Source organism: Reyranella sp. (assembly GCF_965249915.1).
Lineage (GTDB): Bacteria > Pseudomonadota > Alphaproteobacteria > Reyranellales > Reyranellaceae > Reyranella.
This window is the reverse complement of sequence record NZ_OZ252257.1, coordinates 4,798,340-4,854,462: the sequence shown is the minus strand read 5'-3', so window position 1 is coordinate 4,854,462 and position 56,123 is coordinate 4,798,340. Positions and strand designations below refer to the sequence as shown.

The following is a 56,123-nucleotide window of genomic DNA, read 5'->3' as shown; positions in this document are numbered from 1 at the left end:
GGCGGCGCATCTCGTTGAAGATCGTGGTCGAGCTCACCAGCGCCGACAGCCCGCCCGACCGCGCGGTCTTGAGGCAGAGCAGCCCGACGATGTCGCAGGAATCGGTGTGGTAGGTTTGCCGTTCGTGCGTCTGGTAGATGCGCACGTTGGGGTCGTTCACGTCGAGCCCGAGATCCTGCACGTGGCCCAGCACATGGCCCTTGCCGTTCTGCGAGCGGGCGCTGCCGAGATGGGCGCCCAGCCCGAAGAATGCCGTCGCCGATTCGCGGATCGACCAGCGGTCGACCGGCAGGCCGCGCAGCAGCAGGAACCCGCGGCCGTTCAGGACCTCGTCGTCGACGCGTGAGCGGAGCTTCGCCCCGAGCGTCGGCAGCGGGAAATCCTGCGGCTTCAGCACGGCGATGTCGGCGTCGCGCGCGACCAGCGCCTGGGTCGCGGCCTCGACCTCGGCCACTTCGGCGGCCGACAGCGGCATCATCCAGTCGTCGCGCTTGGCGATCTCGGGTCCATACCAGGCGGCAGCGCCGGTCTGCTCCGGCGGGAGTTCGTACGACATGATCAGGCGTTCCTCGGTTCGGTCTTTTTTTATGCGTCCCACGGAAAGCGGGGGGCGAAGAGTTCGGTGTCGCTGGTCGAGAGCCGGTAGCTTTCGGTGGCGTTGACCAGGGCGGCGCGGATGCCGGGTTCCAGCGCGCTGTGGCCGGCATCGGGCACGATCACGTATCGCGCCTCGGGCCAGGCGCGGGCCAGCGCATCGGCCGTCACCGGCGGGCAGACGATGTCGTAGCGACCCTGGACGATGGTGGCGGGCAGGTGGCGGATGCGGTCGAGACCGGCCCACGGCCAGTCTTCCGGCACGAAGGTCCCATTGGCGAAATAGTGGGCCTCGATGCGCGACAGGGCGAGCGCGAAGCCGCCATGGTCGGTCTCGAACGGCGCGCGCACCATCGGGTAGAGCGTCGAGCAGGCCGCCTCGTAGCGGCTCCAGGCGCGCGCCGCCGGACGGTGCAGGTCGGGATTGCGGTCGATCAGGCGACGGTAATAGTTGCCCAGCAGGTCGCCGCGCTCCTCGGCCGGCAGGTGCTCGGCGAATTCGCGCCACGCCTCCGGGAAGATGGTGCGCATGCCGTGGAGGAACCAGTCGATCTCCGGGCGTGCGCCTAGGAAGATGCCGCGCAGGATCAAGCCGGTGGCGCGCCCTGGATGGCTGAGACCGTAGGCCAGTGCCAGTGTGCTGCCCCAGGAGCCGCCGAACAGCAGCCAGCTCGGGATGCCGAGATGCGTCCGGAGCTTCTCCATGTCGGCCACGAGATCGGCCGTGGTGTTGTCCTGCAATTCACCGAGCGGCATCGAGCGGCCACAGCCACGCTGGTCGAATACGACGATGCGATAGAACTGCGGATCGAAAAACCGGCGATGGACCGGCGCCGAGCCGGCGCCCGGTCCGCCGTGCAGGAACACGACGGGCACGCCCTCCGGATTGCCGCTCTGCTCCCAATAGATCGTGTGCCGACCATCGACCGCCAGCATGCCGCTGGCATAGGGCGAGATTTCGGGAAACAGATCGGAACGAAGAGGGGTCTCTGAACGCGGCATGCGATTGTCCTCGGGGCATCACTGCCATAGCGGCGGCATTCGTGCCAGCCTTGCAGGCGATTGCAGCCTTGTCCGCCGAGCGTCTAAGGTCGAGTCGTTCCAGGAGGATCCGTGGATATTCGCCGTATTCTGGCGCTGGTCGCATTGCTGGCCAGCGTCGTTGCCTGCACGTCCGCGGAGCCGTCCGCCCCGGACTCCCCTGCGGCGACCGGACGCGGCGTCGTCACCCTGCCGCGCGGCATCGAGAAGCTCGTCGGTCCTGCGGACCAGGATGCCCGTCTGCAGGCCTATGTCGACCGGGTCGGCCAGCGCGTGGTGGCCGCCGCCGGCGTCAGCGGTTTCCGCTTCGTCGTGCTCGATTCGCCGGTCGCCAATGCGCACGCCGTGCAATCCTACGTCTTCGTCACGCGAGGCCTGCTGGCCCTGCTGGAGAACGAGGCCGAACTCGCTGCGGCGGTCGGCCACGAACTCGGCCATCTGGTGCAGCGTCACGCCGCGCAGCGCGCCCGCGTTCGTCAGAGTGTTCTCGAGGCGGCGATCGACGCGGCCGCCGCCAGCGGCTCGGTCACCGTCGGCCGGGCGGTGGCGCAGGACGGTTTGCTCGCGCTGCGGCGCTATTCGCGCGAACAGGAACTCGAGGCCGACCGCCTGGGACTGGGCTATATCGTCAAGGCCGGCTATCGCGGCGATGCGATGGCCTCCCTGATCGAGCGGTTGCGCCAGCAGAGTGCCCTCGAGGCACAGATCATGGGCGAGTCGCCCGATGTCGGCGACCGGCCGAGCGCCGCGTCGACACATCCCGTGCCGATCGAGCGCACCTCCGCGATCGCGGGTCTTCCGCTCGCGAACGCGCCCGGCGAAACCAACGAGAAAGGCTACTTCGCGGCCATCAACGGCATGTCGGTCGACGACTCGCCGCGGGAGGGCTTCATTCGCGGCCGCACTTTCCTCCATCCGACGATGCGCCTCGCCTTCACGGCGCCGCCGGGCTTCCGCCTGCTCAACGATAGCGACGGCGTGCTGGCGGTAAACCGCGACCGCTCCCTGATGTTGCTCGCCTGCGTCGCGACGCAGATACCGGGTCCGCTCGACGACTGGATGCGCAACAAGCTGAAGCCCACCCCGACCGACATCCGGACCCTGGAGATCAACGGCAACGAGGCCGCGATCGGTGCCCGCCCCCGCGGCTCCGACACCGGGCTCGGCCAGGCACGCTATGTCGTCATCCGGGACGGCGATCGGGTGTGCAACTTCGCCCTGGTGAGCGAGGGCGCGCACCAGGACCGGCAGATCGAGGAGATGGTGCGGGCGGCACGGACGTTCCGCACCCTCACGCCCGCCGAAGCCGCTGCGCTCCAGCCCTACCGGCTGCGCATCGTTTCGCCGGCGGGATCGACGCCGGCACAGCTCGCCGCCCGCATGCCCTATCCCGATCTCAAGATGGAACGTCTTCTCGTGCTGAACGCGGCGCAGACACCCGCCGAACTCGCGAGCCGCGCCCAGATCAAGATCATCGAGCCTTAAGCCTCGATTCGCTCCAGCACGGCGCCGTCGGCGTCGAGCGCCACCAGGGCCGGCCTTTCGCGCGTGACGGTCAGGACGCGGCCGGCGTCCTGCGGGACGTTCCGGGACGGGGCGGCGCCGCGCACGACACGTTCTATGGCTGGCCAGTGGCCATCGTTCGCCTTGCCAAGCGATTCTTCGAGCGCCGAATCGGTCTGGGTGCTCCACCAGAAGGCATCGGCCTGCCTGTCGAGCGGCCGGCCGGGATCGACTCCGCTGGCGGCAAAGAGGAGCCGGCCATCGGCGCTGAGCACGGCACGGGACAGGGCGTTCAGGAGATCGCTGTGGCCGGGCCAGGCAGCCTGTCGTTCGCGCAGGCCCGAGGTCCAGCGCGCGATGGCGCGGGAGCCGTTGCGGCTGGCGATGCGGCCCTCGGCGATCGAATAGCCGTAGGCCGAGATGATGGCGTCCAGCCCGCGCGACAGCATCCAGTCGAGCACGTCGAGCGGCGCCAGCGCGAACTGGAGTTGCAGCGCCTTGTGCCAGATCTCCTCCTGCGGCCCGCGCAGGAAGACGAAATCCTCGACCTCGGCGCCGGGCCTCGCCAGCAGACGCCGGCGCAGCAGCAGCATGAGGTCGATCGTGCGCGGCGTGTTGCCGGCGGCGCCCAGCATGTTGCCCAGCACCACGAGCCGGTCGCCGGGCCGCCACTGCTGCATCAGGGCGCTTCCCAGCCGCTCCAGTGCGGCATCGTCGCCAGCCAGGGCGCCGAGCGCCCAGGTGGTACCGCCCTCGCGCAGGCGGGCGATCGGAGCAACCTTGGTCATGATCGGGAAAACGGGCGTCGCAGGGCCTGACATGAAAAAGGCGGCGCGACAGGGAGGTGTCGGGCCGCCTTTTCGCTCATGATCGCACCAGAAGCGTCTAGGCGACCTTCTGCAGGACGCTGTTCAGCTTCTGGGTTGCCAGATCCTTATCGATCCGCTCGACGGCGGCGAGTTCGCGCGCCAGCCGGTCCAGCGCGGCTTCGTAGATCTGCCGTTCGCTGTAGGACTGGTCGGGCTGGCCGGCGTTGCGATGCAGGTCGCGCACGACTTCGGCGATCGACACCGGGTCGCCCGAGTTGATCTTGGCTTCGTATTCCTGGGCGCGGCGGTTCCACATGGCGCGGCTCACGCGGCTGCGGCCCTTCAGGGTCACCAGCGCGCTTTCCATGATCTTGCGCGAGCTGAGCTTGCGCAGGCCGGAAATCTTCGCCTTCGCCACCGGAACGCGGAGCATCATGCGCTCCTGCTCGAACGAGATCACGAACAGGTCGAGCTTGTGACCTGCGATCTCCTTGGCTTCGATATCAATTACACGGCCGACGCCATGCGTCGGGTACACCACGAAATCGCCCTTCTCGAAGGCATATTCCTTCGGCTTGGCGGGCGCCTTCTTCGGCTTGGCCATATCATCTAGTCCCTTCACAACAGCCCCGCTTTCTGCGATACCGCGACCCACCGCATACGCTCCCCTGCGTATTCGGCCCGGCGTCACGCCATCGGTAAGTTTCTTTCGGATACCGAAGTGGACACCGAGCGAGCGGCGGACCGGACCCCGGACCGCTTCAAGCGGCAGTCTCATATCAGAATTCAGGCGCGGAGTCGCGCAATATGTTGCATTTCAGCAACGGTCGAGCCATGCACAAACTGCATGACTGTTGCAAAAGGTACAATAGAGGACTTGCGGGAGGTTAAATCAGCGGGCCGCCGGCTTGTCGCTGAAATACTTCTCGAACTTGTCCTTTTCGTCCTTGAACTGCTCCGCATCGGCCGGCGCTTCACCCTTGCGGGTGATGTTCGGCCAGGTCAGTGACAGGCTGCGATTCAGCTCGAGCCACTTCTCGAGGCCCTTTTCCGTGTCCGGAAGGATCGCATTGGGCGGGCACTCAGGTTCGCAGACGCCGCAATCGATGCATTCGTCCGGATTGATGACCAGCATGTTATCGCCCTCGTAGAAGCAATCCACGGGGCAGACTTCAACACAGTCCATGTACTTGCACTTGATGCAAGCCTCAGTCACGACGTAGGTCATATCAGCTCCAGAAACGAGCGGCGGCTGCTTAACGTGCGAACCCACGCCGCGCAAGGCTGGCGATGGGAAGCACGCGATTTAAGGCGAGTCGATCTCCTCATACAACGCGCGCGCCTCGGGGGCCGGCCCGCGCCGTTCGCCGAGGGCCAGAATGCGAACCACCTTCACATGGGCGCCGAGCGCGAAGGTGAGCACCATGCCCGGCGCGACCGCGGCGTGCGGCTTTTCGACGGCGCGGCCGTCGATCCGGCAGCGTGACTTCTCGACGTAGCGGGAGGCCAGGGTGCGGGTCTTGAAGAAGCGCGCGTGCCAGAGCCACTTGTCGAGCCGCATCGCGCCTCAGCGACTCACGGGTGGCTACTTCTTTCCACCGAGCTTGAGCTCGAGCAGCTTGGCGAACGGCGAATCGGCTGCCGCATCGCCCTTGGTTTCCGTCGTCGCGTAGAGGCGCAACGCCGGCCCGCCGCTGTCGCGGCGGGGCGGACGGGGCCCGCGCCTGTCGTCGCGTCCGCGGTTCTCGTTGGGGGGGCGCCCGTCCTTGCGATCCTGTGCGGGGCCAGCGGGACGCGGTGCATTGCTGGCCTGGCCGCCTCCCGGCCGGGGACCACTGCGCGGACCGTCATCCTTGCCGCGCGGCGGACGCGGCGTGTCGGCGAAGAACTGGCGCTCGTTCGGACGTTCCGGCCGGTCGCGACGGCGCTGCTCGCGCTGCTGGCGCTGTTCCCGCTCCTGGAGGCGCTGGCGCTCGCGCTGCTCCTCGCGCTCGCGCACGAAGCGCGGCTTGATCGAGAAGGCGTAGAGCGGTCCGTTCTCTTCCGACGGCGGATGCACGCGATAGCCGAGGCCGCGCAGCACGTTGGCCATCTCGGGCTCCGAGCAGCCGACCAGCGACATCATCTGCGGCGTGGCGCGGAACCAACCCGGCGGCAACGGCCGAGGCTCCTTCTTCGCGGGCTTGGCCTCTGCCGGAGGCGCGCTGCCGTCGGCCGGGGCTGCCGCACCGTCTGGCGCCGTTTCCGGGGGAGGTTCGGACGCGGCGAGTTCGGTCGCGGGCGGCTCGGCAGCAACCGACTCGGCAGCAACCGGCTCGGAAGCAACCGGATCAGCCGGGGGCGCAGCCTCGGCGGGCGCTTCGGCAACGGGTTCCGTCGCGGGCTCCGGAGCCTGTTCCGGCACCGGCTCGGCGGCGGCAGCGACAGGCTCGGCCACGGGGGCCTCAGGCTCGGCTGCCGGCTCCGCCGGTTCGTTTTCGCCGAAAGCAGCGGCGACGATGGCCCATTCGCTGATTTCGTCGGCCGTGGCGGGCGCGGGAATCGCGGGGGCGCCGCCCTTCGCCTCGACGGCAGGTTTCTTTTCCTGCTTTTCCTGCTGCTGCGACCGGCGCGAGGCTTCGCGGCTGTCGCGCACGGCGGCACGCGCCATGGCGGCCAGGCGCTCGACCATGTCGGCGCGGATCGCGTGGTCGCCGAGCGGCAGGTAGCCGATGGTCGCGTAGAAATCGCGCTCGGCATCGCGCGGCAGATCCATCGAGGTGCGGCCTTCGGCCGGCAGCGTCGGGATCGTCTCGCGATTCTTGGCGATCATCCAGAGGCCGGCGCGCAGACGGATCGGCACCGGCTTCAACATGCTGGGGAAATAGAGCGAGAAGACGCCGATGCGGACGCCCAGGCGCGCCAGAGCCTTGCGATCCTCCTCGCTGAGCTGGGCGAGCTGTTCCTCGACCGGGCGGCGCGGCAGGACGCCGAGGCCCTCGCAGAGCTGGAAGATCACGCCCCGCGCACCGGCCGGCAGTTCGGTCGTGGCGCGCGCGTCCATCAGCTCGCTGAGGCCGAGGCGAATGCGGGTCTCCACCCAGGTCGCGGCGCGCTTGCGCACTTCCTCGCGGGCCGGGCCGTCCAGCAGATCGGAGGCGATGGCTTCGACCTTGGGCGCAAGCACGTCGCCCGAGGGCAACAGCCGCGCCACGGGGCCGCCGCCCCAGCAGACACGCAATTGCCCGTCGAAGACGATTTCGCCATCCGGGCTGTTCACGAAGGCCTGCAGGCGATCGGGCAGATCCTGACGCAGCACGCGCAGAGCCGCGCTCAGCACCGCCTTCTGGTCGGTCTGGCCTTCCGTTGCGTCCGGCACGAAGCGGAAGCCCTCGATGCGACCGAGATGCTCGCCCTCGACCGTGACTTCGCCCGCTGCGGCGATTGACGAGTTCATTTCACCCTCATCGCGCAATCTTCGTACAAGCAAAGCCGCGCGTCTATCGACAAACCGTTGCGTGAGTCGTTGATGCAAAACATCCGAAAGCCTGTCCTCGATGGCGCGCGCGCGCTCTTGCCAGTGGGTGGCGCGCTGAATCCAGTCGGGCCGATGGGAAATATAAGTCCATGTCCTAACGTGTGCGATGCGTGCCATCAACGTGTCGATGTCGCCATCGAAACGTTCGAGGCGCTTCACATGGCTCTCGATCCAGTCTTCCGGCAGGCGTTCGCCACCCTGCGTCAGATGCCCGAAGAGCTGCCCCAGCAGCTGTATGTGCTCTTCCGTCATGGTCTTGCGGAAGTCCGGGACCTGGCACACTTCCCAGAGCAGCTTCACCCGGCGCGGCGAATTCAGGCGCGGCAAAAACGCCGACTGTGCCGCCAGCGTCTGCAGGGCGAGCTGATCGTCCTGCTCGCGGACCCGCTGGAGCGCAGGATGCGGTGGGCCGGCGTTCAGCGAGCCCACGAGGGCCTGGACCGACCGGAAATCGAGCTCGCTGTTGCGCCACTGCACGTCGCGCAGCGGATCGAAGCGATGGTTTTCGATCGCTTCGACGACCTCGGCGTCGAGGCCGGGGACACCGGCGGTGGTGCCGAAAGTGCCGTCATTCATGTGACGGCCGGCGCGGCCGGCGATCTGCGCCAGTTCGCCGGTGCGCAGCGGACGCGAGGTCCGACCGTCGAATTTGCGAAGGGAAGCGAACCACACGTGGTTCACATCCATGTTGAGGCCCATGCCGATCGCGTCGGTCGCCACGAGATAATCGACCTCGCCCGACTGGAACATATCGACCTGCGCGTTGCGCGTGCGCGGGCTCATGGCGCCCATGACGATCGCCGTTCCGCCGCGCTGCCGGCGGATCAGCTCGGCGATCTCGTAGACTTCGTTGGCCGAGAATCCCACCACCGCCGAGCGGCGCGGCAGCCGCGTCGCCTTCTTCGACCCGACATAGGACAGGTTCGAGAAGCGGGGACGCGCCACCACGTCGATGTTGGGCAACAGTCGGTTCAGTATCGGACGGATCGTGTCGGCGCCCAGCAGCATCGTCTCGTTCAGGCCGCGTGCGTGGAGCAGCCGGTCGGTGAAGAAGTGGCCGCGCTCCGGGTCGGACGCCATCTGCACCTCGTCCACGGCGAGGAAGGAAACCGGCCTGTCGACCGGCATCGATTCCACGGTGCACACGAAATAGCGCGCGCCCGGCGGTGAGATCTTCTCCTCGCCGGTGATCAGCGCGACCTGGGCCGCACCCTTCAGTTTGACGACGCGCTCATAGTTCTCGCGCGCCAGCAGGCGCAGCGGAAATCCGATCATGCCCGAATCGTGGCCGAGCATGCGCTCGATCGCGAGATAGGTTTTGCCGGTGTTGGTGGGGCCGAGGACGGCTGTCAGGCGGCCCGAATCGCCGGAAAACGACATGGCCGCACCTTCGCGCGCGGCCGTGGCGGAAGCAAGGCCGGCCCGAATGCCAGTGACCGCGCTTCCGGCCGCTGCTTCAGGCCGAAGCGCTCCGGGTCCGCGCGAGGCCAAGTGCCTGCAGGGCGCGCGCCAGGACCGGCGAGCGGTTGTCGGCTCGCCACACCACCGAAACCTCGTTGATCGGCGCTTCGCCGAGCAGGGGCTTGAAGGCGACCCCGGGAAACCCCGCGGCGGCCAGCGTGCCCGGTATCACCGATACACCGGCACCGACCGAGACCAGGCTGAGGATGGTGAGCAGGTTGCGCGGCTGATGGGGCGGGATCGTCGGGCTGATGCCGGCGGCGCGGCAGGCGGCGATGATGCTGTCGTAGAAGATCGGCGACATGTGGCGGAGCGGCAGGACGAAGTCGTCGCCGGCGAATTCCGAGAGCCGCACCCGGCGGCGTCCGGCCAGGCGGTGCACGTCCGACATGGCCATGAGCATCGGCTCGCGGACAATCGTGCGCGTCACGAGGTCGGGGTGGGGCGTCGGCATGTGGAGGAAGGCGATGTCGAGCTTGTCCTCGTGCAGGGCTTCGATCTGCTCCGACGAACTCATTTCCTGCCACATCACCGTGACACCCGGCACGCCGCGCGAAATCTTGCTGTAGAGATTTCTGATCTCGGTGAAGACCGAGGAGGTGATGAAGCCGGCGCGCAGATAGCCGCTGCGGCCCTCGTGCGCGCGCTGCACGACATGACGCAGACCGTCGACCTGGGCGATCAGCCGCCGTGCCTCGTCGAGCAGCGCGGTGCCGGCATCGGTGATGCGCACCGATCGCTTGGTGCGATGGAACAGCAGGGCGCCGATCTCCAGTTCCAGGTTCTTGATGTGCTGGGTGAGCGGCGGCTGGGAAAGGGCGAGCCGCTTCGCCGCGCGGCCGAAATGCAGTTCTTCGGCGACGGCCACGAAGCAGCGAAGGGACCGCAGGTTCATCGCCGATACGATAATCAGATTATTCTGATTTAAAAAATATAATTCTCATATGATCGGACTCGGCGAATCCTTCCCTCGGAGGAAACGCAAATGAAAACGAGACGATTTGTGCTGGGCGCGCTGTCGGCGCTTGCCTGCACCGGATCGGCGCTTGCCGGAGCCCGGGCACAGACCCAGTCCTATCCCGACAAGCCGATCCGGCTGATCGTGCCGTTCACGCCCGGCGGCGTGACCGACAATATCGGCCGCGTGCTGGCCGAGCGCATGGGCCGCGAACTCGGGCAGAGCTTCATCATCGACAATCGCGCGGGCGCCAACGGCCGTATCGGCACCGACGCCGTCGCCAAGGCGGCACCCGATGGTTACACGCTGCTGCTGGGCGGCATCGGCGCGCTGACCATCCATCCGCACATGCTGAAGCTGCCGTACGATCCGGTGAACGACTTCGTGCCGATCAGCCTCGTCGCCACGAACGACGTCGTCATCGTCGTGAACCCGAAGCTGCCCGTGAAGACCCCCGCCGAACTCGTGGCCTACGTGAAGGCCAACGGAGCCAAGATGCAGTACGGCTCATCGGGCATTGGCGCGCCCACACATCTCGCGGCGGAACTCTTCAAGTCACGCGTGGGCTCCGCCATGGTGCACGTCCCTTACAAGGGCGATAGCGCCGCCGTCATGGACGTGGTCGCCGGCAACGTCGATCTCAGCTTCTCGACCGTTTCGGCCACCCTCTCGCTGATCCAGGCCGGCAAGCTCAGGGCGATCGCGATGACCGGCCTGCAGCGCTCGCAGAGTCTGCCCGACGTACCGACGCTCGACGAGACGGTGCTGAAGGGTTTCAACGCCGATACCTGGGTCGGCCTGTTCGCGCCCGCCCATACGCCCGATGCGATCATCAAGCGGCTCTACGAAGCCACCAGGGCCGCGCTGGCCGATCCCGAGGTTCGCCGAAAGCTGATCGCCGGCGGCAACAACATCGTCGGCAACGACACCGCCCAGTTCCGCGCCTTCCTCGATGCCGAATCGAAGAAGTGGGGCGACGTGATCCGCACCGGCAACATCAAGCTGGACGAATGATGGACGCCGGCGTGCGAGCGCTGGAGGGCGTGCGGGTCCTCGACCTGAGCCGCGTCCTGGCCGGTCCGTCGGCCGCGCAGACCCTGGCCGATCTCGGTGCCGAGGTGATCAAGATCGAACGGCCGGCGGTCGGCGACGACACGCGGCTGATGGGGCCGCACTTTCCCGGTGGGACGGGCGAGCTGGTCAACCGCTCGGCCTATTTCTGGGCGGCCAATCGCGGCAAGCGTTCGGTTGCCATCGATCTCGCCCATGCCGAGGGCGCCGATCTCGTACGCGGCCTCGTCGCCAGGGCCGACGTGCTGATCGAGAATTTCAAGGTCGGCACGCTCGAGCGCTACGGTCTCGGCTGGAGAGATCTCGCCGCGATCAATCCGCGGCTGGTCTATTGCTCGATCACCGGCTTCGGCCTGACCGGCCCCTATCGCAGCCGCGCCGGCTACGATTCGATCATCCAGGCGATGGGCGGCCTGATGAGCCTCACCGGCGAACCCGACGGCCAGCCGGGCGGCGGGCCGCAGCGCGCCGGGGTGCCGATGATCGACATCCTGAGCGGCCTCTACGCTTCGACCGCGATCCTGGCGGCACTGCGCCATCGCGACCGCAGCGGCATCGGCCAGCAGATCGACCTGTCGCTGCTCGACGTCATGGTCTCCTCGCTGTCCTATTTCGCGGTCGATCATCTGGCGTCCGGCCGGGTGCCGCAGCGCACCGGGTCGCGCAATCCGGTGACGCATCCCAGCGGCATCTATGCCTGCCGCGACGGTCGAATCATGATCATCGCCGGCAATGACGACCAGTTCCGGCGCCTGTGCGCCGTCCTCGAAATGCCGGGGCTGGCGGGCGATCCGCGCTTCGCCTCCTCGCCGCTGCGCGTCGCCAACCGCGCCGCCCTCGATGCGGTCGTCGAACCCGCCATCGCGCGGCGCACGGTCCTCGATTGCCTCGCCGCCTTCGAGGCGGCGGGCCTGCCGGCCGGCCCGATCAACGACGTCGGGCAGGTCTTCGCCGACCCGCAGGTGCAGGCGCGCGGCGCGGTGGTCCAGTTCGATGATCCCGACCTGGGTGACGTCGCCTGCCTCGCCTCGCCGATGCGGATGTCGCAGACGCCGGTCCGATACGACGGTCGTCCGGCACGGCTTGGCGAACATACCCGCGAGACCCTTTCAACTCTTCTTGGCCTCGGCGACGAGGCCATCGACGCGCTGCAGGCCAGGGGAGCTGTCGGATGAGCGAAGATTCCGTCCTCTACGAAATGCAAGGTCCGGTCGCGATCATCACCCTGAACCGGCCCGAGAAGCGCAACGTCGTGAACCTGGCGATGCGCGACGGTGTCCTGGCGGCCTGGAAGCGCTTCGAAGCCGACCCCGCGGCGCGGGTCGCGATCCTGACCGCCGCCGGCGACAAGGCCTTCTGCGCCGGCCGCGATCTCTCCGAGGCCGCGAGCGGCCATGGCCACGGTTTCATTCCGATCCTGCGCGACGAGGTGTCGGTCTCCAAGCCGGTGATCGCCGCGATCAACGGTGCGGCGCTGGGCGGCGGCTGCTTCATGGCGATCTCGTGCGACCTGTGCGTCGCGGCTGAGACCGCAAGCTTCGCGCTGACCGAGGTCCGCGTCGGACGCGCACCGATCTACGCCTTCTGGCTGAACGGCGTGATCCCGCAGAAGGTCGCGCTCGAAATGTCGATGACCGGCAATCCGATCACGGCGCGGCGCGCCTACGAACTCGGCCTGGTCAATCACGTCGTGCCCGACGCCTTCCTGATGGAGAAGGCGCTCGGCCTCGCGATGGATCTTTGCGCCGCTGCACCGCTCGCGGTGAGTGCCACCAAGGCGATGATCTACGAGACCGCCGGGCTCAAGCCCGAAGCCGCAATGGCGGTGGCACTGGAACGTTTCAAGCCGGTGTTCGAGAGCGACGACGCGGTGGAGGGCATGCGCGCCTTCCGCGAGAAGCGATTGCCGGTCTGGACGGGAAAATAGGAGAGAACGATGCCCCTGCTTTGCGAGAAACGCGGCCATGTGGCCATCCTGACCCTGAGCCGGCCCAAGGCGCGCAACGCCTGGGACGAGGACTTCAACGAAGGCCTCGAGGCGCGGCTCGGCGAACTCGAGCACGATCACGAGATCCGCTGCGTGATCCTGACCGGCGACGACAAGGGCGCCGCTTTCTCGGCCGGCGCCAACCTCGCCGACACCGAGACGCACACCGTGGACTCGCCTGCGGCCTTCATCAAAAGCATCCCGCACTGGCGCAAGTTCGTCGCCAACCTGTTGACCGACTTCCCCAAGCCGGTGATCGGCGCGGTCAACGGCTACGCGATCGGCATCGGCTGCATCGCCACCTATTGCTGCGATCTCATCGTGGCCTCGGAGCGCGCCGAATGGCGCCTGCCGCAGGTGCGACTCGGCATCATGCCGGCCTATGGTGGTGCGGTGCGCCTGTCGCGCTGGGTCGGCAAGGGCAACGCCATGAAGGCCGCGCTCGGCTATCCGATCGATGCCGCCGAGGCCTATCGCATCGGCCTGGCGCAGTGGCTGGTGCCGCACGCCGAGCTGATCGACCGTGCCCTCGAGGTCGCCGACGAGATCGCGGCCCTGCCGCCGCTCGCCGCGCGGCTGGCCAAGGAATCGCTGACCAAGGGCCTCGACATTCCCAACATCCAGGATGCTTCGGAAGTCGACGTCTATCGTTTCATGGCGCTCAGCCAGACCGAGGACTCCAAGGAAGCTCACAATGCCTGGCGCCAGAAGCGCAAGGCCACGGTGCGCGGCACCTGACATGACAGCCTTTACGGGCATCCGCGTCCTCGATCTCAGCCGCGTCCTCGCGGGGCCGTTCTGCGGCCAGATGCTCGCGGACTTCGGAGCCGATGTGATCAAGGTCGAGGATGTCGGCGGCGACGAGAACCGCAAGTGGGCGCCGGTGATCGACGGCCAGAGCGCCAACTTCCTCAGCGTCAACCGCGGCAAGCGCGGCATGACGCTCAATCTCAAGAGCCGGTCCGGCCAGGAGGTGCTGGCCGCGCTGGTGAGCAAGGCGGACGTGGTGATCGACAGCTTCCTGCCCGCAGTCGCCCGGCGACTGGGCGTCGACGACGCGACGCTGCGCGCGCTTCGGCCCGATCTCGTGCATGCGACCATCAGCGGCTACGGCCATGAGGGTCCGCTTGCCGACAAGCCGGGCTACGACCTGATGCTCCAGGCCTTCAGCGGCATGATGGCGATGACCGGCGAGCGCGACGGCGGCCCGGTCCGCGCCGGCGCCTCGTTCATCGACATGGCGACCGGATTGCTGGCCTTCTCGGGGATCGCCTCGGCACTCTATGCCCGGCAGGCCGGCAAGGCGGGCGGCCAGCATATCCGGGTATCTCTGATGGAAACGGCGATCGCGCTGCTCGGCTATCACGTGCCCGCCTACACGATGGCCGGCAAGTTGCCGCCGCGCGACGGTTCGGGCGTGTGGCACATCGTGCCCTACCAGGCCTTTGCCACGCGCGATGGTCACGTCCTGGCGGGCGCCACCAACGATGCGGCCTGGCAGCGCCTCTGCGCGGCGATCGGCGCGACGGCGCTTGCCGCCGATCCGGCGCTCGCCACCTCGGCGCTGCGCATCGAGAATCGCGACAGGGTGATCCCGGCGCTGGCCGCGATCTTCGCCACCCGGCCGACCGCCGACTGGGTCGCAGCGCTCGACGCCGCCAACGTGCCGTGCGCGCCGGTAAACGACATCTCGCAGACGCTGGCCCATCCGCAGATCGCGGCGATGAAGATGGTGCTCGATGTGGCCCGCCGCGATGGCGGTTCGATGCCGCTGGTCGGTGTGCCGCTCAACCTGTCGGCGACGCCGGCGGTGCCCGGTGGCGCCCCGCCGCTGCTCGGCGAACACACCGACGCCATCCTGCGCGGTGAACTTGGATTGGACGAGGCGCGCATCACGGCGCTGAGAGAAGAGGGAGCGATATGAGCGGCAGGATCGAACTCGAACGGCGGGCCGACGGCGTGGCCGTGCTCTGGATCGACAATCCCGAGCATCGCAACGCGCTGAACAATGCGCTGATCGACGCGCTGACCGGCCATTGCCGTGCTCTCGCCGCCGATCCGACCTGCCGGGTCCTCGTGATGCGCGGCCGCGGCGGCATCTTCTGCGCTGGGCGCGAGCTGCGCGACCTGCGGGCGTTGCAGGATGCGTCGAACGACACGATCGTGGCGACGTACGAAAAGCTGAAGGCGCTGAATGAGGCGGTGTGGTTCTGTCCCAAGCCGACCGTGGCCCTGATCGAGAAGTACGCCTTCGGCGCCGGCGCCACCCTGTCGAGCTGGTGCGACATTGCCCTGTCCGAGGAGGCGGCGCTGTTTGCCTATCCCGAGGTCCATCACGGGTTCCCGCCGTCGCCCGCGCTGATGGCGCTGTTCCTGGCGGTCGGCCGCAAGAAGGCGATGGAGCTGGTCCTGACGGGCCGCCGCATCGACGCGCTGGAAGCCGACCGGATCGGCCTGATCACGCGGGCTGTGCCGGCGGCCTCGCTCGAGGCCGAGCTCGACAAGCTGCTGGCCGGCCTGCTGCGCAGCGGCCCGGATGCCGTGGCGCGCACCAAGCAGTTCGTGTGGCACAGCGACGAGTCCGGCCATCGCGCCTCGATGGCGACGGCCGTGGATTCGATCAGCCTCGGGCTTGCCAGCCCGCAGGCTCGCGAAGGCATCGCGGCCTTCTTCGACAAGCGCGTTCCGAAATGGTGATGGCAACGACTGAAGAAAGACGGGAGGAACAAGATGAATAGACGCAAGCTTCTCATCGGCGCCGCCGCTCTCGGCGTGGGCGCATTGCAGGGCGCGAAAGCGGCCGTCGCGCAGGATACCTATCCTTCCAAGCCGATCCGGCTGGTGGTGCCGTTCCCGCCGGGCGGTCCGACCGACGTGTTCGGCCGCCGCTATGGCGAGCGCCTGTCGGCGCTGCTGGGCCAGCCGGTGGTGATCGAGAACAAGGCGGGGGCCGGTGGCACGATCGGCGCCGACCTCGTCGCGAAAGCGAAGCCCGACGGCTACACGATGCTGTTCGGCTCGTCCTCGACGCAGGTCACCAGCCCGCTGCTGATGCCGACGCCGCCCTATCATCCGGTGAAGGACTTCGTCCTGTTCATCGTGGGACGGGTGCCCATGGTGATCGCGGTGAACCCGGCGCTGCCGGCCAAGACGCTTCAGGAGCTGGTGGCGCTCCTCAAGGCGCATCCCGACAAGTATCGCTACAGCTCCTCGGGCATGGGCAGCATCAATCATCTGGGCGGTGAGCTGTTCAAGATGAAGGCCGGCAACCTCAGCGCCCTGCACGTGCCCTACAAGGGCAACAGTCCGGCCCTGCAGGCCTGCCTGTCGGGCGAGGTCGACTTCATGCTCGACACGTTCGGCACCTCGTTCAGCCACTACAAGTCGGGCAAGCTGCGCTATCTCGCGGTGTGCGATGAGAAGCGCTCGGCGCTGGCGCCCGAAGTGCCGACCACCGGCGAGTGCGGCCTGCCGGAGGTGCAGGTGCTGACGGTCAATCCGGTCGGGCTGCCGGCCGGCACGCCGCAGCCGGTCGTAACCGCCATCGCCGACGCCACGCGAAAGATCATGGCTGACGAGAAGCTGCTCGCCGACCTGCGCAGCATGTCGATCGATCCGGTGGGCGATGCCGATCCGGCGAAGTCGGCTGCCTATTTCACGAGTGAGATCGAGCGGTGGGAGCCCATCATCAAGGCGACCGGCGCCAAGATGGAGTAGCGCTCAGCCCGAGTAGGCGGGTTCCAGCTTGTTGCAGCCGATCATCGCGCCGTGGTCCGTCCACTGGACGAGGACGGCCACGCCTTGTGTGGCGCCGATGCGGTCGCCGGCGATCGTCCAGCTTTTCGCCGCGCCGTCCCAGTGATCGATCAGCTCGAGCTGCCGCACGACGTTGAAGTTCTCGATCATGCGGCCCTGGTTCTCTCCGCTCTTCACCGGCGTCGCGTGGCGGCGATCGTAGACCGCCAGGGTCACGTCGGCGGCGCGGCCGTCGAGCGGGAAGGCGTCCAGCCGCACGGTGAGCGGACTGCCGCTGGGCCGCGAAAGCTCGGGCGTTGCGCGGGCGGGCGAACGGGCCTGCGCCTTGGCCAGCAGCGCTTCTATGGGCGCCTTGTCGCGACCGGTGTCATGGCCGATGCCGTCGACCACCATCTCCGGCGTGTAGACATAGCGTTGCTTCAGCACGCGGGCATAGGCGCGCTGGCGTTCGGTGGTTTCGCGGGAGGCGAAGGGATCCCTCCACCCCATGTAGTCCCAATAGTCGACGTGAAAGGCGAGCGCGACGATGTCGGGCCGCATCGACAGGCGGCCGAGATAGGCGTCGGCCGGCGGGCAGGAACTGCAGCCCTGCGACGTGAAGAGCTCGACGGCCCAGGGCCCATCGCCCGGCGGCCGTGCGGACGACCGCCGTGGAACCGCAGCCGTCAGGCCGGCCGCGACGGCGGCGGCGCCGATCAGCACGGATCTGCGACTGGGAATTAAAGACATCGACATGGAGACAAGATGCGCGCGCCGCCCCGGCTCTGCCAATCAACAATCGGTCACCGACCGTTCACCGGCCGGTGACATCGGCCCCGCCGGGGCCCTTATGGACTCGCGAGGGGTAATATTATAACAATCCCTTCGAATGCAGAGACCGATCTCTCCCGGCACGACCTTGCTGGCCATGAGCGCCCCCGCCCGAATCGCGGGCGCGGTCGCCGTCGCGGCCGTGCTGTGGCTCTGCGCCTGGTGGGCGCTGTAGGTCCGCCATGAACGCCGCGCTGCGCCTGACCGACCTGACCGTGAGCTACGACCGTCACCCGGCGGTCCATCACGTGTCGGCGGAGATCCCGGCCGGCGAGATGACGGCCATCGTCGGTCCCAATGGGGCGGGCAAGAGCACGCTTCTCAAGGCGCTGATCGGTCTGGCGCCGCAAGTGGAAGGCCGCATCGAGTGCACGGCGAAGCGGATCGCCTATCTTCCCCAGCAGGCGGAGATCGATCGTTCCTTCCCGATCTCGGTGCTCGACACCGTCCTGATCGGCCGCTGGTCGCGATTCGGCGGCTTCGGCGCCGCGACATCGGCCGATTTGCACGATGCGCAACAGGCGATCGAGGCGGTCGGCCTCTCGGATTTCGAGCGCCGGCCGATCGACACGCTGTCGGTCGGCCAGTTCCAGCGCGTGCTGTTTGCGCGCCTGCTGCTGCAGGATGCCGATCTCGTGCTGCTCGACGAGCCGTTCGCCGCCATCGACAGCAAGACCGTGGCCGACCTGATGGTCGTGATCCGCCGCTGGCGGCAGGAGAAGCGCACCGTCGTCGCCGTGCTGCACGATTTCGACCAGGTCCGCCGCGACTTCCCGCACGCGCTTCTGCTGGCGCGCGAGCTGGTCGATGCCGGCCCGACGGCGCGTGTCCTGTCGTCGGAGAACCTGCTGCGGGCCCGCGCCATGGCCGAGGCCTGGGACGAGCAGGCCGGCACCTGCGACGTGCCGCTGCGACTCAGCGCCTGATCGAGCGTTTCGCGTCATGTTCTACGAGTATGTCATCGCGCCCTTCGCCGATTTCGGCTTCATGCGCCGCGCCCTGGTGGCGAGCCTCGCGCTGTCGGTCGGCGGTTCGGCGATCGGCGTGTTCCTGATCCTGCGCCGCATGAGCCTGATGGGCGACGCGCTGGCGCATTCGCTGCTGCCCGGCGCCGCCCTGGGGTTCCTGATCGGCGGCCTGTCGCTGCCGGCGATGAGCCTCGGCGGATTCATCGCCGGCGTCGCGACGGCGCTGCTCTCGGGAATCATCGCGCGCTTCTCCAGCATGCGCGAGGATGCAAGCTTTGCCGCCGCCTATCTGACGGCGATGGCGCTGGGTGTGCTGATCGTCTCCCTGCGCGGCTCGGCGGTCGATCTCATGAACATCCTGTTCGGCGCGATCCTCGCCGTCGACGAAGGCGCGCTGGTCCTCGTCGTGTCGACCGCGACCGTGACCCTGATCGGCCTCGCCGCGATCTATCGTCCGCTGGTCGTCGAATGCTTCAACCCGGGCTTCCTTGCCGCCATGGGCGTGCGCGGCTCGCTCTACCACTATCTCTTCCTGTCGCTCGCCGTGCTGAACATGGTGGCGGGCTTCCAGGCGCTGGGCACCCTGATGGCGCTCGGCCTCATCCTGCTGCCGGCCGTCGCATCGTCCTTCTGGGCGCGCGAAGTCTGGTCGATGAGCTTGGTCGCCGCGCCGATGGCCTTCACGTCGGCGGCCGTCGGCCTGCTCGTGTCGTTCCATGCCGGCCTGCCGTCGGGCCCGGTGATCGTGCTGTTCGCCAGCTTCTTCTTCCTGCTGTCGCTGCTCTTCGGGTCGCGCGCCTCGGTGCGCGCGCGCCTGTCACGGCCGGTTCACTTGCGCGGCTGAGGCGGCAGGCTAGGGTGACCTCCGCGGAGGAAACCAGAATGACCCACTCACCGGTGCCGGGCGTCACACTCAAGACGACGACCGCCAACAACATTCATATGCGCTATGCCGAGGCCGGTACCGGCCCGCTCGTGCTGTTCTGTCATGGCTGGCCGGAGAGCTGGTACTCTTGGCGTCATCAGCTCCGGGCGGTGAGCGAAGCGGGCTTCCGCGCCGTCGCGCCCGACATGCGCGGCTATGGCGGCACACAATCGCCCGAGCCGATCGACCAGTACACGCTCTTCCATCTCGTGGGCGACATGGCCGAGCTGGTGAAGGCACTGGGCGAAACCAAGGCGGTGATCGTGGGCCACGACTGGGGGGCGCCCGTCGCCTGGCATGCCGCCCTGTGGCGTCCCGATCTGTTCACCGCCGTCTCGGCCATGAGCGTGCCCTATGCGCCGCCGGGCTATGTCGACATCCTGTCGGCGCTGGAGAAGCTCGGCATCGACAACTTCTATCTGCAGTATTTCCAGAAGCCCGGCGTCGCCGAAGCCGAGCTGCAGCAGGACATTCGCGGCGCCTTGCGCAAGCTCTACTACACCGCAGGCGGCGAGATGACGGAGAAGGACAAGGGCTTTGGCCGCCTCACCGGCGGCTCGCTCCTGGCCAACACCGTCGATCCGGCAGAGCTGCCGGGCTGGCTCAGCGACGCCGACCTCGACTATTACGCCGGGGAGTTCGCGCGCGCGGGCTTCCGCGGCGGCCTCAACTGGTATCGCAACCTGCGGCGCAACTGGGAACTCAGCGGCCCGTGGCGCGGCCAGCCGATCCGTCAGCCCTCGCAGTTCATCGCCGGCAGCCGTGACGGCGTGCTGCGCTTCCCGGCCGCCAAGAGCCAGCTCGACGCCTATCCGACGACGCTACCGGGCCTGCGCGGCAGCCATATCCTCGAGGGCGCCGGCCACTGGGTGCAGCAGGAGCGCGCGGCCGAGGTAAACCGTCTGCTCGTCGAATTCCTGAAGAGCCTCTGAGAGGACATGGAAATGCGTGCTCCCCTTCGAGCCCTCGCGGCCTCCTGCCTGGCCCTTTCATTGCTGGCGGCCTGCGCCGCCCCTCCCGTCAGGCCGTCGGCGATGGTGCCCGACCTTGCGGGCCTCCCGGCCGGGCCGGCGCCCGCCTATCGGCAGTCGATCAGCGCCGCCCCCGTCGGCGGCGGCCCGGGTGCCTCGCCGGCCTGGACCGCCGCGATCGATACCGCCCAGTTCCAGGCCGCGCTCGGGAGCACGCTGCAGGCTGCCGGTCTCGGCGGCCTCGATGGTGGTCGCTTCCGCCTCGACGCCACGCTGGTGAAGCTCGAGAGGCCCTTTGCGGGCTACGGCATGACCGTCGAGGCCGTCGTGGCCTACCGGCTCACCGATACGGTCACGGGCGCCGTGGTCTACGACGCCACGCTCGCGACGCCCGGCACCGCGACGCTGGACGACGCGATCGACAACAACACACGGCTGGTCCTCGCCAATGAGCGTGCCGTGCAGGCCAACCTGCGCCGGCTGGTCGAGGCACTCTACGCGCTTCCCGACCGGCCGCTGGCTTCGCCGCGGCGCTAGACCAGGGTGCGCAATTCGGCGGTGGCGACCGACAGCATCGCGAGGTCGATCGCCCCGGCCGTGGCGAGATCCTCCTTCAGCAGCCGGTCCACCCGTTCGAGGGCGAGCTTTCGCGGCTCGCTCCAGGCGGCGAGAGCCGCGTCGGGATCGCAGTCGTTGTTGCCACCGGCGCGCAGGGCCGAGCGCAGCAGGTCGGCATGGAGCGCCGCCAGCTCGTCCTGCATCGCGAGCGCGGCCTGCGAGGGCCATAGACCCTCGCGCGGCAGTTTCTGCGCGGCATTGGCCAGCAAGGCCAGCGACAGCCGCTCGCCCAGGCGGAAATAGAGCCGGGCGGCACTGCCGATCGTGCAGCCATTGGCCTGGGCGGCCAAGGCGAGGTCGCCGGCGGCGGACAAGGCTTCGAGTGCGGCGGCGCGGCGGGCGAGAGCGGCCGGCGCACCCATCGCTTCGAGGGCGGCGGAGCGTTCGCCGAGCGCCGCGCTCTCGGCCTCGCCGATCAGATCCGAGGGCAGCTCGCCCAGCTCGGCGACGGCGCGGCCGAGCTGATCCGTTGCGGCCGTGGTGTCGAGAGGCTGCGGCAGGCGCCGCAGGACCCATTGCACGCCACGCAGCACGAAGCGTTGTGAGGCGATCAGCATCCGGATCTGGGCTGCGGCCTTGAGCGCCGGATCGAGGGCTTCGACGTCGGCCCACAGGTCGCGCAGCTTCCAGGCATCGCGCACGACGGTGAAAGCCTGGGCGATGGCGGCCGCCGAGGCGCCGGTCCGCTGCGCCACCGTGTGAACGAAAGTCGGGCCGCAACGATTGACCAGCGAGTTCACGACCTGCAGCGCGGTGATTTCGCGGCGCAGGCGATGACCTTGGAGCGCCGCCTGGTACTTCTCCTGCAGGGCCGCCGGGAAGTAACGCAGCAGTTCCTCTTGCAGGCGCGGATCATCGGGAAGGTCGGAGGCCAGGATCTCTTCGTTGAGGTCGATCTTGGCGTAGGCCAGCAGCACCGAGAGTTCGGGCCGCGTCAGCGGTTGGCGATTCTGGGCGCGCACCCGCATCGCGACGGTATCGGGCAGGAATTCGACGGCGCGGTCGAGCCGTCCCTTGCGTTCGAGCGCGCGCATGAAGCGCTCCAGCCGGTCGTGTTCCTCGGCGGCCTGGCCCTCGGCGACGCTGACCGCCTGGCTCTGCTGGTAGTTGTTGCGCAGGACCAGGCTCGCCACTTCGTCGGTCATGGAGAAGAGCAGCGGATTGCGGGCGTCGGCCGTGAGCGCGCCGCTCGCGATGGCGCCGCCCGTCGCGATCTTGATGTTGACCTCATGGTCGGACGTGTCGACGCCCGCCGAATTGTCGATCGCGTCGGTGTTGATCTTGCGCCCCGCGAGCGCGGCCTCGACCCGGCCGCGCTGGGTGAATCCGAGATTGGCGCCCTCGCCGATCACGCGCGCGCGCAATTGGCCGGCGTCGACGCGCACCGCGTCGTTGGCGCGGTCGCCGGCATCGCCGTTGCCCTCGCTCGACGCCTTCACGTAGGTGCCGATGCCGCCGAAATAGAGCAGGTCGACCGGCGCCGTCAGGATGGCGCGCAGCAGATCGAGGGGCGCCAGGGTCGGCGTCTCGATGCCCAGGACCGCGCGCGCTTCGGGCGACAAAGTCAGGGACTTCGCGGCGCGATCGAAGATCGCCCCGCCCGCCGACAGCAGGCTCCTATCGTAATCCATCCACGAGGAGCGCGGCAGCGCAAACAGCCGTTGCCGCTCGGCGAGGCTGGTGGCGGGATCGGGCGAGGGATCGATGAAGATGTGGCGATGGTCGAAGGCCGCCACCAGCTTGATGTGCGGCGACAGCAGCATGCCGTTGCCGAACACGTCGCCCGACATGTCGCCAACGCCCGCGACCGTGAACGGCGTTTCCTGGATGTCCTGGCCCAGCTCGCGGAAGTGACGCTTCACAGACTCCCACGCGCCGCGCGCGGTGATGCCCATCTTCTTGTGGTCGTAGCCGGCCGAGCCGCCCGAGGCGAAAGCGTCGTCGAGCCAGAAGCCGTAGTCGCGGGCCAGCGCATTGGCGATGTCGGAGAAGGTGGCGGTGCCCTTGTCGGCGGCGACCACGAGATAGGGATCGTCCGCGTCGTGGCGGACGACATCGGCGGGCGCCACGATCGCACCACCGGAGTAATTGTCGGTGATGTCGAGCAGGCCGCGGATCAGGGTCTGATAGCAGGCGATACCTTCCGCCTGGATCTGCTCGCGCGTACCCCCGGTCGGGGCCTGCTTCACGTAGAAGCCGCCCTTGGAGCCGACCGGCACGATGACGGCGTTCTTCACCATCTGGGTCTTCATCAGGCCCAGGACCTCGGTGCGGAAATCCTCCCGCCGGTCGGACCAGCGGATGCCGCCGCGGGCCACCCGTCCGCCGCGCAGGTGGATGCCTTCCATGCGCGGGCTGTAGACGAAGATCTCGACCAGAGGCCGCGGTGCCGGCAGCTCGTCGATGGCGCGGCTGTCGATCTTGAGGGAGATCCAGTCCTTCGATCCCCCGGCCTGCCAGTAGTTGGTGCGCAGCGTGCAGAGCACGGCATTGTGGAAGCGCCGCAGGATGCGGTCTTCGTCCAGCGTGGTGACGGCTTCGAGGGCGGCCCCGATTTCCGTTTCGATCGCTGCGATCTTCGCCGTGCGAACCTCGGAGGCCGCCTCGCCCAGCGCCGGATCGAAGCGCGCCACGAACAGGTCGACCAGCAGGCGCGCCACCTTGGGGTAGGTTGCCAGCGCGCGTTCCATGTAGTCCTGGCTGAACGCAATGCCGGCCTGCCGGAGATATTTGGCGTAGGCGCGCACGATGGCGATCTCGCGCCAGGCGAGACCGGCGCCCAGCACCAGCCTGTTCAGCCCGTCATTCTCGAGCGCACCCGTGCGCAACTTCTCGATCGCCTCGATGAAACGGGGGCCTGCGACGTCGAGATCGACGGCCGACTTGTCCGCGGTCTCGACCCTCAGCACCTGCATGGCAACACCATGCGTCTGCTCGTCACCGCCCTCCTTGCGCAGCAGGAAGGGCACCTCGCTGATCACGCGCAGGCCGAGATTCTCGGCGAGCGGCAGGATGTCGGACAGCGCCACGGGCTTGCGCGGATGGAACAGGCGCAGCGCGAAGCGGTGCGCCGGCATGCCGGTGCGGCGGCCAACCTGGACGCCGAACTCGGCGCCGTCGACGAACCTCTGGAGCTGCCCGATATCGGTCGCGGCCTGGATCGAATCGAAGGTCTCGCGATAGACGAGGGGGAACCAGTCGCGCCAGCGCCGCGCGGCGGCTCGGCCCTCCGCTTCGCCGAGTTGGGCCTGCAGGGTGGCGCGCAGCCGGTCGCTCCAGGACGTCGCGGCGTCGGCCAGGCTGCTCTCGAGCGCGGCGAGATCGGGTCCGGCCTGCTCGGGCGCGTGCAGCTTCAGCGTATAGAGCGACTGGACCAGGGCGGAATCGCTGCTGCCCGACGCGACGACCGACGTCACCTTTCCGTTCCAGGCTTTCTCCAGCATCGCGGCGAAACGCTGCGAGAGCGCCGCATCGAAGCGTTCGCTCGGGGCAAAGACCAGCGCGGTGGCGAAGCGACCGACCGTGTCGAGCCGGGTGAACAGGGCCACGCGCCGGCGCTCCTGCAGCTGCAGGATGCCCAGCACATGGTCGTAGAGCGTGTCCTCGTCGATCTGGAACAGCTCGTCGCGCGGATAGGAATCGAGGATCGCCAGCAGGGCCTTGCCGTCATGGCCGTGGCGGTCGAATCCCGAACGGCGCAGCAGCGTCTCGACGCGGCCGCGCAGCAGCGGCACGTCGTGTACCGCCGCGTGATAGGCGGCGGAGGTGAACAGGCCGACGAGGCGATGTTCGCCGGTGACCCTTCCGTCCGCGTCGCAGGTCTTCACGATCACGCAGTCCATCGCGCCGATGCGGTGAACCAGCGACGGGCGGTCGGTCTTCACGATCAGGATGTTGTGCGGCCCTTGCGCGAAACGCGCCATGGCCTCGCCGTTGCCCACGCCGGGCTCAAACAGACGCACCTCGTCGCGGCGCAGGATGCCCAGCGCCGATCCGGGCACCAGCTCGTAACGCAGGCCGCCGGGCTGGCTCGCATCCTCGACGTAGCGGTAGCGGCGGTGGCCGAGGAAGGTGAAATGGTTGGCCTCGAGCCAGCGCAGGAAGTCTTCGTACTCGGCGAGGTTCGCGGCGCGGCCGAGGGCCAGGTCGGCGATGGCGTCGAGGCAGGCACGGCGCATCGCCCGCCAGTCTTCGACCGCCAGCCGCACCTCGGCCAGCACGCGCGTGAGCGCGGCGGCCATCTCGTCCAGCAGCCCGGGATCGGCCTGGCGATCGATCTCGATGTGCATCATCGATTCGGAGCGCGCGCGTTCGCCGGCCTCGAGCGCGATTCCCACCAGGTCGCCGTCGAGGTCGCGGCGTGCCGCCATCACCGGATGGGCGAGCAGATGGACGGCGATTTCGCGGCGATTGAATTCGTTGGCGATGGAATCGACCAGGAACGGCATGTCGTCGTTCACGATCTGCACGATCGTGTGGCGACTCTCGAATCCATGGTCGGCGAGGGAGGGATTGAAGACGCGGACCTTGGCGACGCCGGGCAGGCGCCGACGGGCGAAGGCCAGCAGGGACATCGCGGCCGCGGCCCGCTGGTCGACCGGCGCGGCGGCGAGGTCCTTGTCCGACAGCCGGCCAAACAGCCTGCGTGCAAATTGTGCAGAATCCTCGCCCCCGGCCTGGAGGGCGGCAGCGCAGATGGCGTCCAATCCATAGACGCGTGGCACCGAAGCGGTGACCATATTTTGTGCATTCCTCCGCAAAACCGGGGGCGATGTTACGCCCGACCGTGACATTCTGACGACGGACTCTTGGCGACGCCGAGAATGCCCATCGTATCTCGCCTTTCCCGGCTTGGCCCCGAGAGGTTGAGCCGATTCACTGCGGTTTCTGTCCAAGGGCCACGGAATCCGCGGGAAAGCGCGTTTTGTTCTCATCCCATGCTGCACCTGCGAAGAGTCGAAAATGCCGATTGAAACAGAATTTCAAACCTCATTTTCTTCTTCAATTTCAGATGCTTAACCAACCATTCTTGAGATTCACAGACGGGGACTAAATTTCGCAATGACAGGCTCGGCGGCATCCGTACTATCTATGGATAGTGGGGAGCAGCCAATCGCTCCCAAGATGTAGGCTTCTTCCACAGACTGTTCTATCCACAACTGTGGACAAAAAGAAAAAGGGGACCGCAAGTGTTTGATGTCGTTCAAGTTCGAAGCGGTGCGCGGGTTGTTACCGATTCTTCCCGGGATGCCCGTCTCACCATTTTTGGCAAGGCCACGCTGAACGACCGGTACCTGCTGCCGGGCGAAAGCTATCAGGACATGTTCGCGCGTGTCGCCTCGGCCTATGCCGACGACGACGCCCATGCCCAGCGCCTTTACGATTACATCAGCAATCTGTGGTTCATGCCGGCCACACCCGTGCTCAGCAATGGGGGGACCACCCGCGGCCTGCCGATCTCGTGCTTCCTCAACGAGGCGAATGACAGCCTCGAGGGCATCGTCGGGCTGTGGAACGAGAACGTGTGGCTGGCGGCCCGTGGCGGCGGCATCGGCTCCTACTGGGGAAATCTGCGTTCGATCGGCGAAAAGGTCGGTATGAACGGTAAGACCTCGGGCGTGGTGCCGTTCATCCGCGTGATGGATTCGCTCACCCTGGCGATCAGCCAGGGCTCGCTGCGCCGCGGTTCGGCTGCCGTCTATCTGCCGGTCAACCATCCCGAGATCGAGGAGTTCATCGAGATCCGCCGTCCGACCGGTGGCGATCCCAACCGCAAGGCGATGAACCTGCATCACGGCCTGCTGATCTCCGACGCCTTCATGCGCGCCGTGGAGAACGACGAGGAATGGGCGCTGGTCAGCCCCAAGGACGGCGCCGTGCAGCGCACCGTCTCGGCCCGCGCTCTGTGGATCCGCATCCTGACGGCGCGCGTGGAAACCGGCGAGCCCTACCTGGTGTTCGTCGACCACGTGAACAATGCCCGTCCCGAGCACCACAAGCTCGCGGGCCTCGAGGTCAAGACGTCGAACCTGTGCAGCGAGATTACGCTGCCGACCGGCATCGACCATCACGGCAAGCAGCGCACCGCCGTCTGCTGCCTGTCGTCGCTCAATCTCGAGACCTATCTCGAATGGCACGAGCATCCGACCTTCATCGAGGACGTGATGCGCTTCCTCGACAACGTGCTGCAGAGCTTCATCGACACCGCGGGCTCCGACTTCGCCCGCGCGACCTATGCCGCGATGCGCGAGCGCTCGGTCGGTCTCGGCGTCATGGGCTTCCACTCCTTCCTGCAGGCCAACGGCATTCCGCTGGAATCCGTGATGGCCAAGGTGTGGAACAAGAAGATGTTCAAGCACATCCGCGGCCAGTGCGACGAGGCGTCGACGACGCTCGGCAAGGAACGCGGCGCGTGCCCGGATGCGGCCGATTTCGGCTTCCAGGACCGCTTCTCCAACAAGCTCGCGATCGCGCCGACCGCGTCGATCTCGATCATCTGCGGCGGCGCCTCGCCCGGCATCGAGCCGTCGGCGGCCAACGTCTACAACCACAAGACGCTGTCCGGCTCCTTCGTCGTGCGCAATCCGTACCTCGAGAAGATCCTCGCCCAGAAGGGCAGGAACGACGAGGACACCTGGACCGCGATCATGACCGACCAGGGCTCGGTGCGTAATCTCGACTGCCTCGACGATCACGAGAAGGCGGTGTTCAAGACCGCGTTCGAGATCGATCAGCGCTGGCTGGTCGAGCATGCGGCCGATCGTACGCCCTATATCTGCCAGAGCCAGTCGCTGAACATCTTCCTGCCGGCCGACGTGCATAAGCGCGACCTGCATCAGATCCACATGATGGCCTGGAAGCGCGGCGTGAAGAGCCTCTACTACTGCCGCTCCCTCTCCATCCAGCGCGCCGAGAGCGTGGCAGGCGAAGCCCTCGCCGCACCGCTCGGCGACCATGCCCTTACGGCGCCTAGAATCGACGCTCCCTCCTCTCTGCCGCTCGGAACGCCGCCGGGTCCGCAGAGCAATGACTACGAAGAATGTCTTAGCTGCCAGTAAACGAGCGTTGTCCCCCTGTCGCGTTTCCGGCGTTCGGGATCGCGGCAGGGGATTTTAATTTCAAGCGACCCCATTCATTCGCCCGACATATTGGACGCCCGCGCCATGTCACTCCTCGACGCCAAGCCGATCTACAAGCCGTTCCACTATCCGTGGGCTTACGACGCCTGGCTGACGCAGCAGCGCATCCACTGGCTGCCCGAGGAAGTGCCGCTGGCCGACGACGTGAAGGACTGGCGCAACAAGCTGAGCGACAGTGAGCGCCATCTGCTGACGCAGATCTTCCGCTTCTTCACCCAGGCCGACGTCGAGGTGAACAACTGCTACATGCGGCACTACAGCCGTGTCTTCAAGCCGACCGAAGTGCAGATGATGCTGGCCGCCTTCTCGGCAATGGAGACGGTGCACGTCGCCGCCTACAGCCATCTGCTCGACACGATCGGCATGCCCGAGACCGAGTACTCCGTCTTCCTCACCGTCAAGGAGATGAAGGACAAGTACGACTACATGCAGGGCTTCAACGTCGACTCGAAGGCCGACATCGCCAAGACGCTGGCCGTGTTCGGCGCCTTCACCGAGGGCCTGCAGCTGTTCGCCAGCTTCGCCATGCTGATGAACTTCCCGCGCTTCAACAAGATGAAGGGCATGGGCCAGATCGTGACCTGGTCGGTGCGCGACGAGACGCTGCACTGCAACTCGATCGTCAAGCTGTTCCGGACCTTCATCCAGGAGAACCCGGAAGTCTGGACCGAGGAGCTGCAGCGCGAGATCTACGTCGCCTGCTCGACCATCGTCGAGCATGAGGATGCCTTCATCGACCTCGCCTTCGAACTGGGCGGCATCGAGGGCATGACCGCGACCGACGTGAAGCGCTACATCCGCTACATCGCCGACCGCCGCCTGACCCAGCTCAGCCTGCAGCCCATCTATCGCGCGGATGCCAAGAACCCGCTGCCGTGGATGGACCAGATGATGAACGCCATCGAGCACACCAACTTCTTCGAGAACCGCTCGACCGAATACTCCAAGGCCTCGACGCGCGGCACCTGGGAAGAGGCGTTCGGCTGACGGCTGCTGGCGTGCACTATTCCGGGACGGACACGTCCCAGTTCTGGCCGCCGCAGTAGAATCGAAGAATCGTCACCTCTGTCGGGGAGACGGTGAAGGCAATTGCCATTCGTCGTTCGAGGCCCGCCACTCGCAAGCCGGGGGCAGATCATCGCGCCTCTGACCCCGTTCGCTGCCGAATAGGCTGCCTGTTCGATCGGAAGGCTGAACGTACGCTTTGAAACCCTGCTCATCTTCTCTCGTCGGTATGACTGGGTCTCACCATCCTTCAAACACTGTCGGTAGCGTCAACTTATTGAGGGCATTGCTCCCTTCCGCCCGAACATGAGAACGATGTAGGCTTCCTTCGCTGAGCGTCCAGTTGCGTTGCGTGCGCGCGTCGTAATGAAAACTCTGGAGGCAGCCCTCATGAAAATCCGCCGTCGCTCATTGGCGCACCTTGCCGTTGGTGCCGCCGCGTTGCCGCTCTTGCCCGGCCTGGCGCGGGCGCAGGCCTATCCCTCGCGGACCGCCCGCATCGTCGTGGGCTTTCCCGCCGGCGGCGCGACCGACATCCAGGGGCGCCTGATGGCCGAATGGCTGACCGAGCGCCTCGGCCAGCAGTTCATCGTCGAGAACAAGCCCGGCGCCAGCGGCAACATCGGCACCGAGACCGTCGCCAAGGCCGCGCCCGACGGCTACACGCTGCTGCAGGTCGTGACGCCGCATGCGATCAACGCCGCGCTCTATTCCAATCTCGGCTTCGACTTCATGCGCGACATCGCGCCGGTCATCTGCGCGGCCCGGCTGGCTTACCTCGTCGTGGTGAACCCGTCGGTTCCTGCCAACACGCTTCCCGAGCTCATCGCCTACGCCAAGGCCAACCCGGGCAAGATCAATTACGGATCGGCAGGCCAGGGCACGCCGCAGAACATCGCCTGCGAACTCTTCAAGATGATGACCGGCGTGAACCTGGTGCACGTTCCCTACAAGGGCGGCGCGCCGGCGGTCGCCGATCTGATCTCGGGCCACGTGCAGGTGGTCTTCGCGCCGTTGTCGGAGTCCATCCAGCAGGTCAAGGCCGGGAAGCTGCGCGCGCTGGCGGTCACGACCAGGGCGCGTCTCGAGGTGCTGCCGGACGTTCCGCCGGTGGCGGACTTCGTGCCGGGTTACGAGGCGAGCGGTTTTGCCGGCATCGGCGTGCCCAGGGGCACGCCGGTCGAGATCATCACCCTGTTGAACAAGGAACTGAACGCCGGCCTCGCCAGCGACAAGATCAGGACCCGGATCGTCGAGCTCGGCGGCACGGTGCTGGGCGGCACGCCGGCGGAGTTCGGCGCGATCCTCGCGGACGCCACGGAGAAGTGGGCGAAGGTGATCAAGTCCGCGGGCATCAAGGCCGAGTAGCCGGCCGCTGATGCCGGCCTGGACCTGCTACTTCTTGAAGAAGACCTTTTCGCAAACCGAGGTCGCGAAATCAGTCGATATCGCGCGGGCGCCGCCCGAGAGCTTGGCGAGCCCGATGAGGCCGCCGCCGGACGTTATCTCCTGCACGTAGTATTCGGAGGCAACGCTGTTGTCGGCGGTGTTGACCAGCTTCACCTCGCCGGCAACCTCGTGGTTGTCGCCGAGCAGCATCACCATGCCACTGTTTGCGAGTTTGAAGTTATCGACGCGGACCTGCATTTCGTAGCGTGTCGGTCCGGTCGCGCATTGGCTTGTCTTCAATTCGAGCGCCGACTTGAGGGCCTGAAGATTCTCCTCGGGAATGTTCCCGGCGCGGCTCGTGACGGTGACGCTGCCGATTGACGCCTGTGCCGCCGTCGCGGGCGCCCAGGCCTGAATGGGTTTGACCGGTTGTGCGCAGGCCGCAAGCATGAGAGCGGCAGCCGAGGCCGCCATGATTCGTGTGAACAAGCAATCCCCCGGCTCTGATTTCTACGCTTGGACAATCCAAGTTTGTCTCAGTAGAAAAGTTTCTACCGTGGGGCGTAGAGGTGGCGCAACGATGCAATCGATCGTGAATGTTCCAATTGTTTCTCTGTTTGCGATCGCACTGTTGGCGGGCTGCACCGTTTCCGACGCCTCGTCTTCGAACCCTTCTCAGACGGCACTAACGTCGGTGCAGGGGTCGGGAAGCGTACGAATCTCCGGCCTTTCGAATCTTCGGCAGACGGCTCTCGTCCTGACGGATCAATGCCGCACTGCAAGTTATGAAACCGATCGGCAGGCGTTCGCCCAGGTCGCGCTCATCAAGGGGCTCGCAGATTACGCGGCGGCGTTTCCGAACGGCATAGCCGTGACTGTCCAGCCGATGTCGCTGCGCATGCGGTGCCACAGTTCGGGCCTCGCCGCCCTCCTGAGCTACTGCGAAGCCGAGGCGAGGGTCGGTCTGACGGCAGGCGGCACGACCCGCGCCAGCCAGGTGGTCAGCGTGAACGTCACGAAGGAGGCCTCGGAGCGCGCCCAGCTGGGCCTCGCCTGCATCAGCACGATGCCAGCGGTCACCGCGGCGGTCGACAAGGCCCTGACGGACGCGATCGCGGGTCTGCAGGCCGATCTGACGGCGCAAACAGGGATTGCCGCGCCGCGATGACCGGTGGGTGGCCGGGACCGTTTGCGGCGTCACGTGCGGATCCTCGCCGACAAGAGAAAGAAAGCCGACCCCGCGCCGACGAACGCTGACGAAGCCGCCACGCCGAACATCGTTGCGTAGCCGCTCTCCGACGGCTCCTGGCCGAGAGCCGCGCCCAGGGCTGCGATCCCGAGGGCAAAGCCGCCCTGGCGCATGACGATGGTGAGCGCAGAGGCCATGCCGGCCAGGGCCGGCGGCGCCAGGGTCACGACAGCGCCCGACAGTTGCGACTGAACGAGCGCCGCGCCGGTCGCGATCACGGCCATGCCGACGAGCGCCAGCGTCCAGGTCGGGTTCAGCGCCAGGACGATATCGCCGGCGGCGATCAGCGAGAGCCCGCAGGTGAACAGCGCACGCCATCCCCAGGCAGTTGCCAGGCGACCGGCGAGCGGCGGCAGGACGACCATCGGCAGGGTTGCGGCGAGGAGGGCGACGCCGGCCTGCGCGGTGGAGAGGCCGAAGGCCGTCGTCAGGAACAGGGGCAGGTAGACCAATACGGCCCAATAGCCGATCGACGCCGTGACCAGGAGGAGCGCAACGGCGATCATGGCGGGTTGCGTCAGCAGCGCGGGGTCGAGGACCGGCTGCGGCCGGCGTCGCTGCTGCACGATGAACAGAGCGGCGAAGATCAGGCAGGCGCCCGTGCCCGCCGCGAGATGCATCGCCGTCCGGCCCGCCAGCAGCGTCTCGATGGCGAGGCCGAGCGCCAGGGTGAGCAGGGCGATGCCCAGGGGATCGAGGGGACGCGCGTCCGCGGCACGCTCTTCGGCCACCAGCCGCGGCACGATCCACGCGGCCAATAGGCAGCACGGAAGGTTGGCGAGGAAGATCCAGCGCCAGCCGAACCAGGCCGCGACCGCGCCGCCCAGGGTCGGCCCGAGCGCCATCGCCACGCCGGAGACGATGCCCGCGAGGCCGAAGGCCCGCGCGCGGTCCGCCGGATCGGGATAGGCGCTGGCGGTCAGCGCGATCGAACCGGTGATCACGAACGCCGCCGCGAAACCCTGCGCCGCCCGCGCCGCCCACAGAGAGGGCCCGTCCCAGGCCAGCCCGCAGGCGAGCGACGCCACGGCGAACAGTGCATTGCCGACCAGCAGGGCGCGTCGCCGTCCGTACCGATCGGCCAGCGCACCGGCGGCCAGCAGCGTGGCGGTGAAGGCCAGGCTGTAGGCATCCATCGTCCAGGCATAGGCCGCGAGGCCGAAGCCGAGATCGTCACCGATGGTCGGCAGGGCCACGACGACGGCGGTGACGTCGAGCTGGGTGAGGAAGCCCGCGAAGGAAAGCGCGAGGGCAGGGGTGCGGCGGAAGCTTTTCATGGCAGCAATTGATGCCGTCCCGTGCGCGCGAGCCCGAGCGCCAAGCATTCACTTAGACATGAATCTGGTTCATGATGCGTGAAATGCGCTCCCTCCCACCCTTCGATGCCCTCGTCGCCTTCGACACCGCGCTGCGCCATCGCAGCATGACGCTTGCGGCGGCCGAACTCGGCATGACGCAGAGCGCGGTCAGCCATCGCTTGCGCCGGCTCGAAGCCTATGTCGGCGCGCCGCTGCTCCATCGCTCCAGCACCGGGCTCAGCGCGACACCGGCCGGCACGGCGCTGGCGACCGGCCTCGCCGACCTGCTCGATGGCCTGTCCGATCTGCGCGCGCGCTGCCGGGCGGTCGCCGCGCCCTCAGGGCTCAGGGTCGGCGTGGGGGCCGCGCTCGCCGATTACTGGCTGGTGCGGCGGCTGCCGGGCTTTGCCGCCGCCAATGCCGGCCTGGAAGTCGAGCTCGTCATCGTCGAGAGCGAGGCCGAGCTGCGGGCTTCCGACATCGACGTCCAGATCCTCTGGCAACCCACCGCGACGGCGCGCTCCTCCTCGACCCAGCGGCTGCTGTTCCAGGAGCAGGTCTTTCCGGTCTGCGTTCCGGGCTTGTTGCCCGGCGGGCGGACGCTGCGCGATCCGACGGCGCTGGCGACGCTGCCGCTGCTGCACAAGGGCACGCCCGGCCGCGGCCAGGGCGCGGAATGGTCATGGCCCGTTTGGTTCGAGCGGCTGGGCATTGCGGGCAAGCCCCCGGCGGCGGCGCTGCGCTTCGGCACCATCCACACGGCGATTTCGGCGGCCCTGCAGGGCGCGGGCGTGGTCATGGCGCGCTCGCTGCTGGTGCACGATGCGCTGAAGGACGGGCTGTTGGTGCGGGTGCTGCCGGCATCCTGGGACATGCTGTCGAGCAAAGCCCACATCGTTCGCTGGCCCGCCGCCCTGACGGGCGACGAGCGCGTGCGACGGTTCGTGACGTGGGCGGTCGCGGAGGCCGAAAGGACGACCGGCCGCCGCCGCGCGGCTCAGCCTTCGCCGAAGGTCCGCTTGTAGGTCTTGGTCATCACCTCGTCGAGGCGCGCGCCGGGAACGAAGTCGGACATCTCGTCCGGCCGGGTGAGGCCGGGAAGCTGGCGCGCGCAATCGGACGGTTCGCCGATCACCTGAGTGACCGGATACAGCGCCGACCAGGCCGGCACGCCCTCGTAGTCTTCCTCCTCGTCCGCGACGTGCTTGTCGCGGATCTTGCCCGAGGCCGTCTCGATCTCCATGCCGATCATGGTGGTCGCCTTGAACTCCTGCTTGTTCGGCTGGCGAATGAGCTTGGAGCGGCCGGGATAGATGCGGTCGATGAAGCGGTCCATCAGCTTCAGCTTCTCTTCCGGATCGTCGATCACATGCGCCTTACCGAAGGCCATGACGGCGCGATAGTTCACCGAATGGTGGAAGCCGGAGCGCGCCATCACCAGCGAGTCGAGGTGCGTGACGGTGAGGCAGACGTCGACGCCCTCCTTCTGGCTGCGGATCATGCGGCTGGCCGACGAGCCGTGCCAGTAGAGGTGACTGCCTTCGCGCCAGAACGAGGTCGGCGTGCAGTAGGGACGGCCGTCGATCACGTAGGCGATGTGGCAGACGAGGGCCGCATCGAGGATCGCGTGGATGGTTTCCTTGTCGTAGCGGCCGCGCTCGTGGACGCGCTTTACCTTGTTCACGTTGGTGACGGGATAGCTGTCGGGCGCGGCGACTGAATCGGGAGGGCTCATGGCTTGACCTTCGGCACTTCGGAAAAGGGTTGCTTGCCGCGAGACCATCGGCGCGATACGGATCAGGCGAAAGGGCCGGTTTGGCGGAAAGTGACTGGACCAGTTTCGAAACGCCGTTCGAGTGCCCGCACCCGCCGCGTCCCGCCGCTCGGGCTTGCGCTCGATCCCTCGTCGCCCGAGCCGCTGCACCGGCAGATCGGCGAACAGATGCGGCGTGCCATCCTCGAGGGCCGGCTCGAACCGGGTGCGCGGCTGCCCTCGTCGCGGCTGATGGCGCAGGATCTCGACTGCGCGCGCGGGACGGTCGTGCTGGCCTTCGATCAGCTGGTGGCCGAAGGCTATGTCGTCAGCCAGGCCGGGTCGGCCATGTCGGTCGCGGCCAATCTCCCCGACGAGATGCTGACCGTGCCGCGACCCGGCGCGCCGATGCCGGGAAGGGCTGTCGCCAGGCCAGCCGTCGCGCGACGCACGCGAGCGCTGCTGGCCGAGGCGCCGCCGCCGATTCCCGCCGGCCCGCCGCTCGCTTTTCCGACCGGTCAGCCCGACCGCGAGGCCTTTCCCTTCGGGCTGTGGGCCAAGCTGCTGGAGCGTGAATGGCGCCGGCCCGGCCGTGAGGCGGCCAGTGCCGTGCACCCGTTCGGCCATGCCGGCCTGCGTGAGGCGATCGCAACCTATCTCGGCGTGGCGCGCGGCTTCAGCTGCGAGCCGGCCGAGATCGTGGTCACGACGGGCATTCGCCACGGCCTCTCGCTGTTCGCGCAGGTCGTGCTCGATGCCGGTGACAAGGCCTGGATCGAGGAGCCGGGCTTCGTCGGCGTGCGCGAGGCGCTGGCGACCTCGGGCGTCGACGCCGTGCCCATCGCCATCGACGAGTCGGGCTTCTCGCCCGAGGCGGCACAGGCTCTGGCGCCCGACGCGCGCCTGGCGGTGGTGGCGCCGGCCCATCACTTTCCGCTGGGCACGGTCCTGAGCCTTCAGCGCCGGCTCGAACTGCTGAGCTGGGCCGAACGCAGCAAGGGCTGGATCGCCGAGGACGATTTCGACGGCGAGTATCGCTACAGCGGCCGGCCGCTGGCGCCATTGCGGACTCTCGATCGCTCCGGCCGCGTCGCCTATTTCAGCAGCTTCTCCAAGCTGCTCTTCCCGGCGCTGCGGCTGAGCTTCCTCGTCCTGCCGGCCTCGCTGGTCGAGGCGACTGAGCGCATCATGGATCGCGTCTCGGTGCGGGCGCCGCTCCTGGGCCAGGGCGCGCTGGCGCGGTTCATCGCCGAGGGCCATTTCGCGACGCACCTGCGCCGCACCCGGCAGCTCTATGCCGGCCGCCGCGAAACCCTGCTGAAGGCGGCCGCGCAGCGCCTCGACGGTCTGCTCACGATCGCCCCCGATCCCGGCGGCATGCACGTGATCGCAAGCCCCACCCCCCACATTGCACCGCGCTTCGACGACGTTGCCGTGACCGCGGCGGCGGCCGAGAGCCTGACCGTGCAGCCGCTCTCTGTCTGCTACGCCGGCCGTGCGCGGCGACACGGCCTCATCCTGGGCTACGCCGGAACGCCCGAGGGGGAGATCGACCGGGCGCTCCTGAAGCTGCGCGACGTGGTGCTCGGGGCCACCGAACAGCGTGCTCCGCGCCGTCGTCATTGAGGTCGGTGGAGCGTTGTTGCAGCGTTGAGCCGCAGGGGCCTTTCCCCGTGCCGGCGTGAGGCCGTCAGTCGAGGCCGGTCTTGCCGGGCGCCCAATAGGCCTTGGCGATGATCCGCTTGGCCGGGACCGCTTGGCGCTTCAGCGCCTGCCGCAGCCGCTGGATGGTGGGCGCTTTTCCGGTCAGCACGAAGGTCACACCCACGGCGTCTAGCGCCGACAGCGACGCTTCGATGGCAGCGATGTGGGCGCCGTCCGCTTCCCGCCCGAACAGCGCCGCATCCTTCAGCCCGAAGTGCGCCATGACGCGGTGGCTGGCCGCGACGTCGTTGACCTCGAAGCGACAGGAGACGGCAGCGCCCGCCCGAACGGGACTCGAGAGCGCGGCGCCGAGTCCGATCGAGGTTTCATCTCCAAACAGCACCAGCGGACCCGCTGCCGCGCTCACGTCCACGGAGCGGCGGGGTCCGAAGAGGTCGCATTCGTCACCGGGCCGGACGTCGTGAACCCACGCGCTTCCCGGCCCGTCGCCATGCGCGTAGCCAAGGACCCGGGTGCGACCGGCAACCGGGTCCCATTCGATCGGCGTGTAGGTTCGCGCGACGAACGCCGAACCCATCGCGATCTGTATCTTCTGTCCGGATGTCCAGGCGATGCCTGCCAGCGCCGGGCCTTCCAGCGTGATCAGGCGGAAGCGATCGGCGATCGTCTCAACCGCGGCGACGGTCGCGTGTCTCATGAACAGCCGTGTGAAGGCTCTGCCGAGGATGCCGGGTGGCGTTGCCGTGGGACCTGCGCGCGACGTCATCGTGCGGCCCCCGCGCTCTTCGCGGTCAATGCGCGACGGCTGCGGCTCTGTGAATTCACGAGCATTCCTTTCCGATCATGGAAGCCATCGAGACGGCGATTGCCCTGGTGACAGCTGGATAGAGGAAACCGGCCATGGCGTCATTTCGAAGTCTGGACAGATTGTTATCCAATCCGGCCATTTCTATACTGCGACCATGCCCATGCTGGCGGACCTTTCCGACCCGATCGATCCCGACGCCGTTCCGCGTCCGGTCGTGACTTTCGGCGCTGCGATGGCTGATTTCCGCAAGGTCGAACTACGTCCCCACCGCCATATCAAAGGACAGATTCTGCTCGTTCAGCGCGGCGCCTTGAGCTGTGAGGTCGAAGGCGGCCTCTGGATCGTGCCGCCCCGCAGCGCCCTCTGGATTCCGAGGAGTGCGCTGCATGCGATTTCGGCGACGGGCGAGCTCGAAGGTTTCGTCGCCTTCGTCGACCCGGCGGTCGCCCAGGGCTTGCCAGAAACCTGCTGCGCCATTTCGGTGACGCCGTTGCTACGAGAACTTCTGATCCGGTCCGCGCATCTCCCCGCCCTCTACGCTGAAGGCGGTGCGAATTCGCGTCTGGTGGCGGTCCTTCTCGACGAGATCGCCACGGCGCAGGTCGAGGATCTTCATCTGCCGATGCCGACCGACGCCCGCCTCCGAAGGATCGTCGATCTCATGATGGCATCGCCGGCAGAGCGGGGAACCTTGGAGGTCTGGGCGAAACAGGCGGGTCTCAGCGAGCGGACCCTGGCGCGCATGATCAGGCGGGAAACGGGCATGAGCTTCGGCCGCTGGCGGCAGCAGCTCGGCGTCATGCTTGCCGTGAAGTGGCTGGCGGGCGGCGCGTCGATCCAGCAGGCCGCTTCCGACCTGGGCTACGAAAGCGTGCCGAGCTTCGTGACCATGTTTCGCAAGGCGCTCGGGACGTCGCCGGGGCGTTACATGGCGGAGCGACGGCCGGGCAGTTCAGCCAGCGGGGCGGAGCGGACACCGGCCGCCGAGAGATAGAAGTCCGGAAAATCCGGCAGGCGTCCGGAGGGGCCCGTTCAGGCGCCCGCCGGACCGCTCCGCGCGGCTTTCGCCGCCTCGAACGCGGCGAGGCGTTCAGGGAGTTTGCCAAGCGAGGTACTGGCCGTCGAAGCGGCCGCCGGCTTTGGCAGCGTCTCGAAGAAATGGCAGGCCACGCGATGGCCGTTGCCGGCGTCGCGCAGCTCCGGCTGCTCCCGCTTGCAGCGCGGCTGGGCGTGGATGCAGCGCGTGTGGAAGCGGCACCCCGGCGGCGGAGCGAAGGGGCTGGGCACGTCGCCGGCCAGCAGGACGCGCTCCTTGCGCACGCTGGGGTCGGGGCGCGGGATCGCCGACAGCAGCGCCTGCGTATAGGGGTGCAGCGGCCGGTCGTAGAGATCGCGCTTGGTGGCGATCTCGACCAGCTGGCCGAGATACATGACCGCGACGCGATCGCTGATGTGCTTCACCACCGCGAGGTCGTGGGCGATGAAGAGGTAGGAGAGGCCGAAGCGCTGCTGCAGGTTCTGCAGCAGGTTCACGATCTGCGCCTGGATCGACACGTCGAGCGCGGACACCGGCTCGTCGCAGATGATGAGATCGGGATTGACCGCCAGCGCGCGGGCGATGCCGATGCGTTGGCGCTGGCCGCCGGAGAACTGGTGCGGATAGCGCCGCGCGTGTTCGGGCAGAAGACCCACCACGTCGAGCAGGTCCTTGACCCGTGTCGCGCGCTCGGCCTCGGTGTGGAGATCGTGCACCGCCATCGGCTCGGCCAGGATCTGGCCCACCGTCATGCGCGGGTTCAGCGACGCATAGGGGTCTTGGAAGATGATCTGCATGTGGCGGCGCAGGCGGCGCAGCGCATGCTTGTCCAGGGTCGCGATCTCCTCGCCCTTGAATCGCACCGAGCCCGCGGTCGGGTCCATCAGGCGCAGCACGAGGCGGCCGGTCGTCGACTTGCCGCAGCCCGATTCGCCCACCAGCGCCAGCGTCTCGCCGCGCGCGATCTCGAAGCTCACGCCCTCGACGGCGCGCACCATGCCGATCACCTTGCGGCGGATCAGGCCGCGGCTCACCGGGAAGTGCTTCACCAGCCCGTCGACCTGGAGGACGGGCGTTGCTTCAACGAGTCTCATGCGGCCCTCGCCAATTCGACCGGCGCCTTCCAGCAGGCCACGCGATGCTCCGGGCCGAGGTCGCGCAGCGGCGGCGGCTCGAGGTGGCAGCGCGGGTCGGCGAAGGGGCAGCGCGGCGCGAAGCGGCAGCCCTTGGGCTGGTTGTTGGGACTGGGCACCGAGCCCTCGATGGTCGACAGGCGCTCGCGATCGACCTCGATGCGCGGGATCGAGCCCAGCAGGCCGATCGTGTAGGGGTGCTGCGGATCGGCAAACAGCGCGTCGACCGGCGCGCTCTCGACGATCTTGCCGGCATACATCACCACCACCTCGTCGGCGATTTCGGCGATCACGCCGAGATCGTGGGTGATGATCAGCATCGCCATGCCGAGCCGCCGCTGCAGGTCCTGCAGCAGATCGAGGATCTGCGCCTGAATCGTGACGTCGAGCGCCGTCGTCGGCTCGTCGGCAATCAGCAGGGCGGGCTCGCACGAGAGCGCCATGGCGATCATGACCCTCTGGCGCATGCCGCCGGACAGGAGGTGCGGATAGTCGTCGACCCGCTGCCTGGCCGAGGGAATTCGCACCAGCTCGAGCATCTCGACGGCGCGGGCCTTGGCGGCCTGCGGCGACAATTGCGTGTGTGCCAGGATCGCCTCGACGATCTGCTGGCCGATCGTATGGACCGGATTGAGCGAGGTCATCGGCTCCTGGAAGATCATCGACATCTTGCCGCCGCGCAGGCGCCGGCGCTCGTCGGCGGAGAGGCCGAGCACGTCGCGGCCTTCGAACAGGATCGCATCGGCCTCGACTTGGCCGGGCGGGCTCGCCACCAAGCCCATGACGGAGAGAGAGGTGACGCTCTTGCCGCAGCCGGATTCGCCGACCAGACCGACGGTGCGGCCGCGCCCGACGGAGAAGTCGATGCCGTCGACCGCGCGGAACAGGCCGCGGTCGGTGTGGAAGTGGGTGCGGAGACCGCGGACCTCGAGGAGCTTTTCCATCAGTAGGAGTAGTCCAGGCCCTTGTAGAAGGTGTTCTGGTAGAGCATGTGCGGCCGCACGCCCTTCAGCTTCTTGAGGCTGGTCGTGTACATCGCGATGTTCATGACGGGCATCCAGAGATGCTCCTCCGTCACTCTCTGCTGGGCCAGCGCATAGTACTTGGCGCGGTCGGCGTCGGTGATCGAGGCACGGCCCATCTTCAGGTACTCGTCGGTCTTGGCGTCGTTCCAGTTCATGCGGTTGGGCGCCGGGATGTTCTTGGAATCGAAGTAGAAGTTCAGCAGGTCGCCCGACGAGATGTAGGGGAACGTCACCGTCCACAGCTCGAAGTCCTGCTTGCCCATCTCGGCCGGGGCGATCGTCGAATCGTAGCCGACGATCTTCCAGTCGACGCCGATCTTGCGCATGTATCCCTGGATCGCCTCGGAAACGCGCGGGAAGTAGGAGACCTGCGTGAACAGGACCCGCGGCGCGAGCTTCATGCCGTCCTTCTCGCGGATGCCGTCGGCGCCGACCTTCCAGCCGGCTTCGTCGAGCAGCTTCTTGGCCCGTTCGACATCCTCCTTGATGAGCCCTTTGGTCGAGTCGGCGAAGTCGAGCGCCTTGGGGTCGATGAAGGTATAGGCGGGCTCGGCATTGCCCAGCATGATGCCCTTGACGATGTCGGCGCGGTTGATGGCGATGTTCATCGCCTCGCGCACGCGCCTGTCGGCCACCATCGGGCGGTTCGTCTTGTAGCCGTAGTACATGAGCTGGAAGTTGGGCTTGGCCTCCTGGACGTTGAGGTTGGGCGAGGCCTTGACCTGCTGGATGAACTGCAGCGGGATCTGGTGCGTGACATCGAACTGCCCGCCCATCATCGCCGCGACCCGACTGGAATCCTCCGGCACGATCTTGATGCTGAGTTTCTCGAACTTCACCGGGCCCTTGTTGGCGTACATCGAGGGCCCCCATTTGTAGGCGTCGTGCCGCTTCAGCACGATCTCCGTGCGCGGCTGCCAGCTCTCGAAGCACCACGGGCCGGTGCCGTCGATCGCCTTGACGCCGTAGTCCTTGCCCAGCGCCTCGACGCTCTCCTTGTTGTGGATCGCCGTCGTGAACATGGTGAGCTGCAGCAGCAGGTCGGCGAACGGCTCGTTCAGCTCGTATTCGACCGTGTAGGGATCGGGCGCGCGCAGCTCCTTGATGTTGCCGGCGCGCCAGGCAAGCGGTGCCTTGAGCTCGGGGCTGGTCAGCCGCTTGAAGGAATAGATCACGTCCTCGGCGGTGAACTTCTTGCCGCTGCAGAAGCTCACATCGTCGCGCAGCTTGAAGGTGTAGAGCTTGCCGTCCGGGCTGATCGTCCAGGACTTGGCGAGATAGGGGAGGGCCGTCTTGCCGTCCCAGTCCATCGCCACCAGCGTGTCCTGGAACATGTTCACGATGTCGGAGGTCGGCGACCAGGTCGTGCGCTGGCCATCGTAATGCGGCGCATCGAGCGCCTTCATCATCCGCAAGGTCTGCGCCTCCGCCACCTGCGAGAGGCCGATCACGCCAAGCAACGCCGTTACGCCCGTCAGGAACTTACGCATCGCTTCCTCGCCTTGTTGTTGTTCAGTGCGTCACGTCGGGACCCTTGTCGAAGGAGTGTGCAGGCTCAGCTCTGCAGTCTGGGATCGAGGACGTCGCGCAGCGCGTCGCCCAGGAGATTGGCGGCCAGCACGATGACGAAGATCATGAAGCTGGGGATCGTCGCGATGTGCGGCGCCATGAACAGGAAGTCGCGGCCCTGTGCGGCCATCATGCCGAGTTCGGCCGTGGGTGGCTGGGCGCCCATGCCGAGAAAGCCCAGCGCCGAGCCGATCAGGATGATCTGGCCGAAGCGCAGCGTCAGGAACACGAAGATGGTCGAGATGCAGTTGAGCGTGAGATAGCGCCAGATCAGCGTCCGGTCGGAGACGCCGACGGCGCGGCCGGCTTCCATGAATTCCTGGCTCATGATGCCGATCGCGGCGCCGCGCGCCACGCGGGCCACGTCCGGGATGGTCGCCACCACCAGCGCGATCACCACGGCGGTGAGGCCGGCGCCGAAGATCGCCGCCACCGCGAGGCCGATGAGGATCGCCGGAAAGGCCAGCATCACGTCGACCAGCCGCATGATCCAGCCGTCGAGACGGCGATAGTAAGCCGCCAGGATGCCGAGGAAGCCCCCCAGGAAGCCGCCGATGACGACGCCGACCAGACCCAACATCAGCGTGTTGCGCGAGCCGTAGATGACCCGGCTGAGGATGTCGCGGCCGGTATTGTCGGTGCCGAACCAGTGCTCGGCACTGGGCGGCTGCATCACCTTGGTGAGATCGGTGAGATAGGGATCGTAGGGCGCGACCAGCGGCGCGAAGAGCGCGGCGAGACCGATCGTGGCCAGCAGCAGCGCGGCCACGAGGGCCACCCTGTCCCGGGCCAGCCGGCGCAGCACGCCGGATCGGGAGAAGAGGCCGTTCTCTTCGGCGGCTGCCGGCGTGCGGCCGTTGAGGGCGTCGACGCTCATGACCGCTGCATCCTGGGATCGAGGTAGACGTAGAGAACGTCGACGATCAGGTTGATCGTGAGGAAGGCGATGGCGAGGATCATGATCGCGCCCTGTGCCGTCGGAAAATCGCTCGACACGATGGCGCCGACCGCCAGCCGCCCGACTCCCGGCCAGGAGAACATCGTTTCGGTGACGACGGCGCCGCCCAGCAGGAACGCGGCCTGCAGCCCGATCAGCGTGACGACGGGGATCATCGCGTTGCGCAGCGCATGGTGGACGATCACCACCGTCTCGCGCAGGCCTTTGGCGCGGGCGGTGCGGACATAGTCGGCGCCCAGCACTTCGAGCACGGCGGTGCGCGTCAGCCGCGCGATCGGTCCGATCAGCACGCTGCCCAACGTCAGCGCCGGCAGCACGAGACTGGGCAGGCCGCCGTCCCAGATCGGGCCGGTGCGTCCGGTGAAGGGGAACAGGCCCCACTGGAAGCCCATGTACTGGATCAGCACCAGGCCGATGAAGAAGACCGGCATCGATACGCCGGCGACCGAGACGGCCATGATCGCGCGGTCGAGCAGGGTGCCGCGCTGCACGGCCGCCAGCGTGCCCAGCGCCAGGCCGAGGGGGATGGCGATCACCATGCCGCCCAGCATCAGCTCGACCGTCGGGCCGATGGTGAGCGCGAGCTCCTCGCTCACCATCTTGTTGGAGATGATGGAGCGGCCGAGATCTCCCTGCAGCACGCGGCCGATATAGTCGACGAACTGGACGGGGATCGAGCGGTCGAGGCCGAGTTCGAGACGGATCGCCGCGATGGTCTCGGCCTTGGCGTCGGGACCGGCGATGATCATCGCCGGATCGGCGGGTACGACCTGCAGGAGGCAGAAACACAGGAAGAGAACCCCGAGCAGCGCGGGGAACGAGACCAGCAGGCGGTGGACGATCTGTCTTCCCATGCGCCGTCCTCGGACCGTTTCGGCCAAGAGGAAGCGCGCCGGTTTCCCGACGTGTCTCGACGCTTCTCCCTGGCAGCCGCTGCTTCGGTCAGACCTGCGCGGCGTTCGTTATGCAGAGATACTGCATGCGATTTTTCGCGATGTCACGCCCAGCCGCCGGCGTGCGGCAGGACATGGCCGGTGATGAAGCCGGCACCGTCGGAACAGAGGAAGCAGATCGTGGCGCCCAGCTCGTCGGACTTGCCGAGGCGACCGAGCGGAATCTGCGCCGTCATCTTGGCCATCGCCGCGCTGTTGGCGAGCAGCGCCGGCGGGAAGTAGTCGGGGTTCTCGACATAGTTCGAGCCGACCGCATTCACCGTGATGCCGTCGCGCCCCAGTTCCTTGGCGAGCGACGAGACGAGACCGTTGGCTGCGGCGCGCGCCGAGACGTAGGGCGCATAGTTGGCGATGCCGCGCAGCGGCGCGGCCGAGGACACGAACACGATGCGGCCCGACTTGCGCTTGCGCATCGACGGTGCGACGAGCTGCGTGAGCCGGAACGGCGCGACGGCCATGGTCTCCAGGGCATCGCGGAAGTCCTCGACCCGGGCTTCGCCGAGCGGCGCGCGCAGCGCCGGATAGGCGTCGTTGTTGACCAGCGCGTCGATATGACCGTGTCGCTTCAGGGCCAGCTCGACCATCGTCGCCGGCTCCGTCGCCGACAGGGCATGGGCGCCCGGGAACTGCGCTTCGTACTTGCGCCGCGCGCTCGGCGCCTCGAACGACGGATCGTGCGCCAGCACCGTGGCGCCCTCGGCGAGGGCGACCTTTGTCGTGCCGTGCCCTGCGAATTTCTCGACATTGGTGATCAGGATGACCCGGTCTTTCAGCAGCATGGCGATTCCTCTAGGTTGCGGCCCCATGGACCAAGCCCATTCCGACGATCCTAGCGCAGCCCGCCCCGAGGGACAGGCCCCGGAGGGGCGTGCCTCCTTCGGATTCCGCGACGTGCCGGCTGCCGAAAAGGCCGGCCTGGTGCGCGAGGTCTTCGCCAGCGTGGCGCCGCGCTACGACCTGATGAACGACCTGATGTCGGGCGGCGTGCACCGGCTCTGGAAGAACGCCATGGTAGACGTGGTGAACCCGCGGCCGGGCGAGAAGCTCCTGGATGTGGCGGGCGGCACCGGCGACATCGCCTTCCGCCTGCTGCGCCGCCAGGGCGAACGGCCCGACGTCACCGTGTGCGACATCAATCCCGCGATGCTCGAAGTCGGGCGCGACCGCGCCATCGACCGCGGGCTGCTGCAGGGCCTTACCTGGGCAACCGGCGATGCCGAGCATCTGCCGTTCCCGGATCGCTCGTTCGATGCCTATACGATCGCCTTCGGTCTGCGGAACGTCACCGACATCGACCAGGCGCTGCGCGACGCCTGGCGCGTGCTGAAGCCCGGCGGTCGCTTCTACTGCCTGGAATTCAGCAAGGTGACCTCGGCCCCGGTCGGCCGCGTCTACGACGCCTATTCGGAGCGCGCGCTGCCGTTCTTCGGCAAGGTCATCGCCCGGGACGCCGAGTCCTATCGCTATCTCCACGAGAGCATCCGCCGCTTTCCGCCGCAGCGCGAACTGGCGTCGCGCATGCGGGCCGCCGGCTTCGAAAACGTCTCCTGGCGCGACATGTCGCTGGGCGTCGTGGCACTGCATCAGGGCTGGCGCATCTAGATGTTCCGCGCCCTCCGCAATGCCTGGCGCCTGCTGCGTATGGCGGTGAGCTTCGCTCGCCACGACGCGCTGTTTCCGCTCGAGTCGCTGGGCATCGCGCCGGCGCTGATCGCCTGGGCCCGTCTCTTCGCGCCGCGCCAGGATCCGCGGCGACCGGGCGAGCGGCTGGCGGCGGCGCTGCAGGACATGGGTCCGTCCTTCATCAAGCTGGGGCAGGCGCTGTCGACCCGCGCCGACCTGCTGAGCGAGGAAGTCGCGGCCGATCTCGCGCGCCTGCAGGACCATATCCCGGCGTTTCCCGGCGCGGAGGCGCGCCGCATCGTCGAGAGCGAACTGGGGCAGCCGCTCGGCTCCATCTTCTCGGCCTTCGACGACGTGCCGGTGGCGGCGGCGTCGATCGCCCAGGTGCATTTCGCGGTCACTGCCGACGGTCGCGACGTCGCCGTGAAGGTGCTGCGGCCCGGCATCGCCAAGGCCTTCGAGCGCGATCTCGATCTCTTCTACTGGGTCGCCGAACTGGTCGAGCGCACGCAGCCGCGCTTCCGCCGCCTGAAGCCGGTCGAATCGGTGCGCGCCTTCGCCGATGTCGTGCGGGTCGAGATGGACCTTCGCATGGAGGCGGCGGCGGCCGAGGAGCTGGGCGAGAATTTCGCCGACGATCCGAACTACCGGGCGCCGAAGATCGACTGGGACCGTACCGCCGAGCGCGTGATGACGCAGGAGCGGGTCGACGGCATCCCGATCGGCGACCGCGACGCCATCATCGCCGCCGGCCACGATCCGCACGAGATCATGCGCAAGTGCGCCGAAGCCTTCTTCTACCAGGTGTTCCGCGACGGCTTCTTCCATGCCGACATGCATGGCGGCAACGCCTTCGTCGATCGCCAGGGCACCATCGTGCCGGTCGATTTCGGGATCATGGGCCGGGTCGACTCCGATACACGCGGCTATCTTGCCGAGCTGCTGGTCGCCTTCCTGCGCCGCGACTATCGTGCCGTCGCCGAGGTGCAGTTCCGCGCGGGCTACGTGCCGCCCGACCAGTCGGTTGAGACCTTCGCGCAGGCCTGCCGCTCGATCGGCGAGCCGATCTTCGGAAAGCCCAGCCACCAGATCTCGATCGCCCGCCTGCTGGCGCAGATGCTGCGCGTCACCGAGCAGTTCGAGATGACGGTCCAGCCGCAGCTCCTGCTGCTGCAGAAGACCATGCTGATGGCCGAGGGCATGGGCACCAAGCTCAATCCCGAGGTCAATATCTGGGAGCTGGCACGGCCGCTGATCGAGGACTGGATGGTGACCCATTTCGGCCCACGCGCCACCGTCGGCCGCGCGGTCGACGATCTCGCCCAGGGGCTGCGCCGCCTGCCGCGCCTGATCGACAGCCTGCATCTGCTGGCCGAGCATGAGCGGCTCAAGGCCGAGCGCGACGCGCTGCAGCCGCCGCCGGCTGGCCGCCTGTGGCGCCCCGGTTTCGCCGAGACCGTCGCCATCCTGGCCCTCGTGGCCGCCATCGCCGCCTGGTGGCACTGAACCCGTGCCGACCGACCAGATCGTCATCGGCCTCGCGATCTTCCTGCTCGCGGGCACCGTCAAGGGCCTGGTGGGTCTCGGTCTGCCGGCCATCTCGATCGCGTTGATGTCGCTCTTCCTGCCGTTGTCGGAGGCGATCGCGCTGATCGCCCTGCCGACCGTTTTCACCAACGTCTGGCAGGCCTCGGTCGGCGGCCATTTCTGGCACATCGTGCGGCGCCAGTGGCCGCTGATCCTGCCGCTCGCCGTGGTGCTCTATCTGACGGTGTGGCTGGTGGGGCAGAAGGGGCCCAACTGGGCTTTTCTCGTGCTGGGCACGGTGCTGATCCTCTACAGCGCGCTCGGCCTGTTCCGCATCCGGCTCACCATCCACGCCGATCTCGAGAAGCCGTTGGCGCCCGTCATCGGCGTCGTGTCGGGCTTCGTGGCGGGCCTGGTCGGGGTGCCGGTCGTCCCCCTGATGCCGTATCTGCAAGGTCTCGACATCAAGCCGGTCGAGCTCGTGCAAACCCTGGGCGTGGTTCTCTGTGCCACGTCGCTGACCCTGACCTTCTCGTTGCTCTTCTTCGGCGTGCTCGACGGGCCGCGCGCCATCGTCTCGGCCGCGGCCGTCGTTCCGGCGATCGGCGGCATGTGGCTCGGCCAGAAGATCCGATCGCGTCTGTCGGTCGAGCAGTTCCGCCAGGCCGTGTTCTGGGCGCTGCTGCTCACCGGCCTCTATACTGTCGCCACCCGGCTCTTGTGATAGGCTGAACGTCATGTTGCACGGCAAGCGTATCCTGCTGATCGTCGCGGGCGGCATTGCCGCCTTCAAGTCGGCCGAACTGATCCGCCTCCTGCGCGGGCGCGGCGCCTCGGTGCGCTGTGTGCTGACGGAAGCCGGCGCGAAGTTCGTGACGCCCCTCACGCTGCAGGCCCTCTCGGAAGACCGTGTCTATGGCGACATGTTCTCCCTGACCGACGAGAGCGAGATGGGCCACATCCAGCTCTCGCGCGATGCCGACCTGCTGGTCGTGGCGCCCGCGACCGCCGATCTGCTGGCGCGCATGGCGGGCGGCCTGGCCAACGATCTGGCTGCCACCGTGCTGCTCGCCACCGACAAGCCCGTGCTCGCCGCGCCGGCGATGAACGTGCGCATGTGGACCCATGCCGCGACCGTGGCCAATATCGAAACGCTGCGGCAGCGCGGCATCGTCTTCGTGGGGCCCAACGACGGCGCCATGGCCTGCAACGAACACGGGCCGGGCCGCATGTCGGAGCCGGTCGAGATCGTCGCCGCCATCGAATCCATTCTGCTGCGCGACCGGCCGCTCGCCGGCAAGCGCGCGCTGGTCACCTCGGGTCCGACCCGCGAGGCGCTGGATCCGGTGCGTTTCATCTCCAATCATTCCTCGGGCAAGCAGGGCCATGCCATCGCGGCGGCGCTGGCCCAGCTCGGGGCCGACGTGACCCTGGTGAGCGGCCCGGTCTCGGTGCCGGATCCGCAGGGCGTGAAGGTCGTGCACATCGAATCGGCCGACCAGATGCTCGCGGCCTGTCTAGACGCCGGCCCGCTCGACATCGCCGTCTGCGCCGCGGCCGTCGCCGACTGGAAGGCGGCCAGGCTCGCCCCCGGGAAGATCAAGAAACAGGCAGGCGCGCCGCCGCCCGCGCTCGAACTCGCCCCCAATCCCGATATTCTGGCGACACTCTCCCGGCCCGGCCCCAAGCGACCGGCCCTGGTCGTGGGCTTCGCCGCCGAGACCGAGAACGTCGTGGCCAACGCCGTCGAAAAGCGTACCCGCAAGGGCTGCGACTGGATCGTGGCCAACGATGTGTCGCCCGCAACCGGCACCTTCGGCGGTGAGCGCAACACCGTGCATCTCATCACCTCCGGGGGCACCGAGGACTGGCCGCCGCTGGGCAAGGGCGATGTCGCCATGCGTCTCGCCGGCCGGATCGCGCTGCATCTCGCGCAGGCAGCCAAGGCACAGGCGGCAGAGTGAGTGCCGGCCTCGGTCGAGCGGGCGGGCGTTTTTTTGAGTACGAGGGGCCGATGAAGGGCGTCGAGAGCGTCGAAATCGAGATCGTGCGGCTGCCGCACGGGCATGACCTGCAGCTGCCCGACTATGCGACGGCCGCCGCCGCCGGGGCAGACCTGTTGGCCGCGATCGACCAGCCGATCGAGCTGGGATCGCTCGAGCGCCGGATCGTCCCGACAGGCATCTCCATCGCCCTGCCGGTAGGCTTCGAGGCCCAGGTCCGGCCGCGCTCCGGACTGGCTGCCAAGCACGGCGTCACGGTCGCCAACGCCCCCGGCACCATCGATGCCGACTATCGCGGCGAGGTCGGCGTCATCCTGATCAACCTCGGCAAGGAGCCGTTCCGCATCGAGCGCGGCATGCGAATTGCACAGATTATCATTGCGCGTCACGCCCGTGCCGCCTGGCGAGAGGTTTCGGCCCTCGATCAAACGGCACGCGGTGCGGGCGGCTTCGGTTCGACAGGAGTAACGGCCGGCTCGATCAAGAGGGCCTGAAAAGGGACGAGAGAACGGGATGCCTCGCCTCAGCAAGAAAACGATGTTCGCGATCGAGGCGGTTCTCGACGTGGCGTTCCATGTCGGCGACCACCCGGTACGCAGCGGTGACATCACCGAGCGCCAGCGCATTCCCAAGCGATATCTCGAGCAGGTCCTGCAGCACCTGGTGCGCGCCGGGATCCTGTCCGGCAAGCGCGGGCCGCGTGGCGGCTACCGGCTCGGGCGGGACAAGGCCAGCATCACCTTGGGCGAGGTCGTGCGGGTGGTGCGCAACCTCGAGGTCGAGACCGAGCCCAGCGATCCGTCGATCGGCTCACCGCTCGCCCACGAGGTCGTGTGGCCGCTGTGGGAGAAGCTGCGCGAGGAGATGATGGCGCAACTCGACGACGTCACCATCGAGGATCTCTGCCAGCAGGCGCGCTCCAAGGGCCTCAACGTTGCGCCGGCGCAGCCCCACGCGGGGCACGCGACGATCTGATATACAGCTCCCCGATTTTCATCCGGAGGAGCAAGACATGGCCAAGAAGACCGCTGTCGCGAAGGCGAAGAAAGCCAAGCCCGCACCGCGCAACAAGAAGCTCTACGACGAGGGCATGAAGATGCGGAAGGCCGTGCTCGGCGCGGCCTATGTCGACAACTCGCTGGCCGGCGCGGCCGACGACGAGTTCATGATGGCCTTCCAGGACATCACCACCGAATACTGCTGGGGCTATGCCTGGACGCGGCCGGGCCTCTCGAAGAAGAGCCGCTCGATGCTGAACCTCGCCATGCTGGCGGCGCTCAACCGCGGCCCCGAGCTCAAGCTGCACATCAACGGCGCGCTGAACAACGGCCTGACCAAGGACGAGATCAAGGAGATCTTCCTCCAGGTCGCGATCTATTGCGGCATCCCCGCGAGCCTCGACGCCTTCAAGACCGCCCGCGACGTCTTCAAGGACCGCGGCGTCTGAACGGACGACGGCCAAAGGTCCCTCGGCCTGCGGCCTCGGGATGACAATGGGGGTGTGAGGACCCGGGGGCGCAAAGCTCGTCGGTCCTTATGCACAATTGTCATCCCGAGCGTAGCGAGGGACCTTTCTCTCAGGGTGGTGCGATGACACGGCTGCGCAAGGCGCAGACGGGTGAGGCGGCCAGCCTCACCGCGCTCTGCCTCAGGTCGAAGGCTCATTGGGGCTACGACGCGGCGTTCATGCGGCTCTGCGTTCCCTCGCTCACGGTCGAGGAGCGCAGCATCGCCGAGGGGCGCGTGCTGGTGGCAACCGACGACGTGGGTCAAACCGTCGGTACCGTCAGTGTCGGCCGCGACGGTGACGATGCCGAGCTGGCGCTGATGTTCGTCGAACCGTCCGCCATGGGCGGCGGGACGGGGCGGCTGCTGTTCGAAGCTGCTGTCGCCCTGGCGCGGCAGTTGGGATACCGGCGCATGACCATCCTGGCCGACGTGAACGCCGCCCGCTTCTACGAGCGCATGGGCGCCCGCTATCTGCGAAACGAGCCGTCGGATGCGATTCCCGGTCGCGTCCTGCCGTTCTATGAATACGACCTCACGTCAGGAGCCTCGTCATGACCACGCTCGCACCTCCCGCCACCATCGCCTTCATCGGGCTCGGCATGATGGGCCGTCCGATGGCGACCCGCCTCGCCGAAGCGGGCTTCAAGCTGCGCGTGTTCGACGTCTCGCAGAAGGCGGTCTCCGATTTCGTCGGCGCCCATCCGTCGGCGCTGGCCACGGCCTCGGCGAAGGCCGCCGCCCAGGGGGCCGCGGCGCTGATCACGATGTTGCCCGACGGCAAGATCGTGCGGCAGGCCATCCTCGACGGGCAGGACCCGGCGATCGAGGGGCTCCAGGCAGGCGCGGTGGTCATGGACATGAGCTCATCCAACCCGGTCGACACCCAGAAGCTCGCGCGCGATCTCGCCGCCCGCGGCGTGGCGCTGCTCGATGCGCCGGTGTCCGGTGGCGTGAAGCGCGCCATCGACGGTTCGCTCAGCATCATGGTGGGCGGCGCGGCCGCCGACCTCGAACGGGCGCGACCGGTCTTCGGTGCCATGGGCAAGACCATCACCCTGTGCGGTCCTGCCGGTGCCGGCCATGCGCTGAAGGCCCTGAACAACTATCTTTCGGCCGCCGGCCTCGTCGCCATGTGCGAGGCCCTGGTCGTGGGCGAATCGTTCGGGCTCGATCCCGGGACGATGGTCGACGTCTTCAACAGCTCGACCGGCAAGAGCAACGCCACCGAGGTGAAGGGTCGCCAGTTCGTCGTGTCGCGCACCTTCGCGGCCGGCTTCACGACCGCGCTGATGGCCAAGGACCTGCGCACCGCGGGTGACGTCGCCAAGCATCTGAAGGTCAACGTGCCGGGCCTTCAGCAGGCCGTGGCCTACTGGACGGCGGCCGACGGCAAGCTGGGCAAGGGCGCCGACCATACCGAGATCTTCCGCTACGCCGAGATGCTGGCCGAAGGCGAGTGACGGGGCACGGCTGCCGCGTTCCGGCGGAGCCCGTCTTTACAGAGCAGGGGGCGGCGTTTATACAAACGCCACCCAGGGCCCTTGGCGCCGCCTCCCCGGCGGCAACTCGATAGGGTCCATCCAAGTACGACACAGCGCTGTTTTCAGGTTCGGCCGTTCCGGTCGCTGCAAGCGCGTGCGTCATTTTCCCCCACAGACTGAAGACCCATGAATCTCCAAGACCTCAAGAAGAAGAAGCCCCCCGAACTCCTGGCCTTTGCCGAAGAGCAGGGCGTGGAGGGTGCGGCGATGATGCGCCGCCAGGAGCTGATGTTCGCCATCCTCCAGAAGCTGGCCGCCGCCGACCAGGCGATCTTCGGTGTCGGCACCATCGAGGTGATCCCCGACGGCTTCGGCTACCTGCGCTCGATGGAGGCCAACTACCTGCCCGGCGCCGACGACATCTATGTCAGCCCCCAGCAGGTCCGTAAGTTCGGCCTGCGCACCGGCGACACGGTCGAAGGCGAGATCCGCGCCCCCAAGGATGGCGAGCGCTACTTCGCCATGGTGCAGATCAACAAGATCAACTTCGACGATCCCGACGCGCTGCGCCATCGCATCAACTTCGACTCGCTGACGCCGCTCTATCCCGATGAGAAGCTGAAGCTCGAACTCGACGGCGGTGCCGCCGCCATGGCGCCGGTCATCACCGAGGAAGCGGTGGGCGGTTCGAAGGCGACGTCGTCCGGCCGCGTCGGCACGCGCCGCACCGGCACGCTGACCAAGAAGGCCGGCACGACGGCGCAGCAGCAGCTCGACATCTCGACCCGCGTGATCGACCTGATCGCGCCGATCGGCAAGGGCCAGCGCGCCCTGATCGTGTCGCCGCCGCGCACCGGCAAGACGGTGCTGCTGCAGAACATCGCGCACGCCATCACCGCCAACAATCCCGAGGTCTTCCTGATGGTGCTGCTCGTCGACGAGCGGCCCGAGGAAGTGACGGACATGCAGCGCACCGTGAAGGGCGAGGTCGTGAGCTCGACCTTCGACGAGCCGGCCAGCCGTCACGTCGCCGTCGCCGAGATGGTGATCGAGAAGGCCAAGCGCCTGGTCGAGCACAAGAAGGACGTGGTGATCCTGCTCGACTCCATCACCCGCCTCGGCCGTGCCTACAACACCGTGGTGCCGAGCTCCGGCAAGGTGCTGACCGGCGGTGTCGACGCCAACGCGCTGCAGCGCCCGAAGCGCTTCTTCGGTGCGGCCCGCAACATCGAGGAAGGCGGCTCGCTGACCATCATCGCGACCGCCCTGATCGATACCGGCAGCCGCATGGACGAGGTCATCTTCGAGGAGTTCAAGGGCACGGGTAACTCGGAAATCATCCTCGACCGCAAGGTCTCCGACAAGCGCACCTTCCCGGCGATCGACATCACCAAGTCGGGCACCCGCAAGGAAGAGCTGCTGGTCGACCGCGCGACGCTGTCGAAGATGTGGGTGCTGCGCCGCATCCTCATGCCGATGGGCGCGGTGGATGCGATCGAGTTCCTGCTCGACAAGCTGCGCACCTCGAAGACCAACCAGGATTTCTTCGGGTCGATGAATCAATAAGGCGCGCTACGCGCGCCTTATGGTGGGCGGCAGCGCTTGTCACCAAGCGCGAGTCAGGCGCTGTAAACAGCGCCGACCCACACGGCCCAGAACGGACAAGAACTCAAAGAGCGCCGAGCAATCGGCGCTCTTTTTCTTTTACGGCAGATCCCGAGCCTCCCGGCTCGAAGCAAACCACAGCCAGAGCGCGGCTTGCATCGCCAGCACGGCGAGGGTCACGATCTGATGCGCCTGGGCGCGCGGCAGGCCCTGCGTCTCTTCCATCCAGGCCAACGCCGGCCCGATGGCCGCCTGCAGGACGAAGGCGATCAGCATGCAGACGAGGTTGAGCGTCGTATTGACCCGGCCGGCAAGCGCGGGCGCGAAGGCGCGCGTGACCAGCGCGTAGCAGACCACCGGCATGCCGCCGAACATCACATAGGCGAACCACAGGAGCTTCGGCGCGGCCGTGATGTTGAGCGCGATCGGGATGTGGATCGCGAGGAACAGCATCCCGTAGACCAGCAGCACCCGGCCGCCGCGGATGCCGCGTTTGTGCAGCAGATCGACGATTACGCCGCTGAAGAAATAGCCGGGCACGATGGCGATCGAGAGCGCGAACAGGGCCACGCCGACCGACGGCTCGTCGAGATGGGCCACGTCGCGCAGCCAGCCGGCGGCCCAGAAGCTCGCGTAGCAGATCCAGACGCCCAGCGAGAAGGTGGGCGCCAGGCCCGCGCTCCAGAAGACTCGCGACTTCAGCACGCCTGCGAGGCCCCGCAGTTCGTCTCTCAGGCGACTCTTGCCGCCGCGTTCGTAACCGGGCGCCGCGAGCAGCTGATAGATCGCCACGGCGACGGTGATGGCGGCGAGTCCCAGGAACACCTCTCGCCAGTCGAAGTCGACCAGCAGCCACTGCACCGGGCGTGTCGCCATCGCAGCGCCCAGCCCGCCGAACGTCATCATGACCGCGTTGACCAGCGGCAGGCGGCCGATCGGCCAGTAGAGGACGTTGGCCTTGAAGCCGCACATCAGCGCCACCGACAGGCCGAGTCCGATCAGGGCACGACCGATGCTCAGCGTCACGACGTCCTGGCCGACCGCGAAGACCACGGCACCCAGTGCGGTGGCCAGCAGCATGACCGGCGCCACGCGGCGGGGCCCGAAGCGATCGAGGGCAACACCGGCGGGAAGCTGGGCCACCACGAAGGCGGCGAGATACATCGAGGTGACGACGCCGATGGCGGCATCGTCCAGGCCGAGCTCACCGCGCAGCGCCGGTGCGACCACGGCATTGAGCGAGCGGAAGAGAAAACTCAGGAAGTAACCGAGGGCGAACGGCAGGAACGCCGTCAGGACGAGCTTCAAGAGCGGTCGCCTGTCCTGGCGAACACCGCGCTTGCGTGGACGATGCGTTCCTCGCCGACCTTCAGGTAGCAGTTGGCGAAGGCCAGGCGTCCGCCGACCTTGTGCACGTCGACATGGGCCTCGACCCAGTCGCCGATCTTCGCCGACCCGGCGAAGTCGGTCTTCACGCTCGCGGTGACGAGCAGCGGCGAGGGCGTCTGGCTGCGGCTCGTGCGGTAACCCAGGGAGATGTCGCACAGGGTCATCAGCAGGCCGCCATGGGCAACGCCGCGCGCGTTGGCATGCTTGGGCTGGATGCGCAGCCCGACCACGAAGGTGCCGTCGTCGTTCTCGCGATAGAAGAACGGCCCGTTATGGTCGAGGAACGGGCTGGTGCGGAACAGCGGCTTGTAGCCGGCCGGCGGATCGGAGGCGGTCGGGTTGCTCTGGTCCATGGATCAGGCCCCGAGGTCGGCGGCGACCGCATGGCGCTGTGCGGCCGATACATCCACCCTGGGGCCGAACCAGGCCTCGAAGCCCGGGCGGCCCTGGTGCAGCAGCATGCCCAGCCCGTCGATGCAGCGATTGCCCCGGGAGCGGGCGGCGGCCAGCAGGTAGGTTTCGAGCGGCACATAGACGATGTCGTAGACTGCGGCGGTGTGCGGCAGCTTCGCCAGGTCGATGTCGAGGGCCGGCTGATCCTTCATGCCGAGGGAGGTCGTGTTCACCAGCAGCGTGGCGCCCTCCAGCAGCTCCGAACGCTCGTCCCACGAGCCGACCACGATGCGCTGCCCGCCCGGCGGGGTGAGCGCGACACCGAGATCGATCGCGGTCTCGCGCGTGCGGTTGACGAGCCGCAGCTCGGGCACGCCGACATCCATCAGGCTCGCGACGATCGCGCGGGCGGCGCCGCCGGCCCCCAGCACGACGACCGGCCCGGCGTCCGCCATCCAGTGCGGGGCGTTGTACTTCAGGGCTTCGAGAAAACCGAACCCGTCGGTATTGCGGCCTTCCAGCGTGCCGTCGACCTGCTTCACGATGGTGTTCACCGCGCCGATGCGGCGGGCGACGGGATCGATGCGATCGAGCAGCGGCAGGATCTCGACCTTGTGCGGCAGG

The 56,123-nt window shown here is 67.6% G+C and carries 52 protein-coding genes (2 of these 52 running past the window's edge); 29 read left to right on the top strand and 23 right to left on the bottom strand.

Going from position 1 to position 56,123, the window contains the following annotated elements; genetic code table 11:
• Both ACP15H_RS23875 and pip read right to left on the bottom strand, forming a co-directional pair.
• Positions 1-556, bottom strand: the 5' portion of a protein-coding gene (locus ACP15H_RS23875; protein ID WP_425068624.1) for a TauD/TfdA family dioxygenase. 500 nt of this gene lie to the left of the window's left edge; 556 of the gene's 1,056 nt are visible here — the first part of the coding sequence; it begins with the start codon at positions 554-556; its stop codon lies beyond the left edge, outside the window.
• A gap of 29 nt (positions 557-585) precedes the next feature.
• Entirely contained in the window at positions 586-1,596 is a 1,011-nt protein-coding gene (gene pip / locus ACP15H_RS23870) for a prolyl aminopeptidase (protein WP_425068623.1), read from the bottom strand.
• A gap of 111 nt (positions 1,597-1,707) precedes the next feature.
• On the opposite strand from pip, the gene ACP15H_RS23865 reads away from it, so the two are divergent.
• Positions 1,708-3,120, top strand: coding sequence for a M48 family metalloprotease (locus tag ACP15H_RS23865; RefSeq protein ID WP_425068622.1), 1,413 nt, complete (start codon positions 1,708-1,710; stop codon positions 3,118-3,120).
• Here the strand turns inward: ACP15H_RS23865 and ACP15H_RS23860 are convergent.
• The 6 genes from ACP15H_RS23860 to ACP15H_RS23835 form a co-directional block, all read right to left on the bottom strand.
• Entirely contained in the window at positions 3,117-3,926 is an 810-nt protein-coding gene (locus tag ACP15H_RS23860; RefSeq protein ID WP_425068621.1) for a hypothetical protein, read from the bottom strand. The two genes, ACP15H_RS23865 and ACP15H_RS23860, sit on opposite strands and share 4 nt — an antisense overlap.
• Before the next feature lie 97 nt (positions 3,927-4,023).
• Positions 4,024-4,551: a CarD family transcriptional regulator gene (locus tag ACP15H_RS23855; protein WP_298315789.1), complete on the bottom strand. Its 528-nt coding sequence runs from the start codon at positions 4,549-4,551 to the stop codon at positions 4,024-4,026.
• Between the two features lie 288 nt (positions 4,552-4,839).
• Positions 4,840-5,175 (bottom strand): ferredoxin FdxA, encoded by a 336-nt coding sequence (gene fdxA / locus ACP15H_RS23850; protein ID WP_298315792.1) that lies wholly within the window; start codon positions 5,173-5,175, stop codon positions 4,840-4,842.
• Positions 5,176-5,253: 78 nt separating this feature from the next.
• On the bottom strand, positions 5,254-5,508 hold the full coding sequence (locus tag ACP15H_RS23845; protein WP_425068620.1) for an RNA-binding S4 domain-containing protein: 255 nt from the start codon (positions 5,506-5,508) through the stop codon (positions 5,254-5,256).
• Positions 5,509-5,532: 24 nt separating this feature from the next.
• Entirely contained in the window at positions 5,533-8,844 is a 3,312-nt protein-coding gene (locus tag ACP15H_RS23840; protein WP_425068619.1) for a helicase-related protein, read from the bottom strand.
• 76 nt (positions 8,845-8,920) lie between these two features.
• The gene (locus ACP15H_RS23835; protein WP_425068618.1) at positions 8,921-9,820 is read right to left on the bottom strand and encodes a LysR substrate-binding domain-containing protein; all 900 of its coding nucleotides are present in this window, start codon (positions 9,818-9,820) and stop codon (positions 8,921-8,923) included.
• A 90-nt stretch (positions 9,821-9,910) separates the two neighbouring features.
• Here ACP15H_RS23835 and ACP15H_RS23830 point away from each other — a divergent pair, with 90 nt between their 5' ends.
• The 7 genes from ACP15H_RS23830 to ACP15H_RS23800 are packed head-to-tail and all read left to right on the top strand — an operon-like array spanning position 9,911 to position 16,658.
• Positions 9,911-10,897 carry a Bug family tripartite tricarboxylate transporter substrate binding protein gene (locus tag ACP15H_RS23830; RefSeq protein WP_425068617.1) on the top strand — a complete coding sequence of 329 codons (987 nt, stop codon included), beginning with the start codon at positions 9,911-9,913 and terminating at the stop codon, positions 10,895-10,897.
• The gene (locus ACP15H_RS23825; protein ID WP_425068616.1) at positions 10,894-12,129 is read left to right on the top strand and encodes a CaiB/BaiF CoA transferase family protein; all 1,236 of its coding nucleotides are present in this window, start codon (positions 10,894-10,896) and stop codon (positions 12,127-12,129) included. The genes ACP15H_RS23830 and ACP15H_RS23825 overlap by 4 nt, the downstream gene beginning before the upstream one ends.
• The gene (locus ACP15H_RS23820; protein WP_425068615.1) at positions 12,126-12,881 is read left to right on the top strand and encodes an enoyl-CoA hydratase/isomerase family protein; all 756 of its coding nucleotides are present in this window, start codon (positions 12,126-12,128) and stop codon (positions 12,879-12,881) included. The genes ACP15H_RS23825 and ACP15H_RS23820 overlap by 4 nt, the downstream gene beginning before the upstream one ends.
• Positions 12,882-12,890: 9 nt before the next feature.
• Positions 12,891-13,679 carry an enoyl-CoA hydratase/isomerase family protein gene (locus tag ACP15H_RS23815; RefSeq protein ID WP_425068614.1) on the top strand — a complete coding sequence of 263 codons (789 nt, stop codon included), beginning with the start codon at positions 12,891-12,893 and terminating at the stop codon, positions 13,677-13,679.
• Between the two features lies 1 nt (position 13,680).
• A complete protein-coding gene (locus ACP15H_RS23810) occupies positions 13,681-14,865 on the top strand; it encodes a CaiB/BaiF CoA transferase family protein (protein ID WP_425068613.1) in 1,185 nt (394 codons plus the stop codon).
• Positions 14,862-15,638: an enoyl-CoA hydratase/isomerase family protein gene (locus ACP15H_RS23805; protein ID WP_425068612.1), complete on the top strand. Its 777-nt coding sequence runs from the start codon at positions 14,862-14,864 to the stop codon at positions 15,636-15,638. The genes ACP15H_RS23810 and ACP15H_RS23805 overlap by 4 nt, the downstream gene beginning before the upstream one ends.
• Positions 15,639-15,671: 33 nt before the next feature.
• Positions 15,672-16,658 carry a Bug family tripartite tricarboxylate transporter substrate binding protein gene (locus ACP15H_RS23800; protein ID WP_425068611.1) on the top strand — a complete coding sequence of 329 codons (987 nt, stop codon included), beginning with the start codon at positions 15,672-15,674 and terminating at the stop codon, positions 16,656-16,658.
• Between the two features lie 3 nt (positions 16,659-16,661).
• On the opposite strand, the gene ACP15H_RS23795 is transcribed toward ACP15H_RS23800, so the two are convergent.
• The gene (locus ACP15H_RS23795) at positions 16,662-17,432 is read right to left on the bottom strand and encodes a DUF1223 domain-containing protein (RefSeq protein ID WP_425068610.1); all 771 of its coding nucleotides are present in this window, start codon (positions 17,430-17,432) and stop codon (positions 16,662-16,664) included.
• 257 nt (positions 17,433-17,689) lie between these two features.
• Between ACP15H_RS23795 and ACP15H_RS23790 the strand changes: the two genes are divergently transcribed.
• From ACP15H_RS23790 to ACP15H_RS23775, 4 genes are read left to right on the top strand one after another with little or no spacing between them, the layout of a single operon-like run.
• Positions 17,690-18,433 carry a metal ABC transporter ATP-binding protein gene (locus ACP15H_RS23790; RefSeq protein WP_425068609.1) on the top strand — a complete coding sequence of 248 codons (744 nt, stop codon included), beginning with the start codon at positions 17,690-17,692 and terminating at the stop codon, positions 18,431-18,433.
• Between the two features lie 16 nt (positions 18,434-18,449).
• Positions 18,450-19,319: a metal ABC transporter permease gene (locus ACP15H_RS23785; RefSeq protein ID WP_425068608.1), complete on the top strand. Its 870-nt coding sequence runs from the start codon at positions 18,450-18,452 to the stop codon at positions 19,317-19,319.
• 38 nt (positions 19,320-19,357) lie between these two features.
• Positions 19,358-20,332: an alpha/beta fold hydrolase gene (locus ACP15H_RS23780; RefSeq protein WP_425068607.1), complete on the top strand. Its 975-nt coding sequence runs from the start codon at positions 19,358-19,360 to the stop codon at positions 20,330-20,332.
• Positions 20,333-20,344: 12 nt separating this feature from the next.
• Positions 20,345-20,908: a hypothetical protein gene (locus tag ACP15H_RS23775; protein ID WP_425068606.1), complete on the top strand. Its 564-nt coding sequence runs from the start codon at positions 20,345-20,347 to the stop codon at positions 20,906-20,908.
• Here ACP15H_RS23775 and ACP15H_RS23770 read toward each other — a convergent pair.
• A complete protein-coding gene (locus tag ACP15H_RS23770; RefSeq protein ID WP_425068605.1) occupies positions 20,905-25,728 on the bottom strand; it encodes an NAD-glutamate dehydrogenase in 4,824 nt (1,607 codons plus the stop codon). The genes ACP15H_RS23775 and ACP15H_RS23770 overlap by 4 nt on opposite strands.
• A 450-nt stretch (positions 25,729-26,178) precedes the next feature.
• Here ACP15H_RS23770 and ACP15H_RS23765 point away from each other — a divergent pair, with 450 nt between their 5' ends.
• The 3 genes from ACP15H_RS23765 (at position 26,179) to ACP15H_RS23755 (ending at position 30,501) form a co-directional block, all read left to right on the top strand.
• Complete coding sequence (locus ACP15H_RS23765; RefSeq protein ID WP_425068604.1) at positions 26,179-28,047, top strand: ribonucleoside-diphosphate reductase subunit alpha; 1,869 nt, start codon at positions 26,179-26,181, stop codon at positions 28,045-28,047.
• A 105-nt stretch (positions 28,048-28,152) separates the two neighbouring features.
• A complete protein-coding gene (locus ACP15H_RS23760) occupies positions 28,153-29,115 on the top strand; it encodes a ribonucleotide-diphosphate reductase subunit beta (protein WP_425068603.1) in 963 nt (320 codons plus the stop codon).
• 408 nt (positions 29,116-29,523) lie between these two features.
• Positions 29,524-30,501: a Bug family tripartite tricarboxylate transporter substrate binding protein gene (locus tag ACP15H_RS23755; protein WP_425068602.1), complete on the top strand. Its 978-nt coding sequence runs from the start codon at positions 29,524-29,526 to the stop codon at positions 30,499-30,501.
• A 27-nt stretch (positions 30,502-30,528) separates the two neighbouring features.
• Here ACP15H_RS23755 and ACP15H_RS23750 read toward each other — a convergent pair whose 3' ends face one another.
• Entirely contained in the window at positions 30,529-31,011 is a 483-nt protein-coding gene (locus ACP15H_RS23750; protein ID WP_425068601.1) for a hypothetical protein, read from the bottom strand.
• Between the two features lie 91 nt (positions 31,012-31,102).
• Here ACP15H_RS23750 and ACP15H_RS23745 point away from each other — a divergent pair, with 91 nt between their 5' ends.
• Positions 31,103-31,690: a hypothetical protein gene (locus ACP15H_RS23745; protein ID WP_425068600.1), complete on the top strand. Its 588-nt coding sequence runs from the start codon at positions 31,103-31,105 to the stop codon at positions 31,688-31,690.
• 29 nt (positions 31,691-31,719) lie between these two features.
• Here the strand turns inward: ACP15H_RS23745 and ACP15H_RS23740 are convergent, their stop codons facing one another.
• On the bottom strand, positions 31,720-33,048 hold the full coding sequence (locus ACP15H_RS23740) for an MFS transporter (protein ID WP_425068599.1): 1,329 nt from the start codon (positions 33,046-33,048) through the stop codon (positions 31,720-31,722).
• Between the two features lie 83 nt (positions 33,049-33,131).
• On the opposite strand from ACP15H_RS23740, the gene ACP15H_RS23735 reads away from it, so the two are divergent.
• Positions 33,132-34,094: a LysR substrate-binding domain-containing protein gene (locus ACP15H_RS23735; RefSeq protein ID WP_425068598.1), complete on the top strand. Its 963-nt coding sequence runs from the start codon at positions 33,132-33,134 to the stop codon at positions 34,092-34,094.
• Here ACP15H_RS23735 and ACP15H_RS23730 read toward each other — a convergent pair.
• Positions 34,067-34,804, bottom strand: a complete 738-nt coding sequence (locus ACP15H_RS23730; protein ID WP_425068597.1) for a pyridoxamine 5'-phosphate oxidase family protein — start codon at positions 34,802-34,804, stop codon at positions 34,067-34,069. The two genes, ACP15H_RS23735 and ACP15H_RS23730, sit on opposite strands and share 28 nt — an antisense overlap.
• Positions 34,805-34,894: 90 nt before the next feature.
• Between ACP15H_RS23730 and ACP15H_RS23725 the strand changes: the two genes are divergently transcribed.
• Entirely contained in the window at positions 34,895-36,448 is a 1,554-nt protein-coding gene (locus ACP15H_RS23725) for a PLP-dependent aminotransferase family protein (protein ID WP_425068596.1), read from the top strand.
• 64 nt (positions 36,449-36,512) lie between these two features.
• Here the strand turns inward: ACP15H_RS23725 and ACP15H_RS23720 are convergent, their stop codons facing one another.
• On the bottom strand, positions 36,513-37,253 hold the full coding sequence (locus tag ACP15H_RS23720; protein WP_425068595.1) for a siderophore-interacting protein: 741 nt from the start codon (positions 37,251-37,253) through the stop codon (positions 36,513-36,515).
• Positions 37,254-37,449: 196 nt separating this feature from the next.
• On the opposite strand from ACP15H_RS23720, the gene ACP15H_RS23715 reads away from it, so the two are divergent.
• Positions 37,450-38,289 carry an AraC family transcriptional regulator gene (locus ACP15H_RS23715; protein WP_425069958.1) on the top strand — a complete coding sequence of 280 codons (840 nt, stop codon included), beginning with the start codon at positions 37,450-37,452 and terminating at the stop codon, positions 38,287-38,289.
• Positions 38,290-38,327: 38 nt separating this feature from the next.
• Here the strand turns inward: ACP15H_RS23715 and ACP15H_RS23710 are convergent, their stop codons facing one another.
• The 6 genes from ACP15H_RS23710 to ACP15H_RS23685 form a co-directional block, all read right to left on the bottom strand.
• Positions 38,328-39,425, bottom strand: coding sequence for an ABC transporter ATP-binding protein (locus ACP15H_RS23710; RefSeq protein WP_425068594.1), 1,098 nt, complete (start codon positions 39,423-39,425; stop codon positions 38,328-38,330).
• A complete protein-coding gene (locus tag ACP15H_RS23705; protein ID WP_425068593.1) occupies positions 39,422-40,408 on the bottom strand; it encodes an ABC transporter ATP-binding protein in 987 nt (328 codons plus the stop codon). Before ACP15H_RS23705 ends, ACP15H_RS23710 begins: the two co-directional genes overlap by 4 nt.
• On the bottom strand, positions 40,408-41,979 hold the full coding sequence (locus tag ACP15H_RS23700; RefSeq protein WP_425068592.1) for an ABC transporter substrate-binding protein: 1,572 nt from the start codon (positions 41,977-41,979) through the stop codon (positions 40,408-40,410). Before ACP15H_RS23700 ends, ACP15H_RS23705 begins: the two co-directional genes overlap by 1 nt.
• A 65-nt stretch (positions 41,980-42,044) precedes the next feature.
• Complete coding sequence (locus ACP15H_RS23695) at positions 42,045-42,935, bottom strand: ABC transporter permease (protein WP_425068591.1); 891 nt, start codon at positions 42,933-42,935, stop codon at positions 42,045-42,047.
• A complete protein-coding gene (locus ACP15H_RS23690; protein ID WP_425068590.1) occupies positions 42,932-43,870 on the bottom strand; it encodes an ABC transporter permease in 939 nt (312 codons plus the stop codon). Before ACP15H_RS23690 ends, ACP15H_RS23695 begins: the two co-directional genes overlap by 4 nt.
• A 143-nt stretch (positions 43,871-44,013) precedes the next feature.
• Positions 44,014-44,748, bottom strand: a complete 735-nt coding sequence (locus ACP15H_RS23685) for an SDR family oxidoreductase (protein WP_425068589.1) — start codon at positions 44,746-44,748, stop codon at positions 44,014-44,016.
• Between the two features lie 25 nt (positions 44,749-44,773).
• Between ACP15H_RS23685 and ubiE the strand changes: the two genes are divergently transcribed.
• From ubiE to rho, 10 genes are all read left to right on the top strand, one after another.
• On the top strand, positions 44,774-45,571 hold the full coding sequence (gene ubiE, locus ACP15H_RS23680) for a bifunctional demethylmenaquinone methyltransferase/2-methoxy-6-polyprenyl-1,4-benzoquinol methylase UbiE (protein WP_425068588.1): 798 nt from the start codon (positions 44,774-44,776) through the stop codon (positions 45,569-45,571).
• The gene (ubiB, locus tag ACP15H_RS23675) at positions 45,572-47,098 is read left to right on the top strand and encodes a 2-polyprenylphenol 6-hydroxylase (RefSeq protein WP_425068587.1); all 1,527 of its coding nucleotides are present in this window, start codon (positions 45,572-45,574) and stop codon (positions 47,096-47,098) included.
• Positions 47,099-47,102: 4 nt separating this feature from the next.
• Complete coding sequence (locus ACP15H_RS23670) at positions 47,103-47,843, top strand: sulfite exporter TauE/SafE family protein (protein ID WP_425068586.1); 741 nt, start codon at positions 47,103-47,105, stop codon at positions 47,841-47,843.
• 13 nt (positions 47,844-47,856) lie between these two features.
• A complete protein-coding gene (coaBC, locus tag ACP15H_RS23665; RefSeq protein ID WP_425068585.1) occupies positions 47,857-49,083 on the top strand; it encodes a bifunctional phosphopantothenoylcysteine decarboxylase/phosphopantothenate--cysteine ligase CoaBC in 1,227 nt (408 codons plus the stop codon).
• Positions 49,084-49,133: 50 nt separating this feature from the next.
• Positions 49,134-49,616, top strand: coding sequence for a dUTP diphosphatase (gene dut, locus ACP15H_RS23660; RefSeq protein ID WP_425068584.1), 483 nt, complete (start codon positions 49,134-49,136; stop codon positions 49,614-49,616).
• 19 nt (positions 49,617-49,635) lie between these two features.
• Positions 49,636-50,097: an RrF2 family transcriptional regulator gene (locus tag ACP15H_RS23655; RefSeq protein ID WP_425068583.1), complete on the top strand. Its 462-nt coding sequence runs from the start codon at positions 49,636-49,638 to the stop codon at positions 50,095-50,097.
• 37 nt (positions 50,098-50,134) lie between these two features.
• On the top strand, positions 50,135-50,569 hold the full coding sequence (locus ACP15H_RS23650; RefSeq protein WP_425068582.1) for a carboxymuconolactone decarboxylase family protein: 435 nt from the start codon (positions 50,135-50,137) through the stop codon (positions 50,567-50,569).
• A gap of 143 nt (positions 50,570-50,712) precedes the next feature.
• Positions 50,713-51,186, top strand: coding sequence for a GNAT family N-acetyltransferase (locus ACP15H_RS23645; RefSeq protein WP_425068581.1), 474 nt, complete (start codon positions 50,713-50,715; stop codon positions 51,184-51,186).
• Positions 51,183-52,091: an NAD(P)-dependent oxidoreductase gene (locus ACP15H_RS23640; protein WP_425068580.1), complete on the top strand. Its 909-nt coding sequence runs from the start codon at positions 51,183-51,185 to the stop codon at positions 52,089-52,091. Before ACP15H_RS23645 ends, ACP15H_RS23640 begins: the two co-directional genes overlap by 4 nt.
• Positions 52,092-52,298: 207 nt before the next feature.
• Positions 52,299-53,678, top strand: coding sequence for a transcription termination factor Rho (rho, locus tag ACP15H_RS23635; protein WP_298307686.1), 1,380 nt, complete (start codon positions 52,299-52,301; stop codon positions 53,676-53,678).
• 138 nt (positions 53,679-53,816) lie between these two features.
• Here the strand turns inward: rho and ACP15H_RS23630 are convergent, their stop codons facing one another.
• The 3 genes in view from ACP15H_RS23630 to ACP15H_RS23620 are tightly spaced (at most 3 nt apart) and all read right to left on the bottom strand, a layout consistent with a single transcriptional unit that may run on beyond the window.
• Positions 53,817-55,025, bottom strand: coding sequence for an MFS transporter (locus tag ACP15H_RS23630; protein WP_425068579.1), 1,209 nt, complete (start codon positions 55,023-55,025; stop codon positions 53,817-53,819).
• The gene (locus tag ACP15H_RS23625; RefSeq protein ID WP_425068578.1) at positions 55,022-55,459 is read right to left on the bottom strand and encodes a PaaI family thioesterase; all 438 of its coding nucleotides are present in this window, start codon (positions 55,457-55,459) and stop codon (positions 55,022-55,024) included. The genes ACP15H_RS23630 and ACP15H_RS23625 overlap by 4 nt, the downstream gene beginning before the upstream one ends.
• Before the next feature lie 3 nt (positions 55,460-55,462).
• Positions 55,463-56,123, bottom strand: the 3' portion of a protein-coding gene (locus ACP15H_RS23620; RefSeq protein ID WP_425068577.1) for a shikimate dehydrogenase. The gene runs 230 nt beyond the window's last position; the window shows 661 of its 891 coding nt (coding positions 231-891); its start codon lies off the right edge, out of view — the gene reads right to left on this strand; the stop codon is at positions 55,463-55,465.

Excerpts from the sequence above, each read along its gene's own strand:
- pip (WP_425068623.1), bottom strand. The coding sequence starts at position 1,596 with ATGCCGCGTTCAGAGACCCCTCTTCGTTCCGATCTGTTTCCCGAAATC.
- ACP15H_RS23860 (WP_425068621.1), bottom strand. The coding sequence starts at position 3,926 with ATGACCAAGGTTGCTCCGATCGCCCGCCTGCGCGAGGGCGGTACCACC.
- ACP15H_RS23855 (WP_298315789.1), bottom strand. The coding sequence starts at position 4,551 with ATGGCCAAGCCGAAGAAGGCGCCCGCCAAGCCGAAGGAATATGCCTTC.
- fdxA (WP_298315792.1), bottom strand. The coding sequence starts at position 5,175 with ATGACCTACGTCGTGACTGAGGCTTGCATCAAGTGCAAGTACATGGAC.
- ACP15H_RS23845 (WP_425068620.1), bottom strand. The coding sequence starts at position 5,508 with ATGCGGCTCGACAAGTGGCTCTGGCACGCGCGCTTCTTCAAGACCCGC.
- ACP15H_RS23840 (WP_425068619.1), bottom strand. The coding sequence starts at position 8,844 with ATGTCGTTTTCCGGCGATTCGGGCCGCCTGACAGCCGTCCTCGGCCCC.
- ACP15H_RS23835 (WP_425068618.1), bottom strand. The coding sequence starts at position 9,820 with ATGAACCTGCGGTCCCTTCGCTGCTTCGTGGCCGTCGCCGAAGAACTG.
- ACP15H_RS23830 (WP_425068617.1), top strand. The coding sequence starts at position 9,911 with ATGAAAACGAGACGATTTGTGCTGGGCGCGCTGTCGGCGCTTGCCTGC.
- ACP15H_RS23825 (WP_425068616.1), top strand. The coding sequence starts at position 10,894 with ATGATGGACGCCGGCGTGCGAGCGCTGGAGGGCGTGCGGGTCCTCGAC.
- ACP15H_RS23820 (WP_425068615.1), top strand. The coding sequence starts at position 12,126 with ATGAGCGAAGATTCCGTCCTCTACGAAATGCAAGGTCCGGTCGCGATC.
- ACP15H_RS23815 (WP_425068614.1), top strand. The coding sequence starts at position 12,891 with ATGCCCCTGCTTTGCGAGAAACGCGGCCATGTGGCCATCCTGACCCTG.
- ACP15H_RS23810 (WP_425068613.1), top strand. The coding sequence starts at position 13,681 with ATGACAGCCTTTACGGGCATCCGCGTCCTCGATCTCAGCCGCGTCCTC.
- ACP15H_RS23805 (WP_425068612.1), top strand. The coding sequence starts at position 14,862 with ATGAGCGGCAGGATCGAACTCGAACGGCGGGCCGACGGCGTGGCCGTG.
- ACP15H_RS23800 (WP_425068611.1), top strand. The coding sequence starts at position 15,672 with ATGAATAGACGCAAGCTTCTCATCGGCGCCGCCGCTCTCGGCGTGGGC.
- ACP15H_RS23795 (WP_425068610.1), bottom strand. The coding sequence starts at position 17,432 with ATGTCGATGTCTTTAATTCCCAGTCGCAGATCCGTGCTGATCGGCGCC.
- ACP15H_RS23790 (WP_425068609.1), top strand. The coding sequence starts at position 17,690 with ATGAACGCCGCGCTGCGCCTGACCGACCTGACCGTGAGCTACGACCGT.
- ACP15H_RS23785 (WP_425068608.1), top strand. The coding sequence starts at position 18,450 with ATGTTCTACGAGTATGTCATCGCGCCCTTCGCCGATTTCGGCTTCATG.
- ACP15H_RS23780 (WP_425068607.1), top strand. The coding sequence starts at position 19,358 with ATGACCCACTCACCGGTGCCGGGCGTCACACTCAAGACGACGACCGCC.
- ACP15H_RS23775 (WP_425068606.1), top strand. The coding sequence starts at position 20,345 with ATGCGTGCTCCCCTTCGAGCCCTCGCGGCCTCCTGCCTGGCCCTTTCA.
- ACP15H_RS23770 (WP_425068605.1), bottom strand. The coding sequence starts at position 25,728 with ATGGTCACCGCTTCGGTGCCACGCGTCTATGGATTGGACGCCATCTGC.
- ACP15H_RS23760 (WP_425068603.1), top strand. The coding sequence starts at position 28,153 with ATGTCACTCCTCGACGCCAAGCCGATCTACAAGCCGTTCCACTATCCG.
- ACP15H_RS23755 (WP_425068602.1), top strand. The coding sequence starts at position 29,524 with ATGAAAATCCGCCGTCGCTCATTGGCGCACCTTGCCGTTGGTGCCGCC.
- ACP15H_RS23745 (WP_425068600.1), top strand. The coding sequence starts at position 31,103 with ATGCAATCGATCGTGAATGTTCCAATTGTTTCTCTGTTTGCGATCGCA.
- ACP15H_RS23740 (WP_425068599.1), bottom strand. The coding sequence starts at position 33,048 with ATGAAAAGCTTCCGCCGCACCCCTGCCCTCGCGCTTTCCTTCGCGGGC.
- ACP15H_RS23735 (WP_425068598.1), top strand. The coding sequence starts at position 33,132 with ATGCGCTCCCTCCCACCCTTCGATGCCCTCGTCGCCTTCGACACCGCG.
- ACP15H_RS23730 (WP_425068597.1), bottom strand. The coding sequence starts at position 34,804 with ATGAGCCCTCCCGATTCAGTCGCCGCGCCCGACAGCTATCCCGTCACC.
- ACP15H_RS23720 (WP_425068595.1), bottom strand. The coding sequence starts at position 37,253 with ATGACGTCGCGCGCAGGTCCCACGGCAACGCCACCCGGCATCCTCGGC.
- ACP15H_RS23715 (WP_425069958.1), top strand. The coding sequence starts at position 37,450 with ATGCCCATGCTGGCGGACCTTTCCGACCCGATCGATCCCGACGCCGTT.
- ACP15H_RS23710 (WP_425068594.1), bottom strand. The coding sequence starts at position 39,425 with ATGAGACTCGTTGAAGCAACGCCCGTCCTCCAGGTCGACGGGCTGGTG.
- ACP15H_RS23705 (WP_425068593.1), bottom strand. The coding sequence starts at position 40,408 with ATGGAAAAGCTCCTCGAGGTCCGCGGTCTCCGCACCCACTTCCACACC.
- ACP15H_RS23700 (WP_425068592.1), bottom strand. The coding sequence starts at position 41,979 with ATGCGTAAGTTCCTGACGGGCGTAACGGCGTTGCTTGGCGTGATCGGC.
- ACP15H_RS23695 (WP_425068591.1), bottom strand. The coding sequence starts at position 42,935 with ATGAGCGTCGACGCCCTCAACGGCCGCACGCCGGCAGCCGCCGAAGAG.
- ACP15H_RS23690 (WP_425068590.1), bottom strand. The coding sequence starts at position 43,870 with ATGGGAAGACAGATCGTCCACCGCCTGCTGGTCTCGTTCCCCGCGCTG.
- ACP15H_RS23685 (WP_425068589.1), bottom strand. The coding sequence starts at position 44,748 with ATGCTGCTGAAAGACCGGGTCATCCTGATCACCAATGTCGAGAAATTC.
- ubiE (WP_425068588.1), top strand. The coding sequence starts at position 44,774 with ATGGACCAAGCCCATTCCGACGATCCTAGCGCAGCCCGCCCCGAGGGA.
- ubiB (WP_425068587.1), top strand. The coding sequence starts at position 45,572 with ATGTTCCGCGCCCTCCGCAATGCCTGGCGCCTGCTGCGTATGGCGGTG.
- coaBC (WP_425068585.1), top strand. The coding sequence starts at position 47,857 with ATGTTGCACGGCAAGCGTATCCTGCTGATCGTCGCGGGCGGCATTGCC.
- dut (WP_425068584.1), top strand. The coding sequence starts at position 49,134 with ATGAAGGGCGTCGAGAGCGTCGAAATCGAGATCGTGCGGCTGCCGCAC.
- ACP15H_RS23655 (WP_425068583.1), top strand. The coding sequence starts at position 49,636 with ATGCCTCGCCTCAGCAAGAAAACGATGTTCGCGATCGAGGCGGTTCTC.
- ACP15H_RS23650 (WP_425068582.1), top strand. The coding sequence starts at position 50,135 with ATGGCCAAGAAGACCGCTGTCGCGAAGGCGAAGAAAGCCAAGCCCGCA.
- ACP15H_RS23645 (WP_425068581.1), top strand. The coding sequence starts at position 50,713 with ATGACACGGCTGCGCAAGGCGCAGACGGGTGAGGCGGCCAGCCTCACC.
- ACP15H_RS23640 (WP_425068580.1), top strand. The coding sequence starts at position 51,183 with ATGACCACGCTCGCACCTCCCGCCACCATCGCCTTCATCGGGCTCGGC.
- rho (WP_298307686.1), top strand. The coding sequence starts at position 52,299 with ATGAATCTCCAAGACCTCAAGAAGAAGAAGCCCCCCGAACTCCTGGCC.
- ACP15H_RS23625 (WP_425068578.1), bottom strand. The coding sequence starts at position 55,459 with ATGGACCAGAGCAACCCGACCGCCTCCGATCCGCCGGCCGGCTACAAG.